We start from the raw sequence: 54,275 nt of genomic DNA on the forward strand, positions 1-54,275 counted from the left end.
TCCATGCAGCCGCAAGATTGTCGCGCTCGAGAACGACCCCGAAGCCGGCATTGCCGATCTTGCCAACCACTTCGCTCATCGCGTCGTCGCACTCTTCCGCAGTATTGCCGTAGACAATGACCGATACGTTGGCGAATCCGTACTGCTGTCCCTCTGCCGTGATTTTCGCGAGCGCTTCTTCCGCTTCGTCCGCAAGCATCATGCGGCCCTTCTCGTTTTTCTGCTCTTCCTTGGCGAAAAACCCTTTGATGATCGCCCACGGATTGAACGCGGCGATCTTGTAGAAGCTGCGAATCTTGTCGATATACTGTTTTGCCTTGCTGGTGTCCAGAAAGCGGAACATCACGCAGATATCGAGTTCTGCGTCCACTTCCGACAGCACGTCGAGCGCCGCTTCCTGGAAACCCATCCATTCCTTGACGGCCACAATCTTGGCGTATCGCACGCCGTGCGCCGACTCGAACATCAGGTGTTCGGCACCGTAGACCACTGTGCTTTCCGTCAGATGCGTATCGAGCATCGTAACCGGGTAGCGTACGCGACGTGGCGGCACGGACGGGTTGGCCGTCTGATGCAGGTACGCGAGTGCGATCTGCAATTCCAGCCGCTTCGCCTTCAGGCGCGTGATGCCACCCCTGAACGCATCGAGAATCGACTCGAAACGCTTGATGTCGGACGTCATGCGCTGCAAGTCGAAAACAAACGCGCTGCGGGCGAAGAACGTGTCTTTCGCCGTCTCGACCAGCGCCGACACCATCGACTTGCCGCCCACCGTCATGTGATAGCCGACCTTGTCGAACACCTTGTTGATGCCCGTTTCTGGCGTGTAAGCAAGCGAGAGCGAATGCGTGTTACGGAAGAACTTCCCGCTGCTGACGTGGTTGCGGTTGATCTTGTCCACGTACGCGTCGATGTCCGCGGTGAACTCGCCGTCGATCGCGCCACGCACCCGTCGATGCGAGAGCCGCCACCACGCCGTGATGCGGTGATCGAAGTTCTTGCACGCGTTGTCCAGATTCGTGCGCATCGACGAAATGTCGTCGGCGTTCGGCGAGTCGGCATCGACCCCCTCGAATGTGAAGCAGGTCAGTAACGAACCGTCCTTGTCGAGGACGAGTTCGGGCGTGACCATGGTTGCCCACGGTGCAATTTCCTGCACCGGCCGGCGCACAATTCTTTTCAGCATGGAAGATCCTGATCGAAACCGTAGGGCCGCTTGAATCGCGGGGAAAACTTCGCGGACGGCAGCGGCTCGTGCAGGTCGGGATAGTGGTTGTAGACGAGCATCACGTCGCGCCACCACGGATCGCGGCTGCTTTTCCAGCGCAGCACCCAGTGGATGACGATACCTACGGCGAGAAACGCCAGCGTCGTGCTCGAGTAGCAGAGCAGCAACGTAAGCGTTCCGTTTGCGATGGCCAGCCCGCGATCCGCGCCACCCATCTGGCGCGGAAGCGACAAGCCCCGGCTGACTTTGGTCTGGTTACGCACAGGTGTACGAGATACCAAGGTGATTCTTCACGATGTTCACGGCGCACGCAGCGAGACCGAGGCCGACCAGCACCGACGAGATCAGCTTGCCGATCGTGCTTTCCGAACTGGCGATCGCGACCGCGCCAACGATGATCAGCACGATGCCGATGCCGTACAGCCATGGTCCGCTGATGTAGGCCTGGATCAGACAGATGACGTCGCTTGCTGCGCCCAGATCGCTCAGGCTCACAGCCGATGCGAACGGCGTGAAAAATGCAAGGCTGGCGGCGACGATGGTCGATTGGATCTCGCGACGGCTCAGAAAGCGTTGATACGCTGCGACCGACAGGGCTCGCAGACGCGACTTCGCCGACTTGAGGGACTTCTTCATGGAACAGCTCCTGTAAATTAAAAAACGCGGTTGAGGACATAGTCCCCATCCTTGAACTCCTTGATCTCGACGATCTCGGAAACGTGCCGCAACTCGCCGGTGCGGCGCAGATGGATGACGTAGTGGAAGCAGTCGGCGATGGCCTTGCGCATATCGGCAAGGTCCCACCGGCTGCCAGGAGGTATGCCCAGCATGGCGAGGCTTTCAAGACGGCTCAGACCGCCACGCGCGTTGTTGGAGTGAATCGAGCCCAGCCCCCCGTCGTGGCCAGTACTCAGTGCCTGGATGAAGTCGAACGCCTCGCCGCTACGCACTTCGCCGACGATGATCCGGTCAGGCCGGAAGCGCAGACAAAGCGCGACGAGCGCCTGTGTTGTGACGCCCTTGTCCGGGTTCGAGAGGAAGCGCACGAGATTGGGCACGCGTAGCTTCAGCTCCATCGTGTCTTCGATCGTGATAACGCGCTGATCCGGTGGCATCCGCGCGGCGAGCGCGTTCAGGAATGTCGTCTTACCCGTCGATGTTCCGCCTGCCACAAGCACATTCTTGCGGCGAACGATCAACTCGCTGACTGCATCCATCAGCGCTTCGTTTTCGATGCCTGGGTAAAACAGCTTCTCGTCGTTGTGCTCATGCCGTGCGTTCACTCGCGAGAAAGCACCCATGGCGACGTAATCGGGCAGACTCAGCTGCTTGTCGCTGTGCTTGCGGATCGACAGTGCGTGGCCGTCGATCGCGGTGGGGCGCATGACGGCCGCGATACGCAGCCCCTTGTGGCCGGCGTTGATAATCCCTTGTGCGGTGCCCGCCTTCGCCGACTTCTCGACCGAAGAGGCGAGCGAAAGAATCGCGCCGTTCAGCGTCGCCTGGTTTAGCGTCAGATCGAGGCGATGCATTTGGCCGCGCCGCTCGACCCAGATGTTGTCGAAATTGTTCACCATGATTTCGGCGACATCGTTGGCTTCAAAGAATTCACGCAACGGAGCGACAGACGCAAAGAACATCTGCACCGCGCTCTCTTCGAGCGGGCGCACCTTGAGCAGGGGATTTTCGGTAGCTTCAGACATGCTGCTATTTTTAAGTCTGCGCCGTCCTGTAGCAGACCGAAAGAACGATCAAATCGAGGAGCTTTCGCCGGTATCTGATAGGCGGGACTGTCTGAATATGTAAAGCAACTTTGCTACGCCCCATCGGGTCGCGTGATCCGGATCAGGCTGCTAACGCGGAAAGCTACAGAAAAAACGCTAGCTTTCCGGGTTCCGGCACCCTAACTGCCGTGGTGTAGGATTCTGCCGCGACGCTTTACACGATGCATACACACCGATGACCAGACCGATTCCGTTCGCCCGCAGCGCCAATGCGGCGCGCGCACGTCAAAAGAAGACCCTGCTGTTGCCCATGCCACGGCCTGAAGCCGAACGACTTGCCCTGCAGGTGCACATCGCACTCGACGCAATGCGCCTCGCGATGGGCAACGTGAATGCCGCCCAGACGCTCTGTCAGGCAATGATACTGACGGGTCTGCTTGCCGAGGCCGGATACGGCGAAGCGACATTTGAGCAGATGCGTGATGCCGAGACAGCGATCACGGACGCGTTTGACCGCGGCCGGGACCACGGCGTGTGGTCACTGGACGAAGACGGGTTCGAGCAGTTTGCGACCATTGTCTCGACCCACGACTACCAGTTGCGTCGCGCTCCGCTCGCTGCCGTCGCTGACGCGAGTGACCGGCTCGACCGCTTTCGCGCGGGAGAACCGTTCGGCGAGGCAGCGAGCAAGCGCGCATAGCCGTCGAACTTATGCCCCTTTGGCAACGACGATGAGGTGCCCGTCGGGCATGCCGCTATATTTCACCAACGCGCATTGACGATAAACCTGCGGTTTCCTGAAGGGAAAATTACCGGTGGCCAGGATGTCGTCCGGACTGTCTCTCGCCGGCGCGACCCGTCGGTGCAGCGAGAATCGCGAGCTTTCTGACTGAAAACCAATAAAAATCATGGTGGTCTACGTGATGGCCTTGCAACAAGCTGCGGTTCACGTCGCCATGCCACAGGCTCGGAAATTGATGCTTCTTTCGCAACGATGCGCGATACAGAAGCGCATTCCGGTAAGTTTTTTTCAAAACCCGCAATAGGCCCGTGATCCGGATCATGGCCCTTCGCGGCCTTCCATACTGAATTCCGCGAGACATCGCAATATAAGCCGTTGATATTACTGACCAATCTGGAGCCATGAGAGAAAGAACGGGTCGGTCGGGGCCGTGAAACCGTGAAATCCATTTTTCGAAAAAAAACCCCGGCGGTCGGCCGGGGTTCTGGTTAGGAAAGTGGACAGCATCGTCCGCTAGCAGATGACTTCGACCATCTCGCCGAATGGTGCCTTCCTCGCCCGCCTCAGCGGCGTCGTCGACGCCCACAGCACCGGATAATCTGGCGCCTCCTCGGGAAACGGTCCGTCCATGTCGGTGAGATAAACCAGGAATGCGGGACGGATACCCTCTTTCGCGAGCCGCTCGAACGGCTCCACAAACGAGGTGCCACCACCGCCGCGCACCGGCAGCAAATCGAACTCGACCGCGTCGCCGCGCTCGAAGATCTGCACCTGCGTCACGCGTGTGTTGCAGTCCATGACGATTAGCCGTCGCGGTTGCACACCGGCATTCACTGCGATGATTTCCGCAGCAAATTGCGCCTGCGTGTCATCCCAAACGGATCCGCTTGAGTCGCGAACGAATACGGCATCGCCAACGGCTGGCTCGTTCAACGAGGGCAGATACAGGCCCATGTGCAGGTAGCGACGATTCGGCATCGCAAAGCTGTAGTCAGTCGGCGACGATTCCTGCGCGAAACGATGCAGGATCGGCCGCCAGTCGACAACAGGCTCTACGGCGTCCGTGGCCATCGCTTCCAGAGCACCGGGCAGCGCGCCGCGCATTTTTGCGGCTTTCGCAGCCTGCAGCACGGCAACCTTCCAGTCCGCTTCCTTCAGGGGCTTGTCGTCGCCGGTGTACTGGCGGACCTCGCCACAGGAGGGAACGGTGTCAGGCGTTGCGCCGGGTTCGGGATTGGCGGACGGAGTGTTCGCGCCGTTCGCGTTTGAGGACTGCGGCTGACTACCATCGCCGGGCGTACCGTCAGGCTGCTGCTTCGGCGATTGCGCCGGCTGCTGCCCAGACTGTGCATCCGGTTTGCCACCGTCCTGCCTGCCCTTACCCTGCTGCTTCTCCTTCTGCCGCTTCTCCTGCGCGAGGATGCCGTAGATCTCTTCGGCCGACTTGCCCTTGAAGCGCGCGTCAACCAGCACGCCCTTGGGTAGCAGCATGCCGGCATCGATCACGATAGGATTGATCGCGTAATCACACGCGTCGTTCCAGAGCTTCGGATCGCGATCGCCCTGGCGCCAGCAGTGGCCATTGGCCACGTGCAGAATTTCATGCGCCAGCACGCCACGCGTCTGCAGATCGTTCAGGCCGCCGAGGTACGCCGGGTTGTAGCCCAGCGATTTCCCGTCCGTCCAGAACGTCTTGCACGACGGATCCTCGACCACCTTCAGCCGAAGCGCGAGCACACCGAAAAACGGCTGATCGAGTACGAGTGCCGTGCGCTGTTTCGAGATTCGCGGGTCCATGGCCACCTCAGGCTACGAGGCGCAACAGAGGCGTCGGCTCCGGCTGGACGATCGACCCGGCCGGCGCAAGTCCCGCCTCACGATCAACCATCGGCTCCGGCATCGTGCCCATGAATGCCGCCATCAGCCCCTCGATTTCCGAGGCCTTGGCAGCGACCTGTGAGCGCAGCAGATTCGACTCCTTCAGATCCGCACCCGTGTGCACAGCCAGATGACGCCTGGCCTGCTCAAGGATGTGATTAAGCTTCGGATCGTTCGAGAAGTTGAGCTTCGGCAACAGATCGCACAGTTCGCGTACGTTGTTCGTCACGTCCAGACGAACATTGGTAGCACCGTAGAGCCGATCAGCAAGCTTCGACACCGCTTCGAACAGACGGCCAACCAGATCATTGTTCGCCGTCGAAATCGAGGAGAGCACGTGCTGATCGATCTCCGTGCGCAGATCGGTCAGCACATCGGGCGGCAGATCGACGCCGAACTGGCTGGCGTCCGGGAACGGCAGCACCGCAAGCCTGACAGCGAATTTGCCGGACATCGCGGCGAGTGTCGGATAGTCCGCCTCGTTGTACAGGTCCTTCTGCTCTTCGCGTGCCTTTTCCTTCAGGTCCAGATAATCCGTCAGGAAAACCGAGACGGCCAGCTCGAACTCGTCTTTCATTCTGCGCAACTGGTCGGCGACGTCCATGTAGATCATTGTCGGCAACAGACGCACGCCGAGTTGCTCGTACTGCAGTGTGTGAGCGTAATAGTAGGTACGGATGCGATTGCCGATCGAGATAACCTCGTGATAACTCGGCGCATGCTCCGGCAACAGACGCTTGTTGAAGCGTCCGATTCCCTTGGTCTGATGCTTCGCCTCGACGGCTTCGGTTGCCTTCAGGTCAAAGCGACGACCCTGCCAGGCAGATACGGTGACCGACGACAGCATGACCTTGGACTTCAGTTCGGTGATGTTCATGGAAAGCTCCAGGAAAGATAGGGAATGGATTCAGCAGAAAGTAAAAAGCCACGGGCCGCGCGTGGCGGGCCGTGGCAGCAGAAAAAACAGCGAAAAAAGGAAGAGCAGGCTTACTGGCCGCGGATGATCTGACCGAGCGGGCCAGCCTGCGCGCGAATGAATGCGTGGGTGTTCTGCAACTCCGGCTTGCGCCGAATTGCGTCACGGCCAAGCAACGCCGCGTACTCACGGTGGCCTGCATCGAACAGTCTGTCGTGATACGTCACGACACGATCGAAGTTGGCTTCGGTGGAATGGGCGGCCAGCGCTGTGCTGATTGCACAGAGCGCAGCCGGCGTTTCAGGGATCGGAGCCGTGTCAGGCGAGAGCAGGATAGCGTCGGGCGACGGCAGCTGACGAAAGATGCCCAGGAAGGCCATCAGTTCGCTGGCAGCCCCCTCACCAACCGATCCGGCATACGAGATCAGCTCAAGCTCTTTCGGCACCACACCCATCGTTTTCGCGACGAACCCCCACGTGCGGGGGCTTGCCGAGTTTTCGATGTCGCGCGACTTTTTCTGCACATACAGCAGATCCGGCCGGAAACGCAGGAATGAAATCAGTTCCGTGGGCACGTTATGGCTAACAGCCCACGCGGTCCATGCGACGATCGTCGGCTCCAGCTCCACCACTGTCGCAAAACGCGAAATGACGGGATCGAGAATCCCCGTCACGCCGGCGTTGTCGCCGCGCCGGTTGGTGGCCGCGACGAACGTGACGCAGTCGGGCAGCACGTGCTCGCCAATACGACGCGCAAGCAGCAGTTGCATCTTTGCCGCCTGCACGGCCGGCGAGGCCTGCCCCAGATCGTCGAGGAACCAGAGCAGCGGCGTCTTCGCATTCAGCGCCCGTTCGAGGTCACCAAATGGAAGAAACTGGGCGATATCCCCTTTCGGAAACGGCAGACCTTTGGAGTCTGTCGGGTCTTCAACAACGGGATGACTGATGAGCAGATCGTGGCCAGTCGCTTTCGCAGCCTGGTCGACGATATCGCTCTTGCCCACGCCCGCCGGGCCGGTGATCAGCACCGGAAGACGTTGAGGGATAAAGGCACAAAGCAGCGCAAGGAGTTGCTCGGGATTGACTTTCATGGGGTACCTGAAAAGGAAAAGCCCCACGAGACAACGCCCCAGGGGACGTGGTCCCGATGGGGCGAGTTGAGTTGCCGCTTATGCGGCCGTTCGATGCGTCGATTGACGCGGTAAAAAGCAGTTGTGCGTTACACGTGCGCGCCGGTCAATGCGGCCAGTTGTGCTTGCGTCAGCGTATCGCGCGAAATGGTTGCTTCGCGCGTGAAGATCATCTCGCCGTACAGGTTGGCCAGACAGCGAGCTTCGGCACACAGCACCAATACGTCCGTTTCAAACATGGACGGATTGCGGTTGCGCCATACGTTGATAGCGTCTTCGATCTGGGCGATCGAGACATGCACACCTTGAGAATTGGACTGTTGAATCATGGGGTCCTCATTGCGTGGCACCCCGGTGTCGCCCGTAAAAGGAGGACGTCCCCCAGGGCAGACTTGTTGCCGGAAGCCGGCGGTTCGATGCGTCAGAGACGCGGTTGATATTGCTAGTCTATGCCGGCGCTCCATCGCAGCATGTCAGAATCATGCGCAAAACTACCCAGCTTAGAATCGGGCGTGTCAAGTTGCGGGCGAAAAAAAACCGGCGCAAAAGCGCCGGTCCGAGGTTAAAAAAACTGCCCTGTCAGAGCAGCGAAGTTTGTGCGCGACGTGCACTGTCGATTCGCGAAAGCATGGCTAACTCGCGCTCGCGGAATCTTCGCGATTTCTCGGCGCCCACACCGTTATGCTTTTCAAGCACGTAGGAGAAGCACACCGGGTTGGCCGGCCCGCGCCATCCCTTCCATTCGCTCATGGTCCGCTCACGTACTTCGACCGGGCACGCAAAGTATTCGCGTCGCAGGCTACGCCACTGGCCAGCGATAAGATCACGCATGCGCTGCTCGCTGCGGTCATACATGCGCTCCCGGCGTGCCTTCTCCTCGTCGACCGACAACGCTTGTGGCGCTGCGATCTGATCGGCAAACAGCGGATACGCCTGAGCGATTTTCTCCGTGGCGCGTTCCTGCCGGTGCAGATGCAATGCTTCCATGCGCGAAGTCCAGCGATAGCTCTCGTGGCGGGGATAACGGTCGAATCGCATAACTATCTCCCTCAGGCTGCAAGCCGTTCGAGCATCGCGCGTGCGTAGTCCAGCGTGCCATCCTTCGCACGGAGCGTTCGCGCTTGCCCAAGTTCCACATTCACGAGCGCATATTGCCTGCTCGCTCCTTTACGCCAGTCGCGAATCTCGCGAAAGCCTTCCTCGATCGCTGTTTCAACGTGCGCCGCGCCATCAATGACGATGCCATCGGGCCGTTGATACTGCGCACGTTGAGCGACTTCCTTCGCATGCTTCGCGTCCTCTGCTTTACGCGCAGCCGCCCTGCGTTCAGCGTCAGCCGCTTCCCACGCTACCTGCGCAGCTTCGTCCATACCACACAGGTTGAAGATCGCACGGCGACGGCTTTTGGCGTTCAAGCCACGCAGCTTGATGCCGTAGTGTTCCTCCACGACGCGTTTGCTGCTGCGGTTACGCGTGTCTGGACTATCGAGCACATCGAGCAACTGCGACAGGTCGCGTCGCTCGAACGCTAGCGCCATCCTGTTTGCCCATTCGAAGGTCTCACGACCGTGCGAAAGCAGCGCCATCTCGCGCTCCAGCTTGTACCTACGCGCTGTTGTGCGCCCTTGCGTGCGTTCCATGTCTGCCCGATCCAGCGATTTGTCACGACGCGAGTCGGCCAGAATCTGGCGCAGGCGTTCGGCAAATGCGTTCACGGGTGTGCCCAGCGATACTGGCTCGCTGAACATCGGCGGCAATGCGTCAGCGGGTACGATGCCCGCCTCGAAGAGTGCATCGTCCACGTCGACGTAGCCGCACGCGGCCGGCACATCACTGACAGCAGCTACGATCGCGTCGACGTTATCCGCCGTGATCGGCTGTTTCGCATGTCGCATGACGGAGGCAACCCAGCGGTGTTTTTCCGCAGGGAGCCGTCCACGCAGTTCAACGACGTTGAGCAACGGCTCTGCCCATTCAAGATCGTAACGAAAAGCGCGCTCCATCTTGCGATAGTCATCGAGAACAGCATCGGGCACAGTCTCATTCCGCAACAACGCGTAAGCGACATGCACCTCATGCCTGCCGTTGACGCCACCTCCAGGTGCGGACGGGCCGCCGGCACCGAAACCGAAGCATTCGACGGCTGCGCTATTGAACAACGAGGAAAGGTTAAAGAATTGGCGGGCATCGCGGGCCGCAGCCCTTTCTGCGTCGATCTGACCGCTGGACAGGAAGCGCTCCGGTGCGCGCGGAAGCTCGAACAGGCCGAACAGTTCGTCCCAATGCCCTGGGCGGACTTGCCAGGGCTTGGGGTCCAGACCGTATTCGGACAGCCACTGCACACGAACCTCGCGGAACAGCAACGCGACGACCTCGGCGGCGGTACCAGGATGGCGAAGCGCGAGCTTCCCGTTGTAGCGCGTCACGCTTGCGATGCAGGCATCGCCTTCCAGCGAAATCTGGGCCGTTTCGGTCGTCTCAACGCGTTCGTTGCCAAACAGCGCGAGCACTCCCGCGAGGGTTGCCAAGATGAAGGTTTCGCCAGGGATAGTCAGTTTGTACATGGGAGTTGATTCCACAAGAAAAGTGGGGCCAACACCCCATCTGGGGACGTTGGCCCCATAGGGTTTGAGAGAAAAAACCGGGTCAGTCGAGGTCGAGCATGCGCGACACGATGGCCGCAGCAGACCACGCTCGCGAGCGCGACAGGCTCTTGATGCGCATCAGGCCGCGGCATTTCCAGAACCGGCTATCGCCGTCGACGACCAGCTCGACTAAATCAACGCGGACAATCCAGCCTTCGGAGTTGCCGCGGTCAACCGACAGGCTTACGCGGTTCGTCGAACTGTCTTCCGGCCATGGGGAATGTCCCTGCAGCCCATACAAATCGACGTTCGCATCGTTGACGATATTTGCCTGCGACACCCATTCAGGTTCATTTTCGGTTTGACGCAGCGCGCGTTCTACATGCGTCACGACTTCGTCGACCGATTTGCCAGCCGGATCGAAAGGAGCCGCGGCAAGCGCAACGGGCAAATCAAGGGTTTCAGACATGGAGGGCCCAGAAAAGCAAAAGGCCACACCCGAAGGTGCAGCCTTTGATAAATGACGGACTGGGAAATCCCAGCCCGGATTGAAAATGGCGCCTAGCGCAAGACGCGCGGAAAACGTCGTTCCCGCTTGACCTTGCGCGCGTTGTGCTCCATCAGCGAGCCGATGCCGCACATGGCAACTGCGACGCCGAGCACCAGAAAACTGATATCCATGGCTATTCTCCCTTGATAGAAATCATGCCTTGAATGAACGTTAGCACAAAACCTGCAACCAGACTGGCTTCGAGCTTGGCGTCGTTGAGAGACCAGACCTGCGTCGAATGCCACACACCGACTGCGCCCAGGAACGCGGCCGCGGCAAGCGTATGACAGAAGCGTCCGAACTGCTGACGTTGATCCTTCGTAGGATTGAGGAACGGTTGGAGCAGAAGGCCGATAAGACAGTCCTCCCGTTCGCCGAGGATGGGCGCACCGACCGAAAAGCTACCGTCGGTCCTGCTATCCAGTTGCACGGTCGCGCCATCGATAGTGCCCGACACCGCCGGCGGCGCTTCGCTGACGCTGAACTCCCGAATGACAGCCTGCAGACGCTCAGACGGAAAGACCTGATCGGCCTCGCGCAGATAACTGGCGCGATCGCTGATCGTCATACCGGACGGATATTCAACGAGGATATCGACGATTTCCATTGAACCTCCTACCGGCGTTCGCCGTCGAGGCCTGCGGCAAGCCGCAAGCCCGTGAGCAACGCGTCATAGCCCTCGCGGGACGACAGCTGCTCAAGTGCCACCGCGTTGTCAGCGCCGCCCGACATGTCGGAGCGGCCGCGGCGGGTGCGGAACGAAACGGCGACCTTCTGCCTCGCGGGTGTATCAGCGACCTCCAGCATGACGGCCGGGGTGCGTAGGGTAATGCGGCAGCCACGGCCGCGACGCGACGGCTCGGCGACGATCTCGTGCTCACCGGAGCGAAGCCGCAGATCGCGGGCGACACGACGCAGGATCTGCGTCGCCAGATGAGTAATGGTTGCGTCCGATGCCGCGCCCGCACTGCGACGATCGGCATAGAACACCTTTGGAACCTTGACCATTGAAGCCTCTGAAAATAAAAAAGCGAGGTGCCCTTTTGGGACACCTCGCGATGAAGGAGTGGGCCGGCAAAGCCGGCATCGGAAGATGAGGTCAGTGCGTGACGCGCAGACCCGAATTGGTGGAGACAAGAAGAACGTGTTCACCGGGTGCGAACTGCTGGTCATCAGGTTGGGCGATGACCACGTTGCCGCCCGAACTCTTGCGCACGATGATCTCGAGCCCGGAGCGATGCGACAAAGCCTGCGATACTTTCTGGGTAACAAAACCGGATGCAGCGCCCGACAATGCGCCGGCGATGTAACGGCCAGTGCCGTTACCGATCGTGCGGCTGCCAAGGAATGCACCGACGCCCGCGCTGATCAGCGAAGTCAGACCGGAGTTATCCGAACTGGCTTCAATCGTGATCGCGCGAGTGCGGATAACGGTGCCCTCTTCGACCGTTCCCGCGCGCTGTACGTCATAGCGCTGGTACGTGTTCGGCGAACCGAAATCGACACCAGCACAAGCCGACAGCATGGAAGCGAGAACGAGACTGACGATGATCTTGAACATTTGATTGCCTCAACGAAATGAAAGGGCAACCGTCCCGTCAGGGTGGTTGCCCTGACGGGATAGAAAGGTTTTTGATTCAGTGAACAGCAGCCAGACGAACGCGACGGTTCGCGCTTCGGTCGCGGACAGCAAACCAGCGCACTGCGAAGAGCAGAGCGGCCGAAAGCGGTGCGAGAACAAAGACAAACCAGAGACCTACGCCTTGCATGAACGCGCTGTACGCATAGCCATGTCCTGTGACGGACTCGACCATGAGCGCAGCCAGGGACAATTGGTGCGAACCGACGTGCGCCAGATAGCTATCGAGCGCGGCCGGTCCGGATGCGCGCAGCAGGTCGAGTTGACTCTGCGCTTCGAACGCGCAGCCGAAAATGACCAGTGCGCAGCCCGTTAATGCGAGAACGGCGGCAACGATCAGAACGAACTTGAACGAAACGGCCGTGGCCGTGTGTTGGCGATTCGACATGGAACAGCTCCACAAAAACGGGAGCCGGTTCCCGTTGGGATTGGCTCCCAAAAGGATTGGATGAGTGCGTCAGGTGGGTTTCACCTGACGCATCGGACAGACGCGGTTACGACGAAATGCGGGTGAGGTAATGCAGGTCGACGCGACCGCTTTGGACGAGCTCACGCTCGGTATCAAAAGGGATCTGGTGATCGAATTTCACGGTTGCCGTTCCATCCTCCCAGACATACAGAATCGTGCCCGAGTAAGTCTGGATCGGCAATTTCGCAATGGCTTGCGCGACGACACGTTGGTTTTCGCGGAAACCCCACTTCTCCGAAACCTTGAGGGGACTGGCAGAGATTGCCAAAGCCTTGACGAGTTCCGGCGAGAAAGTGACTTGCTGCAACATGGTGCGGCTCCAGAAAAAACGGGAGCCGGTCCCGTTGGGATGGCTCCCAATAGGGTTGACAGACGGGTTTGAGCCGTCGTGGAGGACCGGCATTGCCGGTCAAAGGTGCGGGCACTCCAGCAAGCTGGAGTGTTCTTTCGATGCGCAGAAGCGCGGGTGATAGAGTGAGTCTAGGCCACATCCGAGCAGTCGAAGTGCTGAAACATCACGAAACGGACCTAGCTTTCATCATTTGGACTCGCCTGGCGGAGCCCAACGTAAGCAGCGGCCGCCTTCTGACGATACGTCGAACGGACAGCAGGATTCGGCGATGCGCAGACGAAAAAAACGCCATTCCCCGGAGGGAACGGCGCTCGTAGTCATAAGTTCAATACAGCGTCGCCCAAACCACACGTTTTTTGGCTTCGGATGCACTGGTACAGCGCAAACAGCGGAAATTCAGCCTCGGTGGCCGAATGCGTCCGGCGATCCCTCCCGCGCGCGTTGGCCAAGCAGCCGGACCGAATACGCCCCAGCAATGCTGCCTTCCATACCCGCAACGAGCGCCGCGACAGTGGCCTCGATCTCGATATGAGGCATGCCGCTGGGGAATATCGCAAAGCTACCAGCCAATACATTCTCGCCCGCGCTGGTGAATTCGCCGTTCGTGAGCCACCAGCGATCACACTCGCGTTCGAATCTTAGCCAGATGCTGGCCCGCTTCGGCGCGACAACGGTCTCGAACGTCTTGCTGAACGCATCCACAATCCGGTCCTTCGCCCACCCGTGCTGCGCCAGGCAATCAACAATCGCTTGTTTCATAATTCTCCGGTTAAAAAAAAGCCGCTTCCCGAAGGAAGCGGCATATCAGATTACGGCGGATTTTTTCCGGCTCCTGCGAGCCTTCTTCTCCGGCAGCTTCGGCGCTTCGTACCCGAAGCGAGCCCATGCAGCAGGATCAGTGGCAACCGGGTTCGTTCGCCCCGTTGTGAGGTTCACGAATACCGCCGACCAGTCGAGCGACCCGGTGCGAAAGAGCGTCCACAACAGATTGAACGCCTGCACCGAAATCGCCTGGTTGATGACCAGCGACTGCTTTCGCAGTGCGTCAGCCATCGAACATGACGGGGTGTCGTCGCCCTTGTCATTCTTCGCATTCAGCAGGTCCGGAAACAGGTCGCCCACATGGGGCAGCCTGTCATGCCGTGGCTTGCCGAACTCGCCAAGAATGACCTGACCGCGGTCCGTCTCATTCCCACAGTCGAGGTAATAGCGGCACGATCCACGCTTTGCAGACTGCACAATCGCGTGGCGCGCGCGCCGGGTATCGACGCAACCGACCACAACGTCCGCCTGAAGGCGGACACTCGAATCGACACGGCGTGCTTCGGCCACCCAGCGCGTGCCCATCAGGTTGTTGAGCCGGTTCACAAGCAGCAGCGCCTTGTACTGGCCAACATCGTTCGGATAAAACCCCTGCCGGCCGACATTCGTCTCGCTGACCGTGTCATCGTCGTACACCGTGCATTCGATTCCGCCCGGGTGCCCGAGCTCGATCATTGCGTGATGCAGGCGAGCAAGGCTTGGTAGCAATGCGCTACCGGTGCCGCCCGCCCCCACGACGACCACTCGCCAGGCCTGCGTGAGCATGTGTTGAGGGATGCAGTGTTTGATGGCGGTGTTCATGCCGTCGCCTCCGCATCCAACGCCACCTGCCATGTTCCGGGAATTCCGCCCTGTTTCTCGAAAATCCCCTTCACACACAAACGGAATGCCATCGACGGCAAACGATCACAATTACCGAGCACGAGCGCGAGCTTCACGTCATGCCGATCATCATCGTTGTCCGTGCGAGAGAAGAATGCCTCGCCAGAACCGTGCGAGTGGCAGTCCACCACAACGCTTTCGCCATCATCCAGCAAGGGTCGCTCGTACCTGAGGTGACCCGGACCGTGCGACAACGAAGGCAGCGACACCGTGCGAAACTGTCCGGTGTGCTGATTCCAGACGATCCACGCCCCCGCTTCGTTCGGCAGAGCAGCCCGTGCCATCCGGTAGAACGCAGCCACGTGCTCTCCCGGTACAGCGCCGCACAGCAGTTCCGTTGATTCGGCAACCTCGCCGTACGGAATTGCCGTCTGCACGTCGTAACGGGCTATGCGGCGTACCACCCGGATCCATGGACGGAACACTTCCAGCCAGATGCCGTTAGCGGCGATCAGCAGCCGCTCGCCAGCGGCCGTCAACGGCGGCACCGCCTCATTGCGCGGGACCATGACGGACGGAAACGACTTTTGCAGTACCGCGTCCAATGCGTTCATGCTGCACCTCCGACGCGGCCGCTCACCAGCGCCTGCACCGTGAATTTCGTTGGCACGAGGCACTCGAGCGGAAACGACTCGCCGAACTTGGCGTCCAGCATGTCGCGCCAGAAGGCGTATTCACCATCCGTATAGCTCACGCGCTTGCCACCAGCGTTTGGATGGGTAAATGCCGACTCGAAAAACCCCGCTTCCCACCGGGGGATGGATGCGACATCGACACGTTTGGGCACCCGCGCCGTTCCGATGCAGATGCCGCCCTGATCCCACGTGTTGAAGTACGGCGGCTCGAACAGCTTCGTTCCCGCCGTAGGTCGATCTCCGTCGGCGAGCGCAAAGACACGAAATCCCAGATTGGACGCCTGGAATACGAGCCCCGGATGCGGCACGACGGCGGAGCGCTCACCAAGATTAGAGCACTTGAAGAACACCCGGCGCATACCGCCCGGGCACCACCACGTCACGGCCGCCGACGAGACACCCAACACTGTCGCCGGCAGGAACTCCGCCTTCGGTGCAGCGTGCTCCGCCAGTTTCGTGAGCGCGGAAATCAGTGCATCGCGCTGCAGCGGCCGACCTGCGCCGACCGTGGGGCGCCCGTTCACGAGTGCGATCGGGTGCGCCGTTGCAAACACCGTGCTGTCATCCTTCGCGCCATACAGAAGCAGCGCCGACTGCAGTGCAACGTCTGCACCGGCCCGGCCAGATGAGATACCAGACATAGGAAAACTCCTAGATGATGTGCGTCACCAACGCCAGCAGGCGGTCGAGACGCTTCAGAATGGAAAATGCGAGTTCCCAGTCGGCGTACTGCCGACGGATCACGCGCGCGTTGTCGCCCAATGCGATAAAGCCGTGATAAGTCGTGGCCTCACCGCTCTGGGACTCGCTATCAAAATGGGCGTCCAGAAGGTCGCCGATGATTTCGCTGCCGTCGTAGACGATTCCGCATCCTGCGTACACAGGGTTAGTCTCGTAGGCCGCATTGAATAGCCGCTGACGCCGTGTGCCATGCATCAGGCGGTTCAACCGCAGAAGCTCAGTACATACGCGACGAACCGTCCCCCTGCTTCTGGAACGCAGCGCGAGCAGTTCTTCTTCCGTCAGTGCCGGACGAAGCCGCCAGCGGCCGCCGGAGAAAACCGAAGCTTCGGCGTCCTGCGGCGCCAGCATGGGTTTGACGACCGACGGGAGGTAAGCCTTGCGCGCCTCCTCGTCCTCGCCGAACCGTTCCTTGAGCATCTCCTCGGCTTCCGCGTCGGCGATGCTTTCGTCGCCGTCCCAGTACCAGCATGAGAACTCGTACATGAACCAGTCCGGCGTTCGCAGCCAGACCGTGCGCAGGGACGCGCGATGGATAGTCGACATGAGGGTTCGCAGCAGCAGCGGATGCGCGGCGCGCAACTTTGCAGTGGTCGCCCCGAACGAACAGATCCATTCCTCTGGCGACTCCAGCGCGAAAAACAGTGACGAAGGATCTTCGTCATTGCTTCCCGTGCCGGTGTACCGAAGGATGTCGCTGACCGCGTGGCTGTCGAACAGGCAAGGCCGGACCGTAATGCGCTCCAGCCGGCCAGTGTGACGCCTTGCCCAGGCAAAGAACGCCTGCTGGAAGGCATCGCCCGCGTCGACCGGCTCGTTCACGTCTGCCGCGCGCAGCGGTCCGTACAGGAAGTGCTTCGTGACAAGAGACGCGAGCGACACGTCCTCGCGCCATTTCACGCGCGCAGCGACGGGGACGTCGTCCGCGACGCTGGGCAGCGTCAGAAAATCAGCGGCAGGTCCACGTCGGGCAACGGCAACGCGTGGCGGTTGCCACGACCCACCGGAGCCGACAGTGAGGTGCGAATCAGCTGTTGAAGGATCGAAGAGCATGAGCGGGCTTCCTCGTCATAAAGAAAAACCGCCCTTTCGGGCGGTTCCTGGTTGAATGCCGCGTCCGGACCGGACAGGGCTTTGAGCAAAGCGTCCTTACGCATGGGAGCCCTTGGCACCCGCCGCGCGGACGAACGTGTAGCGCATCACCGTGTCCTTGATCTCGGGCCCGTCTAAGGCGGCCGTCGTCAGTTCCGGATACTGCGCGGTGTAAAGATCGCGAACCTGGTCCGGCGTGAACGCCGGCCCGGGATCGAGCAGGTTCATGCCGTTGTAGGCGAATTCGCGGATCACTGCGGCGATAGAGATCGACATGGGTGGTCTCCTTATCCGAGAAGCGACAGGAGATCCGTGCCCTTCGGCTCGGACGATGCAGGTGCGGCCGATGCCGATGCGGGAGTCGAATCCGTGGCTGGCGCCTCGTCTTCGTCTTCGCTTTCGTCTTCGTCCGCTTCGCTGTTCGAGGCCGGCGCCGGAAGCGCCTTCTTCGAACCACCCTGCAGCGCCTTCTGCGCCTTGCCGACCTGCGACTTCTTCGCTTCGTCGAGAATGGCCGCGGTGACCGCGACCTGTTCCTCGAGCGATTTGTGCGAGCCCGTGTAGGTCAACAGTGCATTGGCGAAACCCTCGTCGAGCTCGGCCGCCGTCGCTGTGAGCACGAGCGGCTGACGCAACGCCGGGTCCTTCGCGCCGTGCGGCACGACAAACACCGCCAGCTGGTCGCCGGACGCCTGAAGGGTCATCACGACCTTGCCGGATGAGCGCACAAGCGCTTCGAGTTGCTGAAACATAAGTGACTCCAGAAAAGAGAAAAAGCCGCGCGAGGCGGCGTATACATATAGAGGGGGAACGGGGCGCTGAACGCGCCCCGCCAGATCAGAACTTCAGCACCTTCGGCAGCTTGCCCGTGTAGTCGAAACCTTCGACCTTGAGCAGTGCCTCGATGACTTCCGGCTTGGGTTTCGCGAAGACCTTCTTGAAGTTCTCGCCAAGCGCGGCACGAATGCCAAGCTCATCGGCGAGAACGGTCATTTCGGACTTCGTGATCAGCTCCAGAAACTCCTTGTCGAGCTTCCAGTGCTTTTTCAGGTCCAGCTTGTGCGACTTGCAAAGCTGGGTCAGGCTGGTCACGTCGAGCCCTTCGATCGCCGCAAACAGCATGGCGATCATCAGGTCGGCCTGCTTGCTTTCGTTCGTCGCCTGCACGGCGTCGACCGCTTTAGGCAGATTGGCGAGCGGCGCTTCACCCTCCGCGATCCGCTCGAAAAACTTGCGGAACGACGCGTCATCGATCTGACGGGCGTGGCCACTCAGCACGATTGCAATCAGGTACTGGCGAGCCAGTTCGTGATTCATGCCGATGTCCACGCGCAGCGCCTTGCGCCAGAGCTTCACGCGATACGCCTTCACCTTCTCGGACTCGGCGATGACCGTGACCGAGGGATTGGTAGAGGACGGTGCATTGGCTGACTTGCTGCCCGTGCCATTCGCGCTCTTCGCCGCCGGCGCCGACTTTGCGCCCTCGGCCTTCTCCGGCTGTTTTGCAGCCTTTTCAGCCTGGATGCGAGCCGCCACCTTCTTCATGTTGCAGACGGTATCGAAGCACTGGCCGCGATAGACCTTACCGACCGAATCAGGGAGGCCGCTTACTGCCGCGCCGTAATTTGCGCAACCGTGACAGGCTTTCGCCTGTTCGAGACCAACGCCGTTCGTGCCGTCGACAGCCAGTTGCACGCGCGTATTGTTGTCCCCAGCCCGCACGATACGTACGGTCTGGAACTCATCACGCAGGCCTGCCGCTGTCGCTTCAAGCTGCTTCTCCGTTTTCTCGTTGAAGCAGGCGCGGTTAGTACAGTTTCCCGTACCGATCGCTTCGCCAAACATCTGTGCCTGCGTCGACGAGTTCTGCGGGCACCCCGCACAGTCCGTCTTGTCGAAGATGGCAGGCGCCAACGCACACGACGCCGATTCCACCAGCTTGCGCACATCAGCGGCCGACCGCTTCTCAGCGACAACGACAGGCAGGACCTTGTCCTGATTCTCTTTCGAGAGTGCCGCCAGCAGTTCGGCGTGAGCGATATTGATCTTTCGCTCGCTCAATGCGTCGAGCACAGCCGTCGAGCAGTTCAGCAGCGCAAGGCGGCTATCCAGCGTCGCGCGAGACCAGCCAAGAATCCTGGCCGTCACGTCGCGATCGCCACCGTGCAAACCGAGCAACTCCGCAGCGTCACGAGCTTCCTCGGCGGGAGACAGGTCGTCGCGCTGGATGTTTTCGGTAAGCGCAATACGCCGCGCTTCGACGGGATCGACATCCTTTACGACGATGGGCATCGGATAGTCTTCGCCGTGAGCTTCCATGGCGCCACGATAGCGACGGCCACCGGCGATCACCTCGTAGTCGAAATCGTCCTCAACGACCGGACGGACGATGATCGGCGTATCAACGCCATGCTGGCGAATCGACTCGGTAAGTTCCGCCAGAGCCTTCGGATCGAAGTATGTCCGGGGGTTGCGGCCGAGCTTGATACGCTTGAGGGGAGCAGTAAGTTGTTGTTGCATTGCAGGTTCTCCAGAGAGGGAACCTGCCCCCGTTCGGGAGTGGTTCCCGATGGGGTCAAAGATAGATGCCGGGCATGCCGGCGGTTCGATGCGTCAGAGACGCGGTAGGTACAGCCAAGATAGCGCCTCAAGGAGCCGGATCTGGTCCAGAAAGATAGAGAAATCCGCCCCGCTTTCAAAACAAAAAGCCCACCGTTATCGGGTGGGCCTTGCTCTCAGAAAAGGGTCAACTGGTCGATCGTGTCGAACACAGTGCGCTCTCGCGTACCGCTCGCCAGCGACTGCTCGAAAAGTTCGGCTAGCGACATTTGATCGTCCGCGCTTCCCACAACCGCGGCGGTCACCTGCTCGCGTTCCAGGACCGCCACGTCCGAGGTCTCAGCTTCGGCCGCAAAAGCGGCCTCTACCTCAACCTCGTGCGTTTCTGCGGCTTCCGCCAAGGGTTGGCGTTCACGAGAAACAGCCTCGCGAAGAAGATCCGCTTCGAGTCGCCTCCGCAGCTTGAACGTCCAGCCGCCGAGGATGTGTGCCGGCGTGTACCAGGTGCCCCACACTTCCATCGACAGCGCGTTGCCGTGCACGACCGTTGCAGGTACATGCAGTAGCGACAACTGGACGTATGTCATGTGCACGCAGCAGGCATCGATATCTATGCATGTTGCGTGCATCGTTTGCTGATAGTTCGCGCCAGCCGAGAGAAGCGAGTCCGCCGCCGCGATTACCATGCCGCCCGCACCGCAGGCCGGTTCATTCACCCGGATAAAGCCGCAGCGCGCAACCTCCGCACCGACGTCTCCCATCACCATCATCGACATCATCCGGGACACGCTGTACGGCGTGAAGAACTGCCCCGCCCGATCGTTGCCGAGCCCCAGCATCATGTAGGTTTCGCCAAGGACGTCTGTAAGGCCGCCTGAAACGGGCGGGCCATCCGATGTTTCCTTGCCGACCATCACGAGGCGCTGTTCAAACGACTCGACAAGCAGATCAAGCATTTGTGGGAACCGCTCTACCTCCTCCCGCTTGTACTTTCCGACGATATCGAGGTAGCGCTTTTCGCGCGTCTCGAACTGCGCGCGATCGACGCTGTTGCTGATCGCGAGCGCGCTCAATTCCACGAAATCAGAAAACACAGTGTGGAGATGATGACCATGGGAAAACGACTGGATGAGTTTGACGAGTCCCTTTTGCGCGGAATCGGCGGTCAGGTCGTGTTTGCGTTGCGCAGATTTTCGGCTCACAGCGAACACTCCCCCGCGCCGAGTCTCGCGAGGAGAACCGCATACAGCCAGTCGAAGTCGGGGACCTCGCCCAGCGCAAGCGAGCGCTCGATATCGAAGCCGGCTGCCTCGAAAATCGTTTTGCGATGGATTACAGGCCGCTTCGCCCCGACAGTAAATTCGTCGCGCGCCTTGAAAATTATGCGCATGGCCAGCGTCTCGTACGTGCGCCGTAGCTCGTCGACCACCTGGGAGGTAGTCGGCACGCGCACGGCCGGGTCGTGGCTATCGCCAAAGAGCCGCTTTTCGGTCGCAGCGATCGCGCTGTAGTGACGCCATGCAGCGGTCTGGGCGTCGATAAAGGTTTGAATAAAGTGATTGAACATGCCGGACTCCGTGGAAATCCGGGGCGCTGTCCCATACGGGGATTGGCCCCGATGGGTAAGTGAAAGTTGCTGCGCTCAGATGCCGTAGTGCTGGCGAACCAGGCGACGGCGCGCTGCAAAGGGTTGTCCCCAGGTTACAGAAAGTGGCGCGTGGCTAACCAGATGGCGTAAAGCGGCCGCACGGTAATGGGCTGAATATCGTCTTCTGGCCTTGACGATGCGCAACAGGTCCTCACGGGGAAGGCCGTAGGTCTGCCAGATCATCAGGCCGAAGCGAAAAATGCGTTGTCGGTTCATGGTGCATCCTGTCTGGGTGACGGATGCACGCCCGAGACGGGTGTGGAACCCGTCGGGGTAAATGAAAAGCGCGCTGCGAGGTGCAGGCGTTTGCTCGATGCGTCGTTGACGCGGATAGATGAAGTGAATGTTAGCGCGCTCGCTACGCGACCGAACCTGAAATGAGCACGAAATCCGTACTGCTTTCGCACGGTCGCGCCTCCGGCCGGTGCGCGAAACTTATCCACAGAAAACCTGAATAACTCTGTGGATATATTCCCGGCTACCGCATCCAGCAAGCCTCCTGTCAGAGATGCATCACTGCGCATCACCGGCAGTTCGCGTGATCCGGATCAGCCTCATAACCCGAAAAGCTCCGGACAACCATATAGCTTTCGCGCGCTCGCTGTTGTCTCGGAAAAGCTCCCGCAAACCAGCAGCTTTCGCACCTTCGCCTGATGATTGCGCGTCCGACAATGTTTTTGCGCGCACCCGCGCGCAATCAAGGAGCCGTTCATGTCAGACGTCGATCTCACGATTGGCGAAGCGTCGCTGCGCCAGCGACGCGTCATCTACCAGACCGATGTAGCCAGTTTCGGCGAGGGCATCGTGACGGACCACGACGAGAACACAGGCACGGTCATCGTGATGGATATCGATGACGGGTCATTCTGGCGCGGTAGCGACGACAACATTGAAGTGATCGTCTGAGCGAGGCAATTTTCCTGACGCCCGTATCGGACACCAACCAGCGGAAAATCTCATGGCAAACGCGAACTACCCTATAAATTCGGCCGGCAGCGCGGCATTCGCCACTGTCGTTTCAGCTTGTGTTTTTACATTTCTCGTTCCGGTCTGCAACGCGAACGGGTTTGTTCAACCTCTAGTCGCTAGCGTGGCGGCCGGTATTTTCGCCGAGTTGTCGCGGCGATATCTGGTTCGCAAGCTGGTCGCAAACCGCAGTGCGGCGGCCGCCGACGCCCTCCTTGATGTCTACGTCAATGGCGCGCAGGTCGGCACAGTTGCTGCGATCGACGTCATTTCGCTGAAGCTCGAAGCACTGAGCGATCCTCGAAACTACGCCGCCCAGTTCGCCAATATTATTGGTTTTGCTGGTCGCGGCGCGCTTGCCGCACTCATCCTGATGCCACTGCTGCTTTTCTGGTATGGCGTCATCTCAGCCTGGGTCTCCCCGGCCGGTTTCCAGTCGTCAATGTCGATGATCGCCCATCTCCAGCCGACTGATCTCACGCGTATAGCGGCCCAGTTGCTGTTTATCACGCAGATACTTTTCATGGTTCTCATCGGTGCGAGCTTCACTTTGGGCGTCGATCTAGGTCTGGCCAACGTCTTTCGCAGCGCCGTTCATCGTCGCATCCGACTCAAGATTAACTGCGCCACCGAAGGCACGCTGCATTTCAGTCCAGTGATCCGCACGGCCGCGCGTGTCCAGCCCGCGTGAGGCGTCCATGTTCGTTGAATTCGTCATGTTGCCGACGGTCGGCTGCATCCTGCTCCTGATTGCCGCCTGGCGCGCGTTGAGCACTCTTGCATCTGCCGAGCACTGGTCATCATGGGTACCGGTCGCTGTGATCGCAGGTGCCGTAGGAACTCTGCTGGCGCTCGCGCTACTGCACTCGCTTCGAGAAGAACTTCGCAAGCATCGTGAACGCAGGGAACAGTCCGCAATGGAGCAGCGCTACCCCGGCTGCCACGTTCTTCGTCTTTCGAACGGCCAGTGGTTCCTCACGGACAGATACACCGGCCGGGAATACCTGCCGGACGCCGAAGAAGGTCATTCGTTCACACCTGGCCGAACGCGAGACGGCTCCAGCAGATGTCTTCAGCAATTCTCCAACGAGGTGACGGCATGCGCAGAAAGTCGTGGTAGCCAGTGAACCACCTCATCTCCATTTAAAGCAATGGCCGCCGTCGCGGCCATTTTCTATGGCGGTCCATTATGTTTAACGTAAGTTTCGACGGCGGCACATTTCCGCTAACCGACGTTCAGGAAAACCCCGCCCGATACGTGAGGCGCCTTGAACGCGCTAAGGTCACGCCCGGCTATGCCACCTGTGAATGTGTCACCCGCCCCACGCCGCTACAGCTCGTGATCCGGCGTTACGGGTCTCTGCTCCATCTTGCCGGGTGGCCTGATGACGGCCATCGCCACGATCGTAACTGCGCATTCTTCAAAGACCCAAATGCGTCGCCAACGACGAGTGGCGCCGACTCGACGGCGGCGATCATGACCACGCCCACGGGTTTGAATGTAAAGCTTGACGCAGCACTGACCTTACGCGAAACCACGACGGATTCCCGTGGCTCATCCACACAGACAAAACCGCGGCAGGCCAGACGCGCCGCCAGCCTCCTCGCCTTCCTCCAGACTTTGTGGGCCGAAGCAGCACTCAATCAGTGGACCGGTCGCACAACATGGCGACACTGGGGTCATTGCAATGGCCAACTCCTCGCCGAGGTGGGCACCGCCCTGATCAATGGCGCGCAAGCCCAGACAGTTCTTCACATCATCCGGCGCTTTGACGAGGCCGACCGTGCCGCGATCAACGCTGATTTTGACGCATTTGTCGCTGGCTTGACGTCCGAGAAAGGAAAGACGCGCCGGGGACTTATCATTGGCGAACTCAACGACGTTGCACCCACGCAATATGGGCACGCCCTCAGTCTGCGGCAAAGCGCGCGAAAATATTACGCCAGTGCGAACCTGATTGAACACGCGTCACGTGTCCACGCCCATGCATGGCGTGCCTTGGGCGACCGCAACGCCCATGTCGTCGCCCTCCTTCTCGTTGAACGGACGCCAAAGGGCCATCTGAAGGTCGTCGATCTGGCGGCGATGCTCTGTTCCCAGGCGTTCATCCCCTGTGATTCCATTCACGAAGTCTCGATGGCCAACCGTCTCGTTGCCGGGCAGCGGGATTTTATCAAGCCCATTCGCATGTCCGATACGGACGACATGCTTCCAGACTTCGTCCTGCGCGATACCCGCCCGGAAACGCACGTCGAGGTCTACGGAATGAATGGCGTCGACACCTATGAAGCCCGCAAGAAGCAGAAACAGGAACGGCGCGCCTCACGCCGGATACCTGCCGTCGAATGGAATGTGGACCGTGAATCGCTGGAGGCTGTCCCGCTGCCACCGCCATTTCCTTGACTTCGACAACAGCGCTGCATGATGACTCCATACCCCGCTCCGGGATACACACAAGGGACCATCATGCATGACAAGGCATTTTTTTTGGAACGCGCAATCTCGCGCTCTCTAGATTGGGCGGGTCAGTACCCAGCGTTAGGCTACGCAGCCCATGACCCGCAATCCCTCTCAAATGGTCGGCAGGTCGTCGCGGCCTCCATCTCGCCAGACGGCGTGCACTGTGTGTTTTTCGGCGCCATCGGCTCCGTGTCTGAATTCTCCGCGACGTGGGCCGAGCTCGAGCGCGCGAGGACCTGGTGGTATTTCGTGCAACGCTGGTACTTCTGGGTCGTACCCGATCGGCAGACGCTCGACCAGCTCAATGTAACTGGCCTGCGGCTCGACCACGCGGTTGTGCCTGCGCGCGCCCGTGATCTCGATGACACCGCATATCGACTGTGGCTGGACGCAATCGAAGCACGCGCGCGGCAGTGCGGCTCGCTTGTCACCGCACCCATTGAACCCGAAACGGTATAGGACGCGTAGTCATGGGCGAAAAAACCAACATCGAATGGACGGATATGTCGTGGTCACCCTTGGAAGGCTGCCAGAAGGCAGGTCCCGGCTGCGACCACTGCTACGCTGAGTCGATGAACAGGTGGCTGCGCCGCGGTGAAAACTGGGGGCCCGGCGCACCACGCCGCACTTACACCGATGTGCACTGGGACAAGCCGCTGCGCTGGAATCAGGGAGCCGCACGCGCAGGCGTGTATCGAAGGGTGTTCCCGAGCGTGTGCGATCCATTCGACAACGCAGCGCCCGATGGGGAGCGCGAGTGTTTCGCCCGCCTCATCCTTGACACCCCCAACCTGATCTGGTTGCTACTGACGAAACGCATCGGCAACGCGTCCGCGATGCTTTACACGATGTTTCCTGACGGCACGCCCGACAATGTTTGGCTAGGCGCGACAATCGTGAACCAGACCGAGGCCGACCGGGACATCCCCAAGCTGGTAGACGCCCCTGCCAGCATCCGGTTTCTGTCGATGGAACCGCTGCTCGGCGAGGTCGACCTTTCTCAATGGATTGCTCCGTCGGGCAAGCCCGGAGATCTGCATGCGCAGGCTAAGATCGATGGCATCTTTGTCGGAGGAGAAAGCGGGCGCGGTGCCCGACCTATGCATCCGTCGTGGGCACGATCGTTGCGCGATCAATGCGGCGCCGCCGGCGTGGCTTACCACTTCAAGCAATGGGGAGAATGGGCCCCGGCCAACGACCACGCGGGATGCGATTTAATTCATCGGGACCGGACGAAGATAATGAGCGGCTTCTTTGATTACAGCGACCAGTGGAATCCACTCGGGGCAAACCCGTTCCGGCAATCTATGGACCGAATCGGCAAAAAACTCGCAGGGCGCGAACTAGATGGCCGGTTGCATGACGACTTCCCTACCAGTTTTGTCACTTGTTAAAGTCCCTTACATAAAACCTACTTCTCGCGCGGCAGATGTCGGTCGATAATTACGGAAAATAATTGTCGCGCGAAAACCCAAAATGTACGAACAGCTCTATCCATGTGATCACTGTGGTGGGCGCGGAACCGTGGGCTTGTCGCAACGCGTCGTTGCCGAAATCGGTCAGACCGGGTTCGACTACGGCCAGTTCGGCCGGCATGCCGGGCCACCCAAAGTCGGCGACACGATGACCCGTCCTCCGTATGCTCCTCAGACCGAGCGGCTCGCGTGCATTTATTGCGCCGACTGCGGCATGTCCACACCGTGGTTTCCCTACGCCGACAACGAGCGCGATGCGCTGAAATTAGCCGCGCCCATATGGAACCGGCGTTTAAACAGGCCCACAATTACTGAAGGCGATTTGCGCGACCTGATCGAGAAAGAGCTTGGGGCGTGTGACTCGCAAATGGTGATTGACATGCTCGCCCGTAATGACAAGGACTGGGAGACGCGCGGCCCGCTACTCGCAATGCTCGCGCAAAGGCTCGTTGACGCCGCGGTATCAACGATTGACAGCTGGCCGATCGAACCCGTGCTGCGCGATGCCGCCCGATACCGCAAGCTGGTGCAACTTGTGAAGTGGGTGGATATCGACGGCGACCGGAATATCCAGTTCCCCATGATTCCGACGCCGCGCGAGCATTCCGACCTGATGTTCGAGGACCGGATTGCGGTGGCGATTGACGGCATGCCAGATCGCGATCGCTGGTAATCGTCGCGCGGAGCGACACGATGGCCTTTTATGGTGATCGAAGATGGTTAGGCGAGCAAGATTGCGGTCCGAACGATCGGCGCCGTTGATTGGGAGAATTCGATGGCTATTTCAGTTGGCACGGCAAGTTGGACTGACCCGTCGCTGATTGCGTGCAAGCGGTTCTATCCCGCAGGCTGCACCAGCGCCGAAGCGCGGTTGCGGTTTTATGCGACGCAGTTCCCGTTGGTCGAGGTCGATTCAAGCTATTACGCGATGCCTAGCGCCTCCAACTCGGTCCTTTGGGCGGAGCGCACGCCAGCCGATTTCACCTTCAACATAAAAGCGTTCCGTCTCTTCACCGGGCATCAAACCGACCGGGACAAGCTACCCAAAGACATACGGGCAGCGCTCCCGGCAAGCGACAAAAAGAACCTCTATTACAAGGACACGCCGGGGGAAATACTTCGTGAGCTATGGCGTCGCTATATCGAAGCGATCCAGCCGCTCAGGACGGCGGGCAAGCTCGGCGTTGTGCACTTCCAGTTCGCCCCCTGGGTCGTCAACAACGACGACGGCCGTGCCCATGTCGAGCATTGCGCCGACATGATGGAAGGCTTTACGCTTGCGGCTGAGTTCCGTCATAAGTCATGGTTCTCTGACAAAGCGCGCGATACGACGCTTGCGATGGAACGCGAGCGAGGTTTCGTCAACGTTGTGGTGGACGAGCCCAACACCTCGCCGAATTCAGTACCCCCCGTGTGGGAGGTAACGAACGCGAGCCTGGCGCTGATCCGTCTGCACGGACGCAATCACCAAACCTGGAACATCAAGGATGCGGCGGCGGCCTCGTCGCGGTTCAACTACGACTACAACGACGACGAGTTAGGTGAACTCGCCAGCAGCATTCGAGACATCGAAAGAAACGTCGAGCGAACGCATGTCGTATTCAACAACAACTGGGAAGATCAGGGCCAGCGCAACGCACGGACTTTGATGACGATTCTTGGAGCAATGGCGATTCAACCATGACGGCGGCAGGAGGCAAAATCCGGCCACAATCGGACCGTCGAGACGAGGCGTCACATGACTGCTTCAGGCTGAGAAGCGACGCTCAGCAAACGCTCGTTATCCGGTGCGACGCTCGGCCACCTCCCTTCGCGCCAGCCTCGTACATTTGCACGAACACGTCGTCTACGCGCTTGAGCGCGTCATTGAGCCAGCTGCGAATCCGACGCAACGGGGCCTCTTCCGGCACGAAATCATACAGCTTCCCCACTGTTAGCATCGACTCGGTAAAGCCATTTGGCCCGCGCATCCCATTCATCTATACAGCGAGCCGACCAGCTTTGAATCCTGCCCACCATGGGCCATGTCCGGTGCGTTCATTTGCGTGCCCCTACGAAGAAAACGGATGACGATTCCGTTTTACTCTACCTGCTTTGCTTTTGCTGTCTTCATAGTATCTGGTGGCCTCCTCGATTTGTTCTGGTCGATAGTGTATGAGCCATAGACGAGCAGCGAACGGAGTGTTCGGATTTGTGGCCGCATGGCTTCAGAGAGGGAACTGATGCAGGAAAGAGGCCGCTCCCTAAACTCGTTTCATGAATTGCTTGAAGCTGATGGGATCACGTCCGGTGATCTTTTTTATGGAGTCGGACACGGCCGCCGTTGCATGGTTGCGAAACGCCTGGTAAAGCGTCAAACCGTATTCGATGGTTTCTGGTGGGAGACCACGCGATTTATATGCCGCGATAAGATCTTCCTCGCTGATGGGGGTATAAGAAATTGCGCGCCCCATTTTTTCTGTGAGAAGGTGAGCGACCTCCCAATGGTCGAGTGCTTCGGGACCCGTGACCAGGTATTCCCCCGTCAGTCCTCGGACCAGCGATTCAGCGATAAATGCTCCAACATCAGACGCCGCCACAAACGATGATCTGGCATTTCCAGTTGCCAGTGTGATGTTGCCACGCTCCACCATTGGAGCATTAAAGCCGGTGATGAAATTGTCCATGAAGAAGCTTGCTCGCACGAAGGTGTGCTTCAGGCCGGAATTGATGATTTGAAGTTCGACTTTTCGTATCGGCAGGTCCGCCAGACTTTGCCCGGAAAATGCCGCGAGATAGTTCCCGGAAATATAGGCAAGGTGATCAATGTCATGATGTGCTGCTGCATCGATGATCGCACCGAGTTTTTTGTGTACTTCTCCGTCCAGGGGCGGCCCGATAAGGACGACGCTGTCAATGCCTTTTAAGAGAGTATCGAAATCCGTGGCGGTGTTGGCATCATAGGTTCGCGTCTCGACATCCTTGAAAAGCGTCAGATTTTGAGGATCGCGCGCAGTCGCAACGACATTGAAGCCTTTGTTCAGCAAGGACTCCACCGTATTGCGGCCGGCATTTCCGCCTGCTGCGGTGACTAGCACAGTGCGCATAGCTGCCTTTGTTTCTATTTCCCGATACGGGAGTTGGTGTGAGGTCTCGCGAGAAGCATGAATTCGCGCTGGATCAAGCGTCTATCCATGACCTGAGATCCATCGAGAGCGCCTGCGGAATCCCTAAACCTGCCCTATGCCGCCATCGACGAACAACTCCGTACCAGTGACATAGCTGCTATCACTTGAAGCGAGGAAAAGAACTGCCCTGGCGATCTCCTCAGCAGAGCCGAGACGGCCAAGCGGAACCGTCTGCGCGAAGCTGTCCCTGCGTTGCTGGCCTTGCTCCGAATCTCCCAGGAGCTCCCGGAGGCCTGCGGTATCGACGGGGCCAGGGCTGACTGCATTGACGCGGATCTTTCGGTGCTTGAGATCGGTCGCCCAGGTTCGCGCAAATGAACGGATTGCCGCCTTGGTCGCCGCATAGGCGGTATTTGCCGGCAGACCCTTGCTTCCCACGACCGAACTCGCCAACACAATGGCGCTGCCATCGGGCATGAGCGGAAGTGCCTTCTGCACGCTGAAGAACAAACCCTTGACGTTGCCGTCGAACATACGATCGTAGTGTGCTTCGTCCACCTCGCCGAAGGGCGCGAACTCGGCCGAGCCGGCATTGGCGAACATGATATCAAGCAGGCCTTTTTCCTCCTGGATCCGGCCAAAGAGCCGGTCGAGATCGGTCAGACTGGCGACGTCGCCTTGTACGCCGGTGACGCCGGAGCCAATTTGCTTTACGGTCTCGTCGAGCTTTTCCTTGCGCCGGCCCGTGACATAAACGTGCGCGCCTTCAGTCACGAAAATCCTGGCCGTTGCCAGGCCAATTCCGCTTGTACCGCCCGTAACTAGTGCGATCTTGCCGTTCAGTTTTCCCATGATATTGTTCCTTTCGATGTTGGTTGTACTGCTGATGCCAGACGCTCGAGGTACCGATCGCTCATCGCGCGGTAACAGCTGTACGATGTGCAATCGGCGTCTGGCGCCGCGGAATGACCATGTTTCTCTGCTGTGAAATACCTCAACGAATCCGTGGCCGATACCTGTAGTGAACGGTGTTGTCGCCGAGTTTTATTGGGTGTACTCCTTTTAAAACATCACGTGTGAACAACTCGTTCGGCGAAAGAGACTTCCAATGAAGAGATTCGCACTTGACGTTATTCAGACTGGTTACGGGCCATAGCAGGAAGGTCAAGACCGTGTTGCATGGTTTCTACACGTCGCGGACCCAAAGCTCTTTCGCATTCAGGTATGCGGATCGACGATGCGAACAGAACACATTGGCAAGGATTTACTGCTCGAACGCTCGACGATGGGTTCTCACAAAGTCGCCGACGGTTTGGGGGGCTCGCCCGGTGATCTCGCCGATAACGCCGTCTACGCCGGAGAAAATTCCATTCTGGTAATCAACGGCGATCGCGAGAAAGTGCTGAATCAAGAATTCCGGCAAATCGTATCTCTCCAGATGCTCGCGATATTGCTCAATGGTTGACGGGCGATAGGCTATCTTGCGGCCCAGCACCTTGCCGATTTCATCGGCAATCTCTTCCTGGCCCAGTTCGACGGGCCCGAACAGCGGATAGGTCTTTCCTGTATGACCGGACGGTCGTGCGAGGATAGCGGCAATCAGGCGGCCCTGATCGTCGGCCGCGATCGGCGCGTGACGCCCCGTACCGTAGGGCAGCGTGATCTTGCCTTCCTGCACGATCGGATCGCGCACCCATGGAAAAATCAGCCATTCGGAGAAGAAAGTCGGGCGAATATGGACGGTCGGCACGCCCGACCAGTCGAGCACACGTTCCGCGATCCAATGGTCGCGCGCGGCGTGACTCTTCGAATCTTCCCGGGCGGAAATTTGCGACATTTCCACGACGACTTCAACGCCTGCGCGCTGCGCCGCGTCCGCGAAATACGCGGCGGCCTGGATATAACCAGGAAGGACGGGATAGCACAGGTACGCGCCGGTTACGCCATCCATCGCGCGTATCACGTCGTCATGCTCGAGAAGATTGCCAACCACGATTTCTGCGCCCTCGCTCCGGAGCAATGCACTGCGCTCGTCTTCCTGACGCACGAGGGCGCGAACCAGGTATCCGTCTTTGAGAAGATGGCGAATCGTGTGGACGCCCGTTTTGCCGGTGGCGCCGGTGATCAGATACGTGCGTTGCGGCATATTGGACTCACAAAACTAAAGGGGCATGGATACTCGTCGCGAGTGCGGAGGATTGTCGGCAGGCCGGCAATCACCGGGTTAGCTCGCAGACGACGTGGCGGCCTTGCTGTTCAGATAGGCAAGCAGAGGTTCCAGATGCGGTAGGTCTTCGGCAATGAGGTTCTGGCCGCTTCGGTTTTTTACACTGGGACGGTCGTTGATCCTCGCTCGCCATTCCAGCAATGCGGTGTGATCGGCCGGGACTGTCAGTCCTGCATAGTCCCCATGCATCAGCGCTGCCCATACCGTTATGTCGGCGACAGAGAACTGGTCGCCCGCGACGTAAGGTTGAGTTCGCAAAACGCTGTCGAAGTATTTCATTCCCCCTATCGCCCGTTCTCCGTGTTTGTCGCCCCATTGTTTACGGAAAGCCCAGTCGGCACTTTTGAAGGCCTCGTTGGCTTTGCCGAGGCCCGGCGTCGAGTGGTGGAAAAACACGCCGATGCCGTCGATCAGTTGATGGTCCGCGCGCCGTTGCATCATGTGGACCATCGCTTTGTCGCGTGGTGTGCGTCCGGTGAGGATCGGGTTTCCGTCGAGGTTGTCGAGATACTCCGCGATCGCAACACATTCACCAATGAACGTGCCGTCGTCGAGTTCAAGAACCGGAACCGTCGACGTCGGATTCTTCTCCTTGAATGGACCTTTTTGATGCTCTGCGTCGTAGAGACTCACGCGAACAAACTCCACCAGCGAGTCCATCCCCTTCTCCGCCAACACGATGCGAATGCGAGCCGGGTTAGGGAAACCTTCAATGTCATGAATCTTCATTTGAACCACCTTCAATTGTGTGTCGGGGGAAAGTCATTGCGATGCCCGTATTGCGCATCGGTTCAGCTTTGGCTTGGTAAGCTGTCCGGGAGCGAGCGGCTATCAGGGCTGGTTAAGGAACCCGCTCACGTCTTTCAAAAACAGATCGGGATACTGATAGAGCGATCCATGATTCGAATCCGGGTAGATGATCAACTTGGCGTCCGGCAGTTTCTGCTGCAGGGTGTAGGAGTTAATCGTGTAGTGGACGATGTCATTGCTGCCGGCAACCACGAGAACCGGTTGTTTGATTGCCTGGAGATAAGCAGTGGAGTCCGCGCTCGGCACGCCCCACGCTGAAAACGCGGCAACCTGGGCGGGCGCCACCTTGGCACCGACGGCAGCATCGCGACCCACTTTTCGTGCGTGGATTCGCGTCAGAAACGCACGTCCAGCAGCTTGCGACGCATCCGACTTCGTGAAGAAGACATCGAGCAACAGGTCCTCTTCGGATGTGCGCTTCTTCGCGAGAAGTGCCTGGAACTCCGGCGTCAATGTAGCCATTCCCACGCCGCCTCGCGGCCCGCTCCCCACCAGCACGACTCGATGAACCAGATCAGGCTGTTCGATGGTGACCTCCTGCGCGACGAGACTGCCCATCGAGAAACCGAGCAGATCGGCTCTTGTAATGCCAAGCGCGCGAATGAAGGCGATTGCCTGCTTCGCCATCGCTTCGATCGTGGTGGGTACTTCGCCCCCCGAACTGCCGACACCGGCGTTGTCGAACAGAATCACGTCACGATCATGGGCGAAGCCATCGATGACTTTCGGATCCCAACTATCCAGATTGCCCACAAAGTGCTGGAAAAACACCAGCGGGATACCACCGCGTTTTCCGAATCGACGATAGGCGAATCGCGTGCCATCGACATCGATGAACTGCGTGGGTACTGTCTGGAAGGTAGTCGACATGCCGTTCACCGGCGTGGCCCTCGCGCTTGCTGCATTCGCGGGCATCAGATAGAAAGCCACCGCGAACGCGGACACGATAAAACTCAAACGGAGGCTGGCGATCTTGCTGAAATGCTTCATGGTAATTTTCCTGTCATGATGGGATTCCAATGGTTGTATTGCAATTGGCGGCCGCAATGCATTGCGGTACGCAAAGGGGCGCTCGGTCAAGCGGACCGTTCCCCGAAAAAATCCGGACTGAATGGCTTTTACGAAAGGTCTCCTTCGATCAGGACCGCGACTCGTCCGGCTCGCAGCCGGTCCGACCTCGCCATAGCCAGCACACCGAGTTGTCCCGCGAACGCAAGGACGCAAAGTCCCGCCGATAACATCGGCAATTGCACGAGATGAAAGCCCGCGGCGAGCGCGAGTCCGCCGAGCGCCGCTCCAGCCGCGCTGCCAAGATAGTGAGCTGAACTCTGCAGCGCCACCACGACGCTTCCTTTATCCGGATGCAACGAAAGCAGCCGATGTTGTTGAGGCGCTTGTGAAGACCAGGCTGCGACGCCCCAGACGCCGAAGAGTGCAAATGCCGATACCTGATGTGACAATGCCATTCCCATCGACATGAACACGGCGAACATGAGAACGAGGACAACCGACATGAGCCATTCTGGACGTCCGGTGGCATCGATAAGTGCGCCGCAAAAATAGACACCGACGATCCCGCCGAGACTCCACATCCAAAGATACGGGAGCGGGTCGGGAATGCGCGTGGTCGCATGCAACAGCGGCGCGATAAAGGTGTACAGTCCGATCGACGCGGCGGACGTAACAAACGAGACCCCGATCGTCGCGGCGACGCGTGCGTCCACCATGACGGCAATGCGCTGACGAAAAGACGGTGGCGATGGAGCGGCGACTTTCGGCATCAGCAATACGACGCCCGCGAATGCGATTGACCCGAGCATCACGATCAGCCACATCGCGCTCCTCCAGCCGAAGTGTTCCGCGAGAACGAGACCACCCGGAACGCCGACAGCCGTACCCAACGCGAGTCCGCCGACGATCAGTCCGAGCGCTCGCCCGCGCTGTGAGAGGGAAACCATGCTCGCAGCGGCGCTGAACGCAATCGGACTGTAGAGTCCTGCGCCCACACCGGCCGCCGCGCGTGACACCAGCAGTGTGGAAAAACCGGTAGCCGTCGCGCTCAGCACATTCGCCAATGTGAACAGGACGAGCGCCACGCCGAGCACCCGTCGGACAGGCTTACCGGCGGTCAGCGCACCGAAAAGCGGCGCTGTAATGGCGTAGCAGGCGGTGAAAATCGTGACCGTCTGCCCTGCAACCGAGGCTGGAACATTGAAGCTCGAACCTATGCCCGGCAGCAGACCTGCCATGATGTAGGCATCAATCCCGAGTGCAAACGTGCCGAGGCAAAGTGGAAGAATGCTGAACAATCGGACTCCAAAAAAATGCTGACTGCCGGGTCGATGACATGCCCGACGAAAGTAATTTCAGGGCTGCCGCGAAGATGTCGGCCGTCGTGCAAAATGTATCAGCGGGACCGGCGGCCGGGAATCCGGCAAGATTTCACCTTGCTTGTGAGAATTTGCACCCATGTTCGACTGGAACGATATGCGGCACTTCTTAGCGCTGGCGGAGGCCGGGACGCTATCCGGCGCGGCGCGGACAATGAAGGTGGACCACGCCACCGTCGCGCGGCATATCGCGGCGCTCGAGCATGCGTTGGGCGAAAAACTGGTAGACCGGCTTGCAAGACGGTGGCAGTTGACAGAGGCGGGTGGCGAAGTGGCTAGCGCGGCCGAAGGTATGCTGGCACAGGCCCATGCGCTGGAGAGAGGCGTGCGGGCGCGAAAAACGACAGCCCGCGCGAAGGTAACGGTGAGTGCGCCGCCTTCCCTCGCGGGCGCCTTCCTCGCGTTGCGCATGGCAGAGCTGGGCTTGCGGCATCCCGAACTCGATCTGGTTCTGCTAGGCAACCAGTCCTTCATCTCGCTCGGTCGCCAGGAGGCGGACATCGCAGTGCGCCTGTCCCGACCGACCGAAATGACCAATGTCGCGCGTAGGGTCGGTAGGATGGCGTATCGGCTGTACGCGGCACCAGGCTATACCGAACTCCCCAGCGAAGCGTGGCAATTCGTTGCTTACAACTCGTCGCTCGATCATGTGCCTGAACAGGAATGGCTTTACCGCTTTGCCGAGGGCCGCCGGATCCGGTTCAGGAGCAATGATCTGACGAGCCAGCTTGCCGCGGTACGCATGGGTTTGGGCATTGCCGTATTACCGCGTTTTTTCGCCGAGGCTGACAAGGGTGTGCTGGCGCTGCACACGGAAGAAAAGCTGTCGCGAGACATCTATCTCGCGGCCCACTCCGATATGCGACGAAATGCGGCTGTACGCGTAGTGATGGATTTAATCGCCGAAAAGCTCGCCGACGAATTCGTCGGGCACGCGTAATCAAATGGGCGGCTGGCTACCGGGCGCGGTCCGGCCGACGGGTAGGTCGCGGTGACGAGACCGCAGTGCTCGTCGCCTCGAGATCCGGCCGGAGCACGTTACGGTTCAAAGCAAGATCGGAGTCGTTCGCATTGAGTTCGCCCAACGCTATGTTTTCGAAAACATGTCCAAAGAAGTGTGACGCATATGTGCAGTCCGGCAAAACCGCGCGCCATTGTCGCCTATGCGTTCGATTTCGGTCATTAGACGCCACAACGTCAACGTCTGCAGTGGGTCGGCAGCCGACCGTGTTGTGAAGTTTCCAACATTGAACCCGCGGTGAAAGTAACTTTATGCCGTCTGCATCGGGCGGCGGATTGCCCACCACGCGCGCGTATGGCATGCTGGGTTCCCGTTTTGGACGAGGAACAGCCCGGTCATGGCAGCATCAACGCACCGTCATGCCGCGACGCGGCAACAGCCAAGGCCCCACACGCCGCCGGCATACGTACAACAATTCATCGATACGCATCTGGCCGCCGCTCGGGACGTGCAGCGCAGGTACCACGTGCCTACTGGGGTCGTCATCGCCCAATCGGCTCTTGAAAGTAATTGGGGAAGATCGGTCGTCGGCAATGCCTATTTCGGCGTGAAGGGCCATGCCCCTAGCGGCGACAGCACTACATTTACCACTCACGAAGTGGTCAACGGACAGTCGATCAGAATTGAAGACGCATTCCGCGCCTACGGCAGCTATGAAGAGGCCGCCGACGACTACGCGCAGATGCTCCGAAACAACCCTCGCTTCCGGTCCTGCTTTCTTTACACCCGCAGTTCACAGTTCGCCAACGCGCTCGCGCGTAGCGGCTACGCGACAGATCCGTCTTACTCCGTCAAACTCAGCGCAATCATCCGTGCGCACAGGCTCGACCAATATGACGCGCGGGGGATCGAGCCATGATGCGCCGCGCGACCATCATGGCGGCGTTGATTGCCTGCACGCAGGTGTGCGCCGCCCAGCAACCAGTGACGAACAATGATACGGCGGCCACCCGCGCGGCGGAAATCACGCGTACCTACGGTCTTTCAAAAGACGACACCGCGTGCCTGCTGTTCGACACCGCCGACAAGGGCAAATACTTTCTGGTGCGAGTGCGCGAAAACCACACGCAGGCATGCGGCGGTGCGACCGACGTCTCCCCTACCCTGTTCTTTCTGAAGATGCGCAAACGCGACGGCTACACCGTCACCACCGCGTATGACAGCGAGCATTACCTGCCGCTCAAAACGCCCGAAAAGAAGTGAGACGCAAATCCGTCGACGCGGGAGCATGCTGACCCATGGCAGATAGGGAGCAGAATAATGTCCCGAATTCTCTGAAAAAAAGCCGACTCCTGAGAGTCGGCTTACTAAAAAGTTCCGGCACATTTCCGAGGGCCGATGCCAGAACCTGAGAGACAACCTATTGTGGCGCAGCGTCACCTGCGCAAATGGGGCGTATGACACACAGATTTGTGCATCATTTCCGCGAAGGTGCGCTTTCTCGCCCTAATCCTCACCTGTTCCAAGAATCCGGTACAGGGCTTGCCGTGAGATTCCAAGCGCCTTTGCCGCGTGACTCTTGTTCCCCGCGGATGCGGTCAACGCGTCCCGCACTTCGCCCACGGTCGGCAGCGTCCTCTGCAAGCGCTCCTGCTTCGCAAAGGTCGACAGGTACGCATTGGCTTTCGTGACGCGACTGTGCCCGGCCGCCTCGACCACGCGTTGCATTGCTTCCTCGTGAATTCTGCGATCGGGCTTCTCCCGGACGCCTTTGATCGGTGCAGGCACACCGGCCACCAGCTCGTACAGCGATTGTAGATAGCCATGACGTAGCCCGTGGCTTGTGATGCCAAGCCCCTTTCGCGTCACGCCATGCTTCTCCAGCACGTAGTAATACCAGTCGCGCCACTGCTTGAGGGTGCGGTCAGCGGGTACGGTTGAGCCGGTCAGCCCGTTGCTGAGATGCGCTGCCTCCTCAAGCACGGCCAGCTTCGCTTCAATGGGAACCTCGCGCGGTCGGCCGCCCTTCGTCCCCCGCGTGACGGCTAGCATCTGCGAGTCGCGAACCGCTTCCGCTGGGCGCAGCATGAAACTTTCCTCGATGCGTAAGCCGAAGGCCGCCTGAAGCTTCAGTTGTACCGCCGTGTAAGGACAGGTCTGCGCGATCTCCTCGATTTTGGCAACCGCGTCAACTCCGTTCCCTTCCCATGATCTGTCTTCAGTGGCAACGTAGCTGCGCACGAGCCCGTGCTCCCGACGGTCGACATAGTCCGCGAGCGCGCCGACGAGGTTCGCCTTCCCCATCCAGCTTGCTATCGTTCTGAGATAGGTCAGCTTGTTCTCGATCGTGCCACCAGTCTGCTTTTTCGAGACCCAATGCTGGACAAGGAACTCAACGTGTTTGTGCTTTAGCGACCATGGCGTCTGAAGGGCAAACCCGGCCTCATGCAATTCCTGAAAGGCCTTGCAGAGCTTTTCAGCCCGATATTCCTGTGTCTTGATCGACAGCGATTTGTTGCTGATGCGCGTTGCGCTATGAACGCGCGATATGTTGGTGTCAAACAGCTTGAGAAGCGCATCGCGAAACTCGGGCGCAAATCCATAACCGGAAACCGTCGCCCGAACATTCAGAATAGCCGCCATTCTTCCTTTCTCCCGCAGCCTAGCTGCCATCTTTCGTTGTTACTGGTATGCCGATCCGCTGCGCCCCTACCTGGCACCGTGACCCGATTCGGCTGACCGTCCTCTCCCCGCACTGTGTGCGGCAGCGCCGTTTCCCTGACGCGTGGGTTTACTGCCTTCCTCACCTTTAGCGATTTCCATCCGATCAGCCAGATGCATGGGAAGCACATGCGATCTGTCTGTCCAACCTGCTGCCTGTCAGCGTGAATCGCGCTTCGCGCAACTCCCCTCCGACGTTTCGCGCATTGCCTTTCGGCGTTTTGCGCTGTGCGGATCGCTCCGCGGTGTGCAGCTTCGTGGCTACCCTGCCCGCACGTCCGTCTTTCGACTTCGTGCTGCGGCGGGCAAACCGGTTACGCGTTCTTGTCCGGCCGCGTTAAGCCGTGTCGTCTTCCGTCAGGGAATCGCGGTAATCCGGTATCTACCGGTCCGCAAGAGTTCCCCCGCCCCCAAGCACGTTCATCACCGCCGCGGTGTATCGAGCTTAGTGAACGCACCCAGCATTCGCTGAAAGGGCGTGTGCAGGCACCATCAAGGACGTGGGAAGTGTCCGGTGTCCGGCCTCTCCACATGTCCTCAACGTGCCACAACGCGGCAAACTGCCGCCAATCGTATGGATATCGCGGTGTCCAGTGGTCCTCAACGTGGATCACTATGGACTTGATCTGATTCAAAAAAAGGCCGCATCAATGTGCGACCCGGTCATTCATTTTATTTTGGCCTTTTGCGGGCCGGAAGGGTATGGACGTGCGAGTGCCTGGCACTCTGTATCGATGCGTCGTGGACGCGGTAGGTACGCACAGCGTAAGTGGGTTCGCGGCAATCCCACCAGTCAAAAGATGGGCTGAACCAGTCGGCTTTCGTTGACTTGACTTTGTTGCGCGCTCGCTAGACTGAAACCAGGTAGAACTGACAGAAAAATGTCAGTTTGCTCCGACAGAACCGACGGGACATTCGAACTAACACTTATCTGTCAGTTTTCTGATAGTTCGTCGGCACCACGCAACGAAGCCATTCAGACTGATAGTTATCTATCAGTTTTCTGACACTTTGGAGCGTCGCTCAATCAACGCATGGAGTCATCTTGAAAACTTCCGTCTTCGCAATCGACGTCGGCTACGGCAACACCAAATACGCTCACCGTGCTGCAAGCGGCACCATCGCGACGGGTATGTTTCCGTCGCTTGCTCCGCTCACCGCAAGCCACGCCCTCTCCGGTTATGGCGACGCCGTACTCGCCGCGCGCAAGGTCGCCACGATGGTAATCGATCAGATCGAATACGAGGTTGGCCCCGACGTATCGATCACAGCTGCGTATGGCAACACCGGCCGCGCACTGTCGAACGACTTTGTTCTGTCCGACAACTACGCGGCTCTGCTGTTCGGTGCGATCCACTTCGCGGGCGTCAGCCATATCGAACGCCTGGTGCTCGGATTGCCCGTTCATAACATGAAAAAATACTCGGGCGCTTTGCGTGATCGATTCACTGGCATGTTCGACTATGGCCCGGGCCGCATCACGATCGACAAGGTGGTGGTGATCCCCCAACCGCTGGGTTCGCTTGTTTCCGCCTCGGCCAACCGTCAGAGCGAGTTCGGCCGCGACAGCGCACACCTCGTCATCGACGTCGGCTATTTCACGACCGACTGGGTCTACGCCAACGGATTCACAATGGACGACAAGCGCAGCGACGGCATTCCAGGTGGCGCATCGCAGATCTATCAACGCATCGCGTCGCTCATCTCACGCGATCAGGACGAACAGGTTGAGGATATCGAACTCATCGACAAGGCGTTGCGCGAGCGCAAGCGCTTCTTCTTCTACAGCAACGATATCGATCTCGACCCGTATCTCGAAAAGTCTCAACCCGTCATCCACGGTGTCGTGAAGGAAATGCAGAACAACGTCGGCCAGCTCACCAACGTGCGCTCGATCATTCTTTCTGGCGGCGGTGGCGCCCTGTACGCGCCCGCCATCCGTAAGGCCTTTCCGCGCGTTGCGCTCGAAATCATCGACTCGCCGTGCATGGCCAACGCCAAGGGATTTCTGATTGTCGGCGAAGCGGGCATGACACGTGAGCGCGCGACCGCCAAAGCATGAGCGACAAGTTCGACATGAAGCTGGTCATCGACGCGGTGACCACGCCTCTCCTGCACGCGAGGCTCAGTCAGGCCGGCTCCGCCAGAGTGCGCGCGGCGCTCTTGCGGTCCCTTGCCGAAGCTGCGCTTCGAGGTCTCGCCGCCGTCCCCATGTCGTTGCAGCACAGCGGGGGGAATGAAGCCGACCAGGCCATGGGCATTCGAACAGCTGCCCTCCCGAAGATGCGTAGCGAACCTGCGCTGCCGGTCAGCAGAGAGGAATTGCCGGCGAACCAGCCAGCGGAGATAGTCCCGGACAACGAAATCGGGGATCATATCGCGCACGATGTCGAACAGATCGCCGACGCTTTCGGCGGCTACTTCTGAGAGCGCGACTTGACTTTGCGACAGAGATGCGAAGATAGGTTATGGCTTCGATGTTCATCACGCAGGGCGCGATGCATCGGAGCGTCAACCAACGAGGTGTCTACATGCTGGAACTGATCGAAATCGTGCGTCACGGCCTGCCGCTTTCGGAGCTGCGGACGTGGCTCTTTTTCGCAGCGTTTGCTGCGTCTGGAATCGCAGGCTGGTACAGCCTCTATGTCATCGAGCACTTCAAAAACAAGCAGGCGGAGGAATAAATGAACGCCACTGACCGATTGACGTTTTACTACTCGAAGTTTATGGCGCTACCCTTCTTCACGCGCCGGGCGATCATCTTTGTCGCATCGCTCGCGCTCTGGTGGTTTGGCGCGATGCTCTCCAGCATGCACGTCAACAACGATTTTTGCGTTGCGCTGCTCCTCGCTGGCGCAGCGGGGATCTTGTGGTCCAGCGAACTGTGGCGCATGTGGAAGATCTTCGCAATCATCGTAGCAGTCTGCCTGGCGATCATGAGATGAGCGGATCGCAGACGAAAAAAAACGGCTCCCCAGAAATTCTGGGGAGCCGTTCCTCTTTACGGGTTCAGTGCGACCGGGGAGCCGCAGTAACAAGAAGGCGATGCGCGCAAAAATCCCACGCATCAACAAAAGACTGGTCGCGACACGCGTATGCGGTGTTGCCGCGTGCGCTGCGGTCAATGACGTCGAAAGCGACCGCCTCGGATTTTCCAACACGCTGACGGCCACCCTCTGCGCCGTTCGTTGCGACGATTGCAAAACCACCCACCAGAACCTGGAACGAAGCCATTTTCTACTCCAAAGGAAATGGCCCGACGGAACACTCCCCGATGGGGAGAATATCCCCATCGGGCGAACAGAAAAAAATGCGGCCAGAGCCGCTTCAAAGTTCGGCGCCTGTCAGACGGCAGCGAGGCGCTGCGTATCCGGTTTTGGCACGCGAGTGACGTCAGCCGCCGGAACAACGTTGGCGAAACGCGCACACCACTGGTCAGCGAAATCGGTTCCCCGCACGCGGGGACGATGCACAAGAACGGTAAAGCCCTCCGCTTTCAGACGCTTCGCCAGTTCGAGACCACCGGCGACGCCGATCGACTTACCGGTGTCTGGATCGATGTCATCGAAATCGACGAAGACATGCACAACGCGGATACCCAGTCCTTCGGGCACCACAAACTGGCGTAGCAGCCCGATATTCAGGCAATACCACATCGGAACACCGGACTCCATATGGGCGCCAAGAGCCGACTCCAGCCCTTCGGCCACGCCGATCTCGCCGTCCACCGGTTCCATCAGACGCACTGCGCCGCCCTGGAGCGGATTCAGCGTCATGTCGTTCAGCTTTGGCGCGAGAATCTCGCCATCGCACGAGACAATCTTCGCTTTTGACGGCGCCGATCGCTCGAGATAGGTACGATGCAACGTCCCAAGCCGGCCATCGGGCAACTCAAACCGGGCGAGGATGCCAGGCCAACTGCCGATCACCTTCTTCTCATGCCGGTACTCAAGCATGCCGAGGCGTAACGCCGGCAACGACGAAATGCGCAATCCAGGTACGCGCGCGCCGAGGTAACGCATTACGAGATCGCCATTCGACACGGGTTTTGCTGCGTCCCACATCGAATTGAGCCGATTCCCAATGAAGGTGGCGTCCGGCTTGCGTCTCGGCTTTGGCGCCCTGCCCATTACGGCTCTGTTGGGCACACGCGGCGCAGGTCCCCCATCCAGTTGCCGCATCAGACGGTAAAGCCCCATCCTGTTCAGACGGGTAATCAACTGAAGGCCATCGCCCGCCATTGCCTTTCCGTTATTGCATTGACGGCATACCCAATCGCCACGCCCACGTTTGTTGTCGTAGGTGAAGCGATCGTCTCCGCCACATACTGGGCAAGCGCATGCCTTTCCGGTGAGACGGTCCGCAGGCACGCCGTAGCTCACAAGGAGCGAAATCCATTGCTCCGGCGAGCGCTCGAAGCCAGCGAGCTTCTGCTGAAGCCACGCGTACTGCTCGGGCGACAGCTCTTTGCTTCTTACAGTCATGAGTCACTCTCCTAGAAGTGAGTGGGTTGGGTCGGTGCCTGAGACAGGCGTGAAAACGCGTGCTCAAAAAAACGGTCCGTAAGCGGGCGGCTTTTTTCAGCAGACGTACTGGTTAAAAAGAGGTATCGCGTGTACGCGAGAGAGAAGGTCCGTCGCACGACACACCCGGGGGTGTACCGTGCGAAGGTGAGGTAATACGGGATACAGTGAAACTAGCGGTGAGCCTTTCCGGGAACAGCCCGCAAACAGCGCGGCCTGTTATTTGGATATTGCCCAGAGCCACTTGTCCCACAAGACTGGCTTGCCATCCTTCAGTATCGGCGTGCCGTCCGTCCGGATTGCAGGAACCTTGACTTTGCCGGTGCGGCGAACCGACACGACGTCGCCAACGACACAGCGGCATTCTGCGATCGCCTCTTTGAGCCCCTCGCCCTGCAGGGTTCGCTCACCAGCACTGGTGTCGATATGCATGGCAAACGATTCGTAAAAGCGTCCCGGCTTTTTGCGATCCGGGAAACGCTCTTCGCCCCAGGAAGCAATGCGGCCCACCACGTTAGACGAGTCCACGTTGTGCGCACGCCGCGGCCGGGCTTGCGCAGCCGGCTCCGGCTCAAACCCTTCCTCCCGTTCAACTGATGAGTCAGGAGCGCTACCAGCCACCTCCTTGAGTTGGGGCGAATGACTGACAGGTGCTGGCTTGCCGTTCTGGCGGATGGCCGTAGCGACAGCTTCCTTCAGCGGACTACGGTGTGTGGCGCGCTGCGACCAGTGCGGTACCAGATCGGGAAGGATCTTCAGGCCGAACTCGGTTTCTTCAGCGTGGTCGTCGAATGCGGGACTGAACTGGACAACGTGATCGCCCTCATCAACGAACAGATGAGGGATATCGCCGATCGTCACGACGGTCTCGTTTGACGCGCCCTGCCCCACGACGTGAATGGCGTTGGCTGGCGTCTCGGTGTGCGCGGGCTGCGCGGCGGGAGTGACTGGAGCAGCCCGCTGCGCTTGCGGCGCGTCGGATGCCTGAGAAGGTTGGGGCCTGGTTTGGGCTGGCGATCTGCCGCTAAAAACGTCCGCCATGACGCGTGCGAACAGTGTTGCTGCGTTCGGCATGATTCGCTCCTAAAGCAGCGTGCCGAAGCACATACGTTGAAGTTCGTGCAGATCGCGCGCCAGAAGCGGCGTGCTCAGTATCACGTCCTGCAGGATCTCCGGGTCGACCCCGTTGACCTTGCACACGAACACATAGGGTAGTGCCCCGTCCCAGTGACCCATGATCCAGCCGAGGGTCGCACGGTAGTCCTCGACGTCGACCTTCCGGTTGCGCAGGCGTTCAGACAACAGGTCCGCGCAGTCCATCAGCGACTCGGGCATGTTGTCGCCCCGACGGCTGTCGCTCGCAAGCGAGATCAGCGCGTCGACCATCTTCGCGCGAACCGACTCGCTCCACAGATGTGGATCGGGCAACGGGTCGGGCTTTGGGGGTATGACGATAACAGGCGAGGATTCGCCGAACATGTCCAGCTGCCAGGCAGCCACATGCGTTTCCATGGGATTGCTCCGGTGGTGCCGGAAATCTCATGGCCCGTGTCCGGGAATGGGATTCCCGGCAGGGTTAAGTGCCGTCACCGAGGGCAGATGCCCAGGGTGACGGTAGGTGGTAGCGGCAACCCGATTAACGGGTACCGGTCTTGAACGGAAGAATGACAGCCGACTTGGCGTACTGCTTCCTCGGTGTCGGTTTCGCATTGCTGTCGTTGGCGGCTGCAGTTGTTGTCGCAGCAGGTCTTGCGTCGGGCTTCGCTTCGGCAGCAGTGCGCGCAGCGAGCTTCTCAGTCTCGACGCGAGCAGCTTCTGCATCCGCTTCAGCCGCGAGGATTGCCTTGCCCTTCTTCTTCATCTCCTTGACCACCCAGTGGATAGCCAGCAGAACAAGAAGACCGAAAACGACAAACGAGACGGTCGCGAAATACGCGATAAAGCAGAGGGCCAGCGTTTTGGCCGGCGACTTGATTGCGTCTTTGAAGAACATCATCAACATTTTTCTCTCCAGAAAAATTTTCAACAGGGAATGTCCGGACCGTTGTCCGGTGGTTTCGATGCTCAATGAGCAAGGAAACACGGGCGCGAAGCGCTTTCGTTCGTGCCCACGCGAGGCGCGCACGAAAGCACTGGCTTCAGGAGAAAAGACGGATGGGAAATACAAGGTCGCGCGCGATTCGCTCGCGGCATGTCGATGCGTCGGGAGACGCCTTTGGATAAAGCAAGATTAGCGTGCGCCCGGCCGCCCGCTGCGGCAAATGCTCGCCAATGTCGTACAGCTTTGGGCTCCAGCGCCGGGCGCGCCCGACCGGTGTTCAACGGAACCGGATCAAGGTCATAACCCGGAAAGCTCGACTAAACCATATAGCTTTCCAGGGTGACACGAATGCCCTATGTAAGCTTTGTCCGCATGCCGCAAAAACTTGACTTCGAAATAGACCTGGCAGACTGGTCTCGTGTCACTCAACGGGAGCGCTCATGTCCATCTGGTTATCTGTCATTGTCACTACGGCGATCTTCTACGCCGCGAAGCATCGGAAAACGCGTACAGGCGCGACGGCGAAACATCGTCCGACACTTACGACGCGCAGCCAGCAACGTGGCGAAGAAGGCGAAACCGCAGTCCAGGCCGAATTGCTTTCCGCCCTTCAATGGCTCTGTGGCGAAGACTTTTACCTTCATCCGGGCGCGCTACTTCTAAATCATGCCCCCGGCAGCGACTTTCCCACGGCCGAAGTCGATCATCTTGCAGTTACACCGTTCGGGATCTTCATCGTCGAGACGAAGAACTGGTCCGGTCGTATTGAAGCTGGGCCAACGGACAGGACAATCGTCCGCGTGGCCGCCGACGGGATACGGGACGAGCGCCGCTCTCCTCTCCAGCAGAACCGGTCGAAAGTCGCATTCCTGCGCGCGATGCTACCGGGTAGCTGGCCGGTAGAAGGGATCGCCGTCTTCCCTCATCCCAACTGCGAGATATCGTCCGCGCTTCCGCTCAGCCTGATGCATGCGAGCGATTTGCGGCAATGGCTGAGAGCCCGTAAATCCAGGCACGCTGTGCAAGGTTGCCCGCTGGTAGATGTGCAACACGGCCAACGCGCAATCCACGCGATCTCCGAAACAGGGCCAGAAGCCATCGAAAGTCATCGACGAAAAGCGAGGGAAAACCCTAAAAAATTACCGGCTTTTTCCTAAAGTTTCGGTGAGTTTTGCCGATTCAAACGTTTGCCTCTACGAGCGCTCGATGCACACGCCCGTGAAAGCTGCATGAAATTCGGTGGCTTTGTGGCGCAGCGGCGGGGAAATGACGCTTATTCTGGGTGGGTGTAATTCGGGGAGCCAAGTTTGCACCACTCGCGAGGATCTGGCGCTTCGGCCTAAGCGCCCGAACAAAATCAAAAGAAATTCGGAGTTTTGTATGGAAAACGAAAAAAAACCATCTGCGTCGAACATTGGTAGTTCGTCCGGCCCGATGGGTCACCTGGTCGCCGAGTCTGAGCAGGATGCCATTCGGGAAGTCTCCAGCGTGACCGAACCTGGCCTCCCCCATTACATTCATCTCGGGATGCTCTTCTCCAACTTCATGGAGAAAATTACTGCTCTCTATATGGCAGAGCACGGCGACACGGTCCCTAACCGTCGTCTCGTCAGCGACGCTGTTTGCGGGCATATCGAAGCTGAGTTCGGTCGCAAACGCTCATCTGTCCGCCTCTACATCCGCTGCTATCAGCGTTTCAAGGATTGGCCTGAAGGCGCGACCCTGACCTTTCGCGAAATGGCCTTGAGACTGGGTGACTCGAACTCTGCCGGCGCCGCTTAAGCCGCCTGCAAACTATCAAGATAGAGAACCAGAATGACGAAGAAAAATACACCTCCAATTGCGGACGCTGACGAAGACTTCGACCCGACACGGCCCGAAGGCAAAGACGGAAAGCGTGACGACAATGCGATTGAGCACGACCTGCCCCTCGCCTTTGCACACGTGCCATCTAACCTGGAGATCAGCCAGAAGGTCACCACGTTTTTCGGTGGCGACGAAATCCCTGATGCGCTACGCGCTTCAATCGCGGAAGAGGCGGAGGAAGTCGCGCACTCGACCCGCAAGATCCTTCTCGAGCATATGCGGATCGGTGGAGCGTTCTATCACATCCGCACGCGCGTCGAAGGGCACTATGTGGGCGCGTTCGGGGACTCGAAGGCCGTGCGAAACAAGGCCGCTGAGCGTGTCTACGACTTCATCGAGGATACCTTTCGCAAGAAGCGCGATTCAGTTCGGCTCTATATCCGCTGCTACGAGCGCTTCAGCACGAACAGCGGCGCGGTTGAGATGCTGTCGATCAGTGACATGCAGCTGCTCGTGAACAAGAGCGACGAGGTCGTCGAAATGGTGATTGAGGCCAGGCGCGAAGACAAGGATCTGAGTAAGCGTGATATCAAAAAGCTCATTGATCAATATGAGGATCGTCTCGCCGAGAAAGAAAGCGCACTCTCCACGGTGATGAGTCAGCTGCATGAGACCTACGGCCAGCTCTCGGACGCCCAAAGCGACAACGAGCGGCTCGCCGCGGAGGCCACCCGTCTCGACCAGGAAGTCAAAGGTGACAGGGAAAAGCTGAAACGAACGCTTGTCGACCTCGCAGCAGCGGAACGGACGGCCAGCGGCTTGCAGAACACGATCGCCAATCTTGAGCGGGAACGCGACGCGTCGGCTCGCGAGCTCAGGGAAGCCCATGAAAAGGTCCAGATTAAGGAAGTCGAGGTCCAGGTCACGCCCGAACATCTGCGCGATCTGGAAGCTTCTGCGCGCAGCCGATTCGAGGAACTCAGCAGGGTCACGGCGGAATGTGAAGAAGCAAAAAGACGACTCAGTGAACTGCAGGCCCTGAGGAGCGCGCAGGAGGCCGAAATCGAACAGAAAATTGCCGTCGAAAAGCGGGTTGCGGGTCTGGTCGAAAAGTTCGGATCGTTTGTCCAGGAATTCCACAGCGTGCAGTTGCTCGTCACCGCCGATGGCTCAGTCGGCCGGTTCAAAGGTTTGCTGACCGGTCTGGCCGATCTCACCGGAAAATTTCACGGCGAGTTGCAATCAGCCGTACGCGCGGCATGAGGCCATAGGTAAACGAAGTCTCCGAGAGATAAGGAAAAAAAGCAGTGAACAATAAAGACAGTTATCGGGCAATTGACCGGTTCTACGTGCCGGAATGGCTTACGGACCAGATCCAGGTGGCGAACTTCAATCTGGTCGACCACATGAAGTGGCTTCTCAAGCAGGACAGCCGCTTCAACGAAGTTTTCAATGTCGAACGCAAGGAGATCGAGCAGCTTCAGCTCAATCCGTCTTCGCTTCGGAATCTCCTTCGCGCGCCGTTCCTGATGGTGGAACCTACCCTCCAGTCCGTCGAGGACTGGCGGTGCTTCGTCGACAACACGGCGACCACCGTGGCGGTCGATGTGCTCCGCCGCAAGACTCCCCCGCTCGACTCGTTGACAGCCTATGCAGTCAACCAGCAGAACTCCGTTTTCATCTCGCTTGTCACCCAGGTGCTCAATATGAGCGTCATGAGCGCGCCGTTACTGGGCATCTCGACGGACGTCGCAAAATATCTGCTGTCGATCCCGACGCACAAACTAAGCGTCGCGCTTGGGCGGATGAAGGAACTGCCTCTGTTTCGCTGGCGCTTCAACAGCCCGACGTTCTGGTGGGAGTTTCGCGGCAGCACCCTGAGCGACGAGATGATTGCTCACCAGATCATGCTGACATCGCCCTCGCGCATCGGCGACCTTCCCTATGCCGCGCAGTGGGGCGAGTTGAGGCTCGGTCGCATGAAGAACGAAGCCTTTGCGAGCGCCATGATGTCGTATGGCTTACGCGCTTCTACCGCGACGAACCTCTTCGGCCTGAATCAGCATCAGATGCGCACGCGCTATCACGAGATTCATGGAAAGAGTTCGCCAATGGGCAATCTGGCGACCTCGCTGACCTGGTTTGTCGAAACACATGTGCACCGGCTTCACGCGACAGTCTACACATGGCTCTACCGCTCGGCGACGGCTATGGGCGCTAACCCGGCTGAAGCGCTGCTTGCGACGAACGATGTCTATGACCGGCTCTTCGGCGGGAACCGGCTCATCAAGCCCGATCGGGGATGGAACCTGATCCGTTCGATGGCGGCCGACACCCGTCTCACCATAGCGCCGTGCCGCGCCTGCGGCACCCACTACGTTGTGTCGAACAACGACGCGAAAATCGAAATGCATAGTCGCTTTACCTGCCCTGCCTGCAGCCAGCAGCTTAGCGCGAAGAAGCGTACAGCCCAGAGGTCGGACGGTGATAACTGATCCGACAACTGCTCAGCAGGAATTACCCGCAGGACTTGTCATCTTCGGCAGTGATGGTCGCGCCCAGTTTGGTTGGCAAAACCCTGAGACCGGCGCGTACTACGCAGAAGAGGACGGCAGCATTATCGCCGACGCGATCGGCGCCGTCCCCTGGCATGCGGGCCGCGTCCACTAGCGAGACTTTGCGATGGAAGACTTTGCGTATCTGGCCAAGGAAAGCAACGCGGCGTGGCTCGCTGGGCGCGGCGATGGGCGCTTCGAACGCTACGAGAAGTTCTATCAGTGTGAGCGAGCGGGCAATGCATCCGGGTTCGATCTTGAGAAGTCCAACGAGAGTTACGTGGAGTACTCGAGCGGCCAACCGTCATCGCTGCTCTCGTTCCTGAATGCGCCATGGGTCGGGCGTGTAGCGATTGCGCTATTCGCCCTCTACATGGGCACCCGGGTCGTTCCGCAACTCGCGAGGGTGGGACCAGCCTTTACCGGCATGGTCCTTGTCGTTGCCTTTGTCGGCCTGCGGGTTTTCCATCGCCGCCGCAAGCGCACGTAATCCCACATCACGCTTCACGCCGATTTTTGTTCACCGATTGTCTACATAACCTAAATCCTCACCAGACATTACCGATAGCCATAGAATGTCGCCGACGCGAAAGACCAGGAAGAGCCGGGAAGCGTCAGGCAGCAACTTGACTTTGTTTCCCGCTCGATAACATGGAATCAAGGACGTGCAAGGTGCACGGCCAAAATCAACTCCGAGGTTTCACAAAAATGAAGAAGATTTCCACGCTTACTGCTATTTCGTTTGCGGTTTCCATGACACTGTCGGCATGCGGCGGTGGCGGCGGTGGCAGTAACAACGGTGCGCCGGCAACACCCCCGTCGACGCCGGTAAATCCCCAAGGCGGCACGGCGATCGCTCCGCAAACTTCGGTGGCAGCTCCGACGTACGCTGCATCGTCCATGCAGGATGCCGTGTTCTCACAGCTGAACGCTTACCGGCTTGCAATGGGCGTGGGCGTACTTTCGCAAGACCCTATTCTGGACGTCTCCGCGCAGGCACACGCGCTTTACCTCGACTCGAATCTTGCGAACGGCAATCTCACTGCACTCTCACACAACGAAACCTCGACGTTTGCCAACTACTACGGCGATACGCCGCTGTCGCGTGCGCAAAAAGCTGGTGTCCCCGCGACAGAGTGGATCAGCGAAGTTGTCGCGGCTGGTCTACCGCAAACGAACGGCACGGCATACGCAAGCGACTGTCTCCGGCAATACATCAACACTGTCTATCACTTGCAGGATATCTCGTCGAATCAACAGACTTTGGGTATCGGATTCCAGCAGGCGTCGGGCTCGTATTCGATCTATAGCTGTGTGATCGATTTTGGCGAAACGGCCGGAGTCAGTGGAACACCATTGGGTAATAGTCTCTATCAACCCGGCGGTCAACAAATGGCAACCACGGCCCTTGCGATTTCGCCGCTCAATAACGAGACATCAGTCGCTCGTGCGATGGTGGCGGAAAACGTCAACCCTGCGCCCGACCTGCAAAACCCAGGACGGCCCATTATGGTTCGGGTAAATGCCGCCGCTTCGGGCGACATGCTTACGGTCTCGAGCTTCACATTGACGTCGGCAAGCGGGAGCGTTGTGCCAGCACGGATCATTGTGCCTTCCGCTGCTCTTTCTGGATCGACTTCGGCCGCGACGGCAGACGTGAACAATGGATTGTTCCCAGGCGTGGCGTTTCTTTTGCCCCTCGCCCCGCTCGCCGCAAACACGACTTACACGGTCAGCTTCAGCGGCGCTCGTGATGGCAAGCCAGTTAGCGTTACTTCGACGTGGACAACGGGCAGTTGAACATTTAAGCAACAGAAAACAGCGCCCAAAATGGGCGCTTTTTTTTAGTGTGGATGACACTGACTCGCTGAAAAGAGGCCAACTATCGCATCTACCTGACCTGACCCGTTCACAAAGCACGCGATGCCACCCCGTGCGAACTGGCCCGGACACGCTTCTCCGGTTGCACTCCAGCTATAAATCTTGTCGCCGGGATACTGCGGAACGTATATGTTGAGCGTCGCGGGATATGGGGTGGGTTGCTCACCGTTGTACCCTTGCACGCTTGTCATCGTGCCCTGTGCAATAGCGGCAGGAAAATCGGCCGAGCACGTAGCTACCGGATCATAAGTGTTACCGCCTCCGGGCGGCGGCGGCGTCGCACATCCTGGCGCACCCCAATTGATCCCATTCCAACTTGGCGGATCTGTTTGTACAGAGCCAGATGGACACGTAGGCGCCGCCTGAAAATTGCACTGTGGCGCAGAGTATTGGGAGCCGATCCATTGTGCCGGTGCGGCTGTGGTCCATCCGGCCTGATTGGGACATGTTGGCGGCGTCTGCCATGCGGTCGTCAGATGCCCTACGCACGTGGAGTCCTGGTTGTTCACCGAGCACCGAACGGGTCCCGCCATTGCCACGCTGCTGGCGGTCACCATTCCCGTAAGCACGGCTATCCATATAAAGATCCTCGCGAAGCTCATTCCCATCCCCTTCAATACGTACAGAACGTCGTCGCGACAGCGCTGCCGTTAATAACGGATCCGCTGCCATCCGTGATATAGACAATCCATGGACCGACGCCAGACGTCGGGTAATTGATGACCGCAGTCGGGTCGGTGTACATGCTCTGACCCGACACCACAATTTGCGGCAAGCCACCAGCAGGACAGTTCGGATTCGGCACAAACGTACCGCCGCCGCCCGGTATGCTGGTGTAGCCATACCAGAGCTTGGGACCGCCAACAGGCATCCACTGCAGAACCCCTGACACGTTCTGGCACGACAGCATCAGGCCTGAGTTGTCGCTCGCGCCCGTCATGTCGCCCACCTTCGTGCACGCCACACGTGGCCAGCCGACATTGCCCGTACCGACAATAGTGCCCGCGCGAACCGTCGTGCCGGCGGTGACGGCACCACTCGCCGCTACCGCTCCGGATGCCCCCACATTCGCCGCGCTTACCGTGCCTTCGGCATCCAGGTTATGCACGTTGTGCAGGCTGACGTGATTCACGTTCTGGTCGCCGGTCCAGGTCAACGCGCCGTCACGACGGATATAGACCGAGTTGCCGTCCGACGTTGGCCCGTTCGTGGCCAGCACGACAGCAGCCACGTTACCGCCCAGAGGATTCGTGGCATGCCATGAACCGTTCAGGCCGGTGATAGTGCCGGCGTTCTGCGTCTTCGAGTAGCCAAACGCGTTGCCGCCTGCCTGCGCGATCTGTGACGCACCGATCACGTCGGGCTTACCGCCACGCGTCACCGGGCTCGACGGATACATCACGTAGGTCACGTGACAGTCGCCCGCGCTGACGGTGCATGTCGCAGGGCCTACGCTCATGCTGATTACGTAGGCGCCGCCCCAGAAAGGCCCATTCGAATGCGGTTGTTTGAGGTTGCCCGCCGTGAACAGATCAGTGAGTGTCGGCAGTTCCGACGCCGGGACAACATCAACCGGGCCATTCTGTGTCAGCGTCGCGTAGTTGTTCGTTACCCAGTCACCGAGCGCCGCGTTGATGACCGCTTCGTTCTGCCCTTCTGCGGTCAACACCTGCAAACGCCGCTTGGCAGCATCTTCCTTGATGCCGACAACTGTCATCAACGCAGCGGCCACCAGCACGACCACCATCTCAACGATGCTGAACATTGGCGGCGCCCTTAATTGTTATGGGTCGCGTACATGGCAATGGTGGCCGTGGCGCCCGCCGATTTGCATGCTGCGCCAACGGTCGAACCATCGAAAGCCGTATTCGGATCGTAGACTGTCGTACCGTTGATGGTTACCTTCGCATAGGCTCCCGCTACTGCGCCGGCCGCAAGTGAGCAGACTGTCGCCGGCACGGGATAGGTCACAATCATCGCGTCGTTCGTCGCCGCGATCGTTCCCGCTGCCGAAGTCACGGCACCGCCGAATATCCCGGTGATCGTCCCGCTGGTCGCATTTACGCGCGAGCCCGCGGAGTCAAAGGCGTGATTCTGCGCGAGGGTCTGCTGTGTCTCGGACGAAAAATCCGTATCGCTCGAAGTGGCATCCTGAATGCCACTACGGAACAGTTGGGCCTCGCTTTTGAACTGATGCGCATGAATGCGATCCATCACGAAGCCACGGCCCTGATAGACGACGAGCGCGAGCAGTGCCGCTCCGGCCATCACGGCCGCACCTTCAATCAACGACAACTCGCCCGACTGACGGCGCCGACGTGCGAAGCGGAGAATGGACGCCTTGCGCGCAGCATCGCGGCTTGCAACTTCCGCTGCGCACGGCACCTTGCTAGTTAATTTTTTGTATTCCATTGTGGCCTCAGTAATTGGATCCAGCAGTCGTTGACGAATCGAAACTCACGGCACCGGTCGCGACATACGACCCGACGCCGAGTACAAAAAACAGAGCGATGGCAAAGCCCAGCAACACGTAATGAGTAATGCGCGCATTGCGCTTTACTGTTGCGACCACCCGGTCAAGTGACGAGCGGCCGAGCGTCTTGATGGCCTGCACGAACTGGTCGCGACCAGCGGCGTCGGATATGGTGTCCATCACCACCTCCGAAAAAATCCCGGTGTCCAGCGCCCGCATGGTCTGGTCGGGGCGCTGCGTGAGCCGGCGACTCATCCGGTTCAGATGCCACTTCAACCAGGGGTCA

Annotated in this window: 66 protein-coding genes (2 of these 66 cut by a window edge); 22 read left to right on the top strand and 44 right to left on the bottom strand. The window is 59.2% G+C overall.

What is annotated here, in order from left to right:
* The 4 genes in view from AC57B1_RS15930 to AC57B1_RS15945 are tightly spaced (at most 17 nt apart) and all read right to left on the bottom strand, a layout consistent with a single transcriptional unit that may run on beyond the window.
* A protein-coding gene (locus AC57B1_RS15930; RefSeq protein WP_183802409.1) for a VirB4 family type IV secretion system protein crosses the window boundary here: on the bottom strand, positions 1-1,186 show its 5' portion. It extends 1,274 nt beyond the left edge of the window; only the first 1,186 of its 2,460 coding nucleotides appear in the window; its start codon is at positions 1,184-1,186; its stop codon lies off the left edge, out of view.
* Positions 1,180-1,491: a VirB3 family type IV secretion system protein gene (locus tag AC57B1_RS15935; RefSeq protein ID WP_183802417.1), complete on the bottom strand. Its 312-nt coding sequence runs from the start codon at positions 1,489-1,491 to the stop codon at positions 1,180-1,182. Before AC57B1_RS15935 ends, AC57B1_RS15930 begins: the two co-directional genes overlap by 7 nt.
* Positions 1,484-1,864: a TrbC/VirB2 family protein gene (locus AC57B1_RS15940; RefSeq protein ID WP_183802420.1), complete on the bottom strand. Its 381-nt coding sequence runs from the start codon at positions 1,862-1,864 to the stop codon at positions 1,484-1,486. Before AC57B1_RS15940 ends, AC57B1_RS15935 begins: the two co-directional genes overlap by 8 nt.
* Before the next feature lie 17 nt (positions 1,865-1,881).
* Positions 1,882-2,931, bottom strand: coding sequence for a TadA family conjugal transfer-associated ATPase (locus AC57B1_RS15945; protein ID WP_496417968.1), 1,050 nt, complete (start codon positions 2,929-2,931; stop codon positions 1,882-1,884).
* Positions 2,932-3,187: 256 nt separating this feature from the next.
* Here AC57B1_RS15945 and AC57B1_RS15950 point away from each other — a divergent pair, with 256 nt between their 5' ends.
* Positions 3,188-3,652, top strand: a complete 465-nt coding sequence (locus AC57B1_RS15950) for a hypothetical protein (RefSeq protein WP_496417969.1) — start codon at positions 3,188-3,190, stop codon at positions 3,650-3,652.
* 9 nt (positions 3,653-3,661) lie between these two features.
* Here the strand turns inward: AC57B1_RS15950 and AC57B1_RS15955 are convergent, their stop codons facing one another.
* From AC57B1_RS15955 to AC57B1_RS16075, 25 genes are all read right to left on the bottom strand, one after another.
* Positions 3,662-3,862 carry a hypothetical protein gene (locus tag AC57B1_RS15955; protein WP_496417970.1) on the bottom strand — a complete coding sequence of 67 codons (201 nt, stop codon included), beginning with the start codon at positions 3,860-3,862 and terminating at the stop codon, positions 3,662-3,664.
* 345 nt (positions 3,863-4,207) lie between these two features.
* On the bottom strand, positions 4,208-5,491 hold the full coding sequence (locus AC57B1_RS15960) for a vWA domain-containing protein (protein WP_496417971.1): 1,284 nt from the start codon (positions 5,489-5,491) through the stop codon (positions 4,208-4,210).
* 7 nt (positions 5,492-5,498) lie between these two features.
* Positions 5,499-6,449, bottom strand: a complete 951-nt coding sequence (locus AC57B1_RS15965; protein ID WP_496417972.1) for a hypothetical protein — start codon at positions 6,447-6,449, stop codon at positions 5,499-5,501.
* Between the two features lie 110 nt (positions 6,450-6,559).
* Positions 6,560-7,579 (bottom strand): P-loop NTPase family protein, encoded by a 1,020-nt coding sequence (locus tag AC57B1_RS15970; RefSeq protein ID WP_496417973.1) that lies wholly within the window; start codon positions 7,577-7,579, stop codon positions 6,560-6,562.
* A 128-nt stretch (positions 7,580-7,707) separates the two neighbouring features.
* Positions 7,708-7,947: a DUF3717 domain-containing protein gene (locus AC57B1_RS15975; RefSeq protein WP_183802437.1), complete on the bottom strand. Its 240-nt coding sequence runs from the start codon at positions 7,945-7,947 to the stop codon at positions 7,708-7,710.
* A 250-nt stretch (positions 7,948-8,197) separates the two neighbouring features.
* On the bottom strand, positions 8,198-8,656 hold the full coding sequence (locus AC57B1_RS15980) for a hypothetical protein (RefSeq protein ID WP_496417974.1): 459 nt from the start codon (positions 8,654-8,656) through the stop codon (positions 8,198-8,200).
* Positions 8,657-8,667: 11 nt separating this feature from the next.
* Entirely contained in the window at positions 8,668-9,981 is a 1,314-nt protein-coding gene (locus AC57B1_RS15985; RefSeq protein ID WP_496417975.1) for a hypothetical protein, read from the bottom strand.
* 283 nt (positions 9,982-10,264) lie between these two features.
* Positions 10,265-10,654, bottom strand: coding sequence for a hypothetical protein (locus tag AC57B1_RS15990; RefSeq protein ID WP_496417976.1), 390 nt, complete (start codon positions 10,652-10,654; stop codon positions 10,265-10,267).
* A gap of 232 nt (positions 10,655-10,886) precedes the next feature.
* The gene (locus AC57B1_RS15995; RefSeq protein ID WP_496417977.1) at positions 10,887-11,360 is read right to left on the bottom strand and encodes a hypothetical protein; all 474 of its coding nucleotides are present in this window, start codon (positions 11,358-11,360) and stop codon (positions 10,887-10,889) included.
* Between the two features lie 8 nt (positions 11,361-11,368).
* Entirely contained in the window at positions 11,369-11,761 is a 393-nt protein-coding gene (locus AC57B1_RS16000; RefSeq protein WP_496417978.1) for a hypothetical protein, read from the bottom strand.
* Between the two features lie 91 nt (positions 11,762-11,852).
* On the bottom strand, positions 11,853-12,314 hold the full coding sequence (locus AC57B1_RS16005) for an outer membrane lipoprotein (RefSeq protein WP_496417979.1): 462 nt from the start codon (positions 12,312-12,314) through the stop codon (positions 11,853-11,855).
* 76 nt (positions 12,315-12,390) lie between these two features.
* Entirely contained in the window at positions 12,391-12,780 is a 390-nt protein-coding gene (locus tag AC57B1_RS16010; protein WP_496417980.1) for a hypothetical protein, read from the bottom strand.
* A 106-nt stretch (positions 12,781-12,886) separates the two neighbouring features.
* Positions 12,887-13,171, bottom strand: coding sequence for a hypothetical protein (locus tag AC57B1_RS16015; RefSeq protein ID WP_183802461.1), 285 nt, complete (start codon positions 13,169-13,171; stop codon positions 12,887-12,889).
* Positions 13,172-13,609: 438 nt separating this feature from the next.
* Positions 13,610-13,972: a hypothetical protein gene (locus tag AC57B1_RS16020; RefSeq protein WP_496417981.1), complete on the bottom strand. Its 363-nt coding sequence runs from the start codon at positions 13,970-13,972 to the stop codon at positions 13,610-13,612.
* Positions 13,973-14,017: 45 nt separating this feature from the next.
* Positions 14,018-14,836, bottom strand: coding sequence for a PRTRC system ThiF family protein (locus AC57B1_RS16025; protein WP_496417982.1), 819 nt, complete (start codon positions 14,834-14,836; stop codon positions 14,018-14,020).
* Positions 14,833-15,471 (bottom strand): PRTRC system protein A, encoded by a 639-nt coding sequence (locus AC57B1_RS16030; protein WP_183802469.1) that lies wholly within the window; start codon positions 15,469-15,471, stop codon positions 14,833-14,835. Before AC57B1_RS16030 ends, AC57B1_RS16025 begins: the two co-directional genes overlap by 4 nt.
* Positions 15,468-16,193 carry a PRTRC system protein B gene (locus tag AC57B1_RS16035; protein ID WP_183802471.1) on the bottom strand — a complete coding sequence of 242 codons (726 nt, stop codon included), beginning with the start codon at positions 16,191-16,193 and terminating at the stop codon, positions 15,468-15,470. Before AC57B1_RS16035 ends, AC57B1_RS16030 begins: the two co-directional genes overlap by 4 nt.
* Before the next feature lie 10 nt (positions 16,194-16,203).
* The gene (locus AC57B1_RS16040; RefSeq protein WP_496417983.1) at positions 16,204-17,193 is read right to left on the bottom strand and encodes a PRTRC system protein F; all 990 of its coding nucleotides are present in this window, start codon (positions 17,191-17,193) and stop codon (positions 16,204-16,206) included.
* Positions 17,194-17,234: 41 nt separating this feature from the next.
* Positions 17,235-17,435 (bottom strand): hypothetical protein, encoded by a 201-nt coding sequence (locus AC57B1_RS16045; RefSeq protein ID WP_496417984.1) that lies wholly within the window; start codon positions 17,433-17,435, stop codon positions 17,235-17,237.
* A 7-nt stretch (positions 17,436-17,442) separates the two neighbouring features.
* Positions 17,443-17,661: a PRTRC system protein C gene (locus AC57B1_RS16050; protein WP_496417985.1), complete on the bottom strand. Its 219-nt coding sequence runs from the start codon at positions 17,659-17,661 to the stop codon at positions 17,443-17,445.
* An 11-nt stretch (positions 17,662-17,672) separates the two neighbouring features.
* On the bottom strand, positions 17,673-18,137 hold the full coding sequence (locus AC57B1_RS16055) for a PRTRC system protein E (protein WP_496417986.1): 465 nt from the start codon (positions 18,135-18,137) through the stop codon (positions 17,673-17,675).
* Positions 18,138-18,222: 85 nt separating this feature from the next.
* Entirely contained in the window at positions 18,223-19,905 is a 1,683-nt protein-coding gene (locus AC57B1_RS16060; protein ID WP_496417987.1) for a PRTRC system ParB family protein, read from the bottom strand.
* 215 nt (positions 19,906-20,120) lie between these two features.
* Positions 20,121-21,155 carry an N-6 DNA methylase gene (locus AC57B1_RS16065; RefSeq protein ID WP_496417988.1) on the bottom strand — a complete coding sequence of 345 codons (1,035 nt, stop codon included), beginning with the start codon at positions 21,153-21,155 and terminating at the stop codon, positions 20,121-20,123.
* Positions 21,143-21,511: a hypothetical protein gene (locus AC57B1_RS16070; protein WP_496417989.1), complete on the bottom strand. Its 369-nt coding sequence runs from the start codon at positions 21,509-21,511 to the stop codon at positions 21,143-21,145. The genes AC57B1_RS16065 and AC57B1_RS16070 overlap by 13 nt, the downstream gene beginning before the upstream one ends.
* A gap of 75 nt (positions 21,512-21,586) precedes the next feature.
* Complete coding sequence (locus AC57B1_RS16075) at positions 21,587-21,808, bottom strand: hypothetical protein (protein WP_496417990.1); 222 nt, start codon at positions 21,806-21,808, stop codon at positions 21,587-21,589.
* A 495-nt stretch (positions 21,809-22,303) separates the two neighbouring features.
* Here AC57B1_RS16075 and AC57B1_RS16080 point away from each other — a divergent pair, with 495 nt between their 5' ends.
* From AC57B1_RS16080 to AC57B1_RS16115, 8 genes are all read left to right on the top strand, one after another.
* Positions 22,304-22,498, top strand: a complete 195-nt coding sequence (locus tag AC57B1_RS16080) for a hypothetical protein (protein ID WP_496417991.1) — start codon at positions 22,304-22,306, stop codon at positions 22,496-22,498.
* Between the two features lie 52 nt (positions 22,499-22,550).
* A complete protein-coding gene (locus tag AC57B1_RS16085) occupies positions 22,551-23,249 on the top strand; it encodes a hypothetical protein (protein WP_496417992.1) in 699 nt (232 codons plus the stop codon).
* A 7-nt stretch (positions 23,250-23,256) separates the two neighbouring features.
* Positions 23,257-23,685, top strand: coding sequence for a hypothetical protein (locus tag AC57B1_RS16090; protein ID WP_496417993.1), 429 nt, complete (start codon positions 23,257-23,259; stop codon positions 23,683-23,685).
* Between the two features lie 62 nt (positions 23,686-23,747).
* Entirely contained in the window at positions 23,748-24,962 is a 1,215-nt protein-coding gene (locus tag AC57B1_RS16095; RefSeq protein ID WP_496417994.1) for a DUF1173 family protein, read from the top strand.
* A 63-nt stretch (positions 24,963-25,025) separates the two neighbouring features.
* Positions 25,026-25,478: a hypothetical protein gene (locus AC57B1_RS16100; RefSeq protein WP_183802500.1), complete on the top strand. Its 453-nt coding sequence runs from the start codon at positions 25,026-25,028 to the stop codon at positions 25,476-25,478.
* Positions 25,479-25,489: 11 nt separating this feature from the next.
* Positions 25,490-26,413 (top strand): phage Gp37/Gp68 family protein, encoded by a 924-nt coding sequence (locus tag AC57B1_RS16105; RefSeq protein ID WP_496417995.1) that lies wholly within the window; start codon positions 25,490-25,492, stop codon positions 26,411-26,413.
* Positions 26,414-26,495: 82 nt separating this feature from the next.
* Positions 26,496-27,167 (top strand): Lar family restriction alleviation protein, encoded by a 672-nt coding sequence (locus tag AC57B1_RS16110; protein WP_496417996.1) that lies wholly within the window; start codon positions 26,496-26,498, stop codon positions 27,165-27,167.
* A 102-nt stretch (positions 27,168-27,269) separates the two neighbouring features.
* Positions 27,270-28,178 (top strand): DUF72 domain-containing protein, encoded by a 909-nt coding sequence (locus AC57B1_RS16115; protein WP_496417997.1) that lies wholly within the window; start codon positions 27,270-27,272, stop codon positions 28,176-28,178.
* A gap of 559 nt (positions 28,179-28,737) precedes the next feature.
* Here AC57B1_RS16115 and AC57B1_RS16120 read toward each other — a convergent pair.
* The 6 genes from AC57B1_RS16120 to AC57B1_RS16145 all read right to left on the bottom strand — a co-directional run bounded on the left by AC57B1_RS16120 (position 28,738) and on the right by AC57B1_RS16145 (position 34,947).
* Entirely contained in the window at positions 28,738-29,580 is an 843-nt protein-coding gene (locus tag AC57B1_RS16120; RefSeq protein ID WP_496417998.1) for an NAD(P)H-binding protein, read from the bottom strand.
* A 123-nt stretch (positions 29,581-29,703) separates the two neighbouring features.
* A complete protein-coding gene (locus AC57B1_RS16125; protein ID WP_496417999.1) occupies positions 29,704-30,453 on the bottom strand; it encodes an SDR family NAD(P)-dependent oxidoreductase in 750 nt (249 codons plus the stop codon).
* A gap of 412 nt (positions 30,454-30,865) precedes the next feature.
* On the bottom strand, positions 30,866-31,747 hold the full coding sequence (locus AC57B1_RS16130) for an NmrA family NAD(P)-binding protein (protein WP_496418000.1): 882 nt from the start codon (positions 31,745-31,747) through the stop codon (positions 30,866-30,868).
* Between the two features lie 78 nt (positions 31,748-31,825).
* A complete protein-coding gene (locus AC57B1_RS16135) occupies positions 31,826-32,557 on the bottom strand; it encodes a glutathione S-transferase family protein (RefSeq protein WP_496418001.1) in 732 nt (243 codons plus the stop codon).
* 102 nt (positions 32,558-32,659) lie between these two features.
* Entirely contained in the window at positions 32,660-33,718 is a 1,059-nt protein-coding gene (locus AC57B1_RS16140; protein ID WP_496418002.1) for an alpha/beta fold hydrolase, read from the bottom strand.
* Between the two features lie 38 nt (positions 33,719-33,756).
* A complete protein-coding gene (locus AC57B1_RS16145; protein WP_496418003.1) occupies positions 33,757-34,947 on the bottom strand; it encodes an MFS transporter in 1,191 nt (396 codons plus the stop codon).
* A gap of 160 nt (positions 34,948-35,107) precedes the next feature.
* On the opposite strand from AC57B1_RS16145, the gene AC57B1_RS16150 reads away from it, so the two are divergent.
* From AC57B1_RS16150 to AC57B1_RS16160, 3 genes are all read left to right on the top strand, one after another.
* Positions 35,108-35,968, top strand: a complete 861-nt coding sequence (locus tag AC57B1_RS16150; protein ID WP_496418004.1) for a LysR family transcriptional regulator — start codon at positions 35,108-35,110, stop codon at positions 35,966-35,968.
* A 418-nt stretch (positions 35,969-36,386) separates the two neighbouring features.
* Positions 36,387-36,908 (top strand): glycoside hydrolase family 73 protein, encoded by a 522-nt coding sequence (locus AC57B1_RS16155; protein ID WP_496418005.1) that lies wholly within the window; start codon positions 36,387-36,389, stop codon positions 36,906-36,908.
* Positions 36,905-37,252 (top strand): hypothetical protein, encoded by a 348-nt coding sequence (locus tag AC57B1_RS16160; protein ID WP_496418006.1) that lies wholly within the window; start codon positions 36,905-36,907, stop codon positions 37,250-37,252. The genes AC57B1_RS16155 and AC57B1_RS16160 overlap by 4 nt, the downstream gene beginning before the upstream one ends.
* A gap of 243 nt (positions 37,253-37,495) precedes the next feature.
* Here the strand turns inward: AC57B1_RS16160 and AC57B1_RS16165 are convergent, their stop codons facing one another.
* A complete protein-coding gene (locus AC57B1_RS16165; protein WP_496418007.1) occupies positions 37,496-38,632 on the bottom strand; it encodes a phage integrase N-terminal domain-containing protein in 1,137 nt (378 codons plus the stop codon).
* A gap of 1,123 nt (positions 38,633-39,755) precedes the next feature.
* Between AC57B1_RS16165 and AC57B1_RS16170 the strand changes: the two genes are divergently transcribed.
* From AC57B1_RS16170 to AC57B1_RS16185, 4 genes are all read left to right on the top strand, one after another.
* Positions 39,756-40,772: a PRTRC system protein D gene (locus AC57B1_RS16170; protein ID WP_183802541.1), complete on the top strand. Its 1,017-nt coding sequence runs from the start codon at positions 39,756-39,758 to the stop codon at positions 40,770-40,772.
* Entirely contained in the window at positions 40,769-41,137 is a 369-nt protein-coding gene (locus tag AC57B1_RS16175; RefSeq protein WP_496418008.1) for a hypothetical protein, read from the top strand. The genes AC57B1_RS16170 and AC57B1_RS16175 overlap by 4 nt, the downstream gene beginning before the upstream one ends.
* 104 nt (positions 41,138-41,241) lie before the next feature.
* Positions 41,242-41,394, top strand: coding sequence for a hypothetical protein (locus AC57B1_RS16180; protein ID WP_183802546.1), 153 nt, complete (start codon positions 41,242-41,244; stop codon positions 41,392-41,394).
* Positions 41,395-41,655, top strand: a complete 261-nt coding sequence (locus AC57B1_RS16185) for a hypothetical protein (protein WP_183802549.1) — start codon at positions 41,395-41,397, stop codon at positions 41,653-41,655.
* A gap of 64 nt (positions 41,656-41,719) precedes the next feature.
* On the opposite strand, the gene AC57B1_RS16190 is transcribed toward AC57B1_RS16185, so the two are convergent.
* The 5 genes from AC57B1_RS16190 to AC57B1_RS16210 all read right to left on the bottom strand — a co-directional run bounded on the left by AC57B1_RS16190 (position 41,720) and on the right by AC57B1_RS16210 (position 45,235).
* Positions 41,720-41,944, bottom strand: coding sequence for a hypothetical protein (locus AC57B1_RS16190; RefSeq protein WP_183802552.1), 225 nt, complete (start codon positions 41,942-41,944; stop codon positions 41,720-41,722).
* Between the two features lie 110 nt (positions 41,945-42,054).
* On the bottom strand, positions 42,055-43,092 hold the full coding sequence (locus AC57B1_RS16195) for a primase-helicase zinc-binding domain-containing protein (protein ID WP_496418009.1): 1,038 nt from the start codon (positions 43,090-43,092) through the stop codon (positions 42,055-42,057).
* Positions 43,093-43,452: 360 nt separating this feature from the next.
* Complete coding sequence (locus AC57B1_RS16200; protein WP_183802558.1) at positions 43,453-44,307, bottom strand: hypothetical protein; 855 nt, start codon at positions 44,305-44,307, stop codon at positions 43,453-43,455.
* A gap of 9 nt (positions 44,308-44,316) precedes the next feature.
* A complete protein-coding gene (locus tag AC57B1_RS16205) occupies positions 44,317-44,745 on the bottom strand; it encodes a hypothetical protein (RefSeq protein WP_496418010.1) in 429 nt (142 codons plus the stop codon).
* Between the two features lie 124 nt (positions 44,746-44,869).
* Positions 44,870-45,235 carry a hypothetical protein gene (locus AC57B1_RS16210; protein ID WP_496418011.1) on the bottom strand — a complete coding sequence of 122 codons (366 nt, stop codon included), beginning with the start codon at positions 45,233-45,235 and terminating at the stop codon, positions 44,870-44,872.
* 479 nt (positions 45,236-45,714) lie between these two features.
* On the opposite strand from AC57B1_RS16210, the gene AC57B1_RS16215 reads away from it, so the two are divergent.
* From AC57B1_RS16215 to AC57B1_RS16240, 6 genes are all read left to right on the top strand, one after another.
* Positions 45,715-46,431, top strand: a complete 717-nt coding sequence (locus tag AC57B1_RS16215) for a nuclease-related domain-containing protein (RefSeq protein WP_496418012.1) — start codon at positions 45,715-45,717, stop codon at positions 46,429-46,431.
* A gap of 223 nt (positions 46,432-46,654) precedes the next feature.
* A complete protein-coding gene (locus AC57B1_RS16220) occupies positions 46,655-47,056 on the top strand; it encodes a hypothetical protein (RefSeq protein ID WP_496418013.1) in 402 nt (133 codons plus the stop codon).
* Between the two features lie 33 nt (positions 47,057-47,089).
* The gene (locus tag AC57B1_RS16225; RefSeq protein ID WP_496418014.1) at positions 47,090-48,343 is read left to right on the top strand and encodes a hypothetical protein; all 1,254 of its coding nucleotides are present in this window, start codon (positions 47,090-47,092) and stop codon (positions 48,341-48,343) included.
* Positions 48,344-48,459: 116 nt separating this feature from the next.
* Positions 48,460-49,575 carry a FlhC family transcriptional regulator gene (locus AC57B1_RS16230; protein WP_496418015.1) on the top strand — a complete coding sequence of 372 codons (1,116 nt, stop codon included), beginning with the start codon at positions 48,460-48,462 and terminating at the stop codon, positions 49,573-49,575.
* A 187-nt stretch (positions 49,576-49,762) separates the two neighbouring features.
* Positions 49,763-50,125, top strand: coding sequence for a hypothetical protein (locus tag AC57B1_RS16235; protein ID WP_183802578.1), 363 nt, complete (start codon positions 49,763-49,765; stop codon positions 50,123-50,125).
* A 218-nt stretch (positions 50,126-50,343) separates the two neighbouring features.
* Positions 50,344-51,435 carry a CAP domain-containing protein gene (locus AC57B1_RS16240; RefSeq protein WP_496418016.1) on the top strand — a complete coding sequence of 364 codons (1,092 nt, stop codon included), beginning with the start codon at positions 50,344-50,346 and terminating at the stop codon, positions 51,433-51,435.
* A 694-nt stretch (positions 51,436-52,129) separates the two neighbouring features.
* Here AC57B1_RS16240 and AC57B1_RS16245 read toward each other — a convergent pair.
* The 3 genes in view from AC57B1_RS16245 to AC57B1_RS16255 are tightly spaced (at most 11 nt apart) and all read right to left on the bottom strand, a layout consistent with a single transcriptional unit that may run on beyond the window.
* Positions 52,130-53,281, bottom strand: coding sequence for a hypothetical protein (locus tag AC57B1_RS16245; RefSeq protein WP_496418017.1), 1,152 nt, complete (start codon positions 53,279-53,281; stop codon positions 52,130-52,132).
* Between the two features lie 11 nt (positions 53,282-53,292).
* Positions 53,293-53,928, bottom strand: a complete 636-nt coding sequence (locus tag AC57B1_RS16250) for a type 4 pilus major pilin (protein ID WP_496418018.1) — start codon at positions 53,926-53,928, stop codon at positions 53,293-53,295.
* A gap of 7 nt (positions 53,929-53,935) precedes the next feature.
* Positions 53,936-54,275, bottom strand: the final stretch of a protein-coding gene (locus AC57B1_RS16255) for a type II secretion system protein (RefSeq protein ID WP_496418019.1). The gene runs 791 nt beyond the window's last position; only the last 340 of its 1,131 coding nucleotides appear in the window; the start codon falls outside the window, past its right edge; the stop codon is at positions 53,936-53,938.

The sequence above is a fragment of the Paraburkholderia sp. BGA-UO-ETr-F21 genome, from assembly GCF_059567925.1.

What these genes read in the sequence shown, in the direction of transcription:
- AC57B1_RS15940 (WP_183802420.1), bottom strand. Translation starts at nt 1,864, where the DNA reads ATGAAGAAGTCCCTCAAGTCGGCGAAGTCGCGTCTGCGAGCCCTGTCG.
- AC57B1_RS15945 (WP_496417968.1), bottom strand. Translation starts at nt 2,931, where the DNA reads ATGTCTGAAGCTACCGAAAATCCCCTGCTCAAGGTGCGCCCGCTCGAA.
- AC57B1_RS15950 (WP_496417969.1), top strand. Translation starts at nt 3,188, where the DNA reads ATGACCAGACCGATTCCGTTCGCCCGCAGCGCCAATGCGGCGCGCGCA.
- AC57B1_RS15955 (WP_496417970.1), bottom strand. Translation starts at nt 3,862, where the DNA reads ATGATTTTTATTGGTTTTCAGTCAGAAAGCTCGCGATTCTCGCTGCAC.
- AC57B1_RS15960 (WP_496417971.1), bottom strand. Translation starts at nt 5,491, where the DNA reads ATGGACCCGCGAATCTCGAAACAGCGCACGGCACTCGTACTCGATCAG.
- AC57B1_RS15965 (WP_496417972.1), bottom strand. Translation starts at nt 6,449, where the DNA reads ATGAACATCACCGAACTGAAGTCCAAGGTCATGCTGTCGTCGGTCACC.
- AC57B1_RS15970 (WP_496417973.1), bottom strand. Translation starts at nt 7,579, where the DNA reads ATGAAAGTCAATCCCGAGCAACTCCTTGCGCTGCTTTGTGCCTTTATC.
- AC57B1_RS15975 (WP_183802437.1), bottom strand. Translation starts at nt 7,947, where the DNA reads ATGATTCAACAGTCCAATTCTCAAGGTGTGCATGTCTCGATCGCCCAG.
- AC57B1_RS15980 (WP_496417974.1), bottom strand. Translation starts at nt 8,656, where the DNA reads ATGCGATTCGACCGTTATCCCCGCCACGAGAGCTATCGCTGGACTTCG.
- AC57B1_RS15995 (WP_496417977.1), bottom strand. Translation starts at nt 11,360, where the DNA reads ATGGAAATCGTCGATATCCTCGTTGAATATCCGTCCGGTATGACGATC.
- AC57B1_RS16000 (WP_496417978.1), bottom strand. Translation starts at nt 11,761, where the DNA reads ATGGTCAAGGTTCCAAAGGTGTTCTATGCCGATCGTCGCAGTGCGGGC.
- AC57B1_RS16005 (WP_496417979.1), bottom strand. Translation starts at nt 12,314, where the DNA reads ATGTTCAAGATCATCGTCAGTCTCGTTCTCGCTTCCATGCTGTCGGCT.
- AC57B1_RS16010 (WP_496417980.1), bottom strand. Translation starts at nt 12,780, where the DNA reads ATGTCGAATCGCCAACACACGGCCACGGCCGTTTCGTTCAAGTTCGTT.
- AC57B1_RS16015 (WP_183802461.1), bottom strand. Translation starts at nt 13,171, where the DNA reads ATGTTGCAGCAAGTCACTTTCTCGCCGGAACTCGTCAAGGCTTTGGCA.
- AC57B1_RS16020 (WP_496417981.1), bottom strand. Translation starts at nt 13,972, where the DNA reads ATGAAACAAGCGATTGTTGATTGCCTGGCGCAGCACGGGTGGGCGAAG.
- AC57B1_RS16025 (WP_496417982.1), bottom strand. Translation starts at nt 14,836, where the DNA reads ATGAACACCGCCATCAAACACTGCATCCCTCAACACATGCTCACGCAG.
- AC57B1_RS16030 (WP_183802469.1), bottom strand. Translation starts at nt 15,471, where the DNA reads ATGAACGCATTGGACGCGGTACTGCAAAAGTCGTTTCCGTCCGTCATG.
- AC57B1_RS16035 (WP_183802471.1), bottom strand. Translation starts at nt 16,193, where the DNA reads ATGTCTGGTATCTCATCTGGCCGGGCCGGTGCAGACGTTGCACTGCAG.
- AC57B1_RS16050 (WP_496417985.1), bottom strand. Translation starts at nt 17,661, where the DNA reads ATGTCGATCTCTATCGCCGCAGTGATCCGCGAATTCGCCTACAACGGC.
- AC57B1_RS16055 (WP_496417986.1), bottom strand. Translation starts at nt 18,137, where the DNA reads ATGTTTCAGCAACTCGAAGCGCTTGTGCGCTCATCCGGCAAGGTCGTG.
- AC57B1_RS16060 (WP_496417987.1), bottom strand. Translation starts at nt 19,905, where the DNA reads ATGCAACAACAACTTACTGCTCCCCTCAAGCGTATCAAGCTCGGCCGC.
- AC57B1_RS16070 (WP_496417989.1), bottom strand. Translation starts at nt 21,511, where the DNA reads ATGTTCAATCACTTTATTCAAACCTTTATCGACGCCCAGACCGCTGCA.
- AC57B1_RS16075 (WP_496417990.1), bottom strand. Translation starts at nt 21,808, where the DNA reads ATGAACCGACAACGCATTTTTCGCTTCGGCCTGATGATCTGGCAGACC.
- AC57B1_RS16080 (WP_496417991.1), top strand. Translation starts at nt 22,304, where the DNA reads ATGTCAGACGTCGATCTCACGATTGGCGAAGCGTCGCTGCGCCAGCGA.
- AC57B1_RS16085 (WP_496417992.1), top strand. Translation starts at nt 22,551, where the DNA reads ATGGCAAACGCGAACTACCCTATAAATTCGGCCGGCAGCGCGGCATTC.
- AC57B1_RS16090 (WP_496417993.1), top strand. Translation starts at nt 23,257, where the DNA reads ATGTTCGTTGAATTCGTCATGTTGCCGACGGTCGGCTGCATCCTGCTC.
- AC57B1_RS16095 (WP_496417994.1), top strand. Translation starts at nt 23,748, where the DNA reads ATGTTTAACGTAAGTTTCGACGGCGGCACATTTCCGCTAACCGACGTT.
- AC57B1_RS16100 (WP_183802500.1), top strand. Translation starts at nt 25,026, where the DNA reads ATGCATGACAAGGCATTTTTTTTGGAACGCGCAATCTCGCGCTCTCTA.
- AC57B1_RS16105 (WP_496417995.1), top strand. Translation starts at nt 25,490, where the DNA reads ATGGGCGAAAAAACCAACATCGAATGGACGGATATGTCGTGGTCACCC.
- AC57B1_RS16110 (WP_496417996.1), top strand. Translation starts at nt 26,496, where the DNA reads ATGTACGAACAGCTCTATCCATGTGATCACTGTGGTGGGCGCGGAACC.
- AC57B1_RS16115 (WP_496417997.1), top strand. Translation starts at nt 27,270, where the DNA reads ATGGCTATTTCAGTTGGCACGGCAAGTTGGACTGACCCGTCGCTGATT.
- AC57B1_RS16120 (WP_496417998.1), bottom strand. Translation starts at nt 29,580, where the DNA reads ATGCGCACTGTGCTAGTCACCGCAGCAGGCGGAAATGCCGGCCGCAAT.
- AC57B1_RS16125 (WP_496417999.1), bottom strand. Translation starts at nt 30,453, where the DNA reads ATGGGAAAACTGAACGGCAAGATCGCACTAGTTACGGGCGGTACAAGC.
- AC57B1_RS16130 (WP_496418000.1), bottom strand. Translation starts at nt 31,747, where the DNA reads ATGCCGCAACGCACGTATCTGATCACCGGCGCCACCGGCAAAACGGGC.
- AC57B1_RS16135 (WP_496418001.1), bottom strand. Translation starts at nt 32,557, where the DNA reads ATGAAGATTCATGACATTGAAGGTTTCCCTAACCCGGCTCGCATTCGC.
- AC57B1_RS16150 (WP_496418004.1), top strand. Translation starts at nt 35,108, where the DNA reads ATGTTCGACTGGAACGATATGCGGCACTTCTTAGCGCTGGCGGAGGCC.
- AC57B1_RS16155 (WP_496418005.1), top strand. Translation starts at nt 36,387, where the DNA reads ATGGCAGCATCAACGCACCGTCATGCCGCGACGCGGCAACAGCCAAGG.
- AC57B1_RS16160 (WP_496418006.1), top strand. Translation starts at nt 36,905, where the DNA reads ATGATGCGCCGCGCGACCATCATGGCGGCGTTGATTGCCTGCACGCAG.
- AC57B1_RS16165 (WP_496418007.1), bottom strand. Translation starts at nt 38,632, where the DNA reads ATGGCGGCTATTCTGAATGTTCGGGCGACGGTTTCCGGTTATGGATTT.
- AC57B1_RS16175 (WP_496418008.1), top strand. Translation starts at nt 40,769, where the DNA reads ATGAGCGACAAGTTCGACATGAAGCTGGTCATCGACGCGGTGACCACG.
- AC57B1_RS16180 (WP_183802546.1), top strand. Translation starts at nt 41,242, where the DNA reads ATGCTGGAACTGATCGAAATCGTGCGTCACGGCCTGCCGCTTTCGGAG.
- AC57B1_RS16185 (WP_183802549.1), top strand. Translation starts at nt 41,395, where the DNA reads ATGAACGCCACTGACCGATTGACGTTTTACTACTCGAAGTTTATGGCG.
- AC57B1_RS16190 (WP_183802552.1), bottom strand. Translation starts at nt 41,944, where the DNA reads ATGGCTTCGTTCCAGGTTCTGGTGGGTGGTTTTGCAATCGTCGCAACG.
- AC57B1_RS16200 (WP_183802558.1), bottom strand. Translation starts at nt 44,307, where the DNA reads ATGCCGAACGCAGCAACACTGTTCGCACGCGTCATGGCGGACGTTTTT.
- AC57B1_RS16205 (WP_496418010.1), bottom strand. Translation starts at nt 44,745, where the DNA reads ATGGAAACGCATGTGGCTGCCTGGCAGCTGGACATGTTCGGCGAATCC.
- AC57B1_RS16210 (WP_496418011.1), bottom strand. Translation starts at nt 45,235, where the DNA reads ATGTTGATGATGTTCTTCAAAGACGCAATCAAGTCGCCGGCCAAAACG.
- AC57B1_RS16215 (WP_496418012.1), top strand. Translation starts at nt 45,715, where the DNA reads ATGTCCATCTGGTTATCTGTCATTGTCACTACGGCGATCTTCTACGCC.
- AC57B1_RS16220 (WP_496418013.1), top strand. Translation starts at nt 46,655, where the DNA reads ATGGAAAACGAAAAAAAACCATCTGCGTCGAACATTGGTAGTTCGTCC.
- AC57B1_RS16225 (WP_496418014.1), top strand. Translation starts at nt 47,090, where the DNA reads ATGACGAAGAAAAATACACCTCCAATTGCGGACGCTGACGAAGACTTC.
- AC57B1_RS16235 (WP_183802578.1), top strand. Translation starts at nt 49,763, where the DNA reads ATGGAAGACTTTGCGTATCTGGCCAAGGAAAGCAACGCGGCGTGGCTC.
- AC57B1_RS16240 (WP_496418016.1), top strand. Translation starts at nt 50,344, where the DNA reads ATGAAGAAGATTTCCACGCTTACTGCTATTTCGTTTGCGGTTTCCATG.
- AC57B1_RS16245 (WP_496418017.1), bottom strand. Translation starts at nt 53,281, where the DNA reads ATGTTCAGCATCGTTGAGATGGTGGTCGTGCTGGTGGCCGCTGCGTTG.
- AC57B1_RS16250 (WP_496418018.1), bottom strand. Translation starts at nt 53,928, where the DNA reads ATGGAATACAAAAAATTAACTAGCAAGGTGCCGTGCGCAGCGGAAGTT.